62 protein-coding genes and 2 pseudogenes (1 of these 64 only partly in view) are annotated in these 56,697 nt (G+C 41.0%); 31 read left to right on the plus strand and 33 right to left on the minus strand.

Annotated features, from left to right (window positions below; all coding sequences use genetic code 11):
• From VE944_RS07610 to VE944_RS07620, 3 genes are all read right to left on the minus strand, one after another.
• Positions 1-1,052 (minus strand): efflux RND transporter permease subunit (locus VE944_RS07610; RefSeq protein WP_324974646.1); only part of this gene is annotated, 1,052 nt, incomplete at its 3' end.
• A 511-nt stretch (positions 1,053-1,563) separates the two neighbouring features.
• Positions 1,564-2,913 carry an efflux RND transporter periplasmic adaptor subunit gene (locus VE944_RS07615; RefSeq protein ID WP_324974648.1) on the minus strand — a complete coding sequence of 450 codons (1,350 nt, stop codon included), beginning with the start codon at positions 2,911-2,913 and terminating at the stop codon, positions 1,564-1,566.
• 177 nt (positions 2,914-3,090) lie between these two features.
• Positions 3,091-3,480 carry a hypothetical protein gene (locus VE944_RS07620; protein ID WP_324974651.1) on the minus strand — a complete coding sequence of 130 codons (390 nt, stop codon included), beginning with the start codon at positions 3,478-3,480 and terminating at the stop codon, positions 3,091-3,093.
• A gap of 82 nt (positions 3,481-3,562) precedes the next feature.
• Here VE944_RS07620 and VE944_RS07625 point away from each other — a divergent pair, with 82 nt between their 5' ends.
• From VE944_RS07625 to VE944_RS07675, 11 genes and pseudogenes are all read left to right on the plus strand, one after another.
• The gene (locus VE944_RS07625; RefSeq protein WP_324974653.1) at positions 3,563-4,240 is read left to right on the plus strand and encodes a response regulator transcription factor; all 678 of its coding nucleotides are present in this window, start codon (positions 3,563-3,565) and stop codon (positions 4,238-4,240) included.
• Between the two features lie 60 nt (positions 4,241-4,300).
• Positions 4,301-5,572 (plus strand): sensor histidine kinase, encoded by a 1,272-nt coding sequence (locus tag VE944_RS07630; protein WP_324974656.1) that lies wholly within the window; start codon positions 4,301-4,303, stop codon positions 5,570-5,572.
• Positions 5,573-5,710: 138 nt separating this feature from the next.
• Positions 5,711-7,345 (plus strand): alpha-D-glucose phosphate-specific phosphoglucomutase, encoded by a 1,635-nt coding sequence (locus VE944_RS07635; RefSeq protein ID WP_324974658.1) that lies wholly within the window; start codon positions 5,711-5,713, stop codon positions 7,343-7,345.
• A 722-nt stretch (positions 7,346-8,067) separates the two neighbouring features.
• Positions 8,068-8,343, plus strand: a complete 276-nt coding sequence (locus VE944_RS07640) for a hypothetical protein (RefSeq protein ID WP_324974661.1) — start codon at positions 8,068-8,070, stop codon at positions 8,341-8,343.
• A 142-nt stretch (positions 8,344-8,485) separates the two neighbouring features.
• Positions 8,486-9,295 (plus strand): carbonic anhydrase, encoded by an 810-nt coding sequence (locus tag VE944_RS07645; protein WP_324974664.1) that lies wholly within the window; start codon positions 8,486-8,488, stop codon positions 9,293-9,295.
• Positions 9,296-9,477: 182 nt separating this feature from the next.
• A pseudogene (locus VE944_RS07650) lies at positions 9,478-9,847 on the plus strand (MGH1-like glycoside hydrolase domain-containing protein); the annotation flags it as partial.
• 189 nt (positions 9,848-10,036) lie between these two features.
• Positions 10,037-10,699, plus strand: a pseudogene (locus tag VE944_RS07655) (transposase); the annotation flags it as partial.
• A gap of 62 nt (positions 10,700-10,761) precedes the next feature.
• On the plus strand, positions 10,762-11,535 hold the full coding sequence (locus VE944_RS07660; RefSeq protein ID WP_324974666.1) for a nucleoside phosphorylase: 774 nt from the start codon (positions 10,762-10,764) through the stop codon (positions 11,533-11,535).
• Between the two features lie 386 nt (positions 11,536-11,921).
• Entirely contained in the window at positions 11,922-12,482 is a 561-nt protein-coding gene (locus VE944_RS07665; RefSeq protein WP_324974669.1) for a retropepsin-like aspartic protease family protein, read from the plus strand.
• Between the two features lie 73 nt (positions 12,483-12,555).
• Positions 12,556-12,948 carry a carboxymuconolactone decarboxylase family protein gene (locus VE944_RS07670; RefSeq protein WP_324974672.1) on the plus strand — a complete coding sequence of 131 codons (393 nt, stop codon included), beginning with the start codon at positions 12,556-12,558 and terminating at the stop codon, positions 12,946-12,948.
• Between the two features lie 42 nt (positions 12,949-12,990).
• On the plus strand, positions 12,991-13,809 hold the full coding sequence (locus tag VE944_RS07675; protein ID WP_324974675.1) for an alpha/beta fold hydrolase: 819 nt from the start codon (positions 12,991-12,993) through the stop codon (positions 13,807-13,809).
• 195 nt (positions 13,810-14,004) lie between these two features.
• On the opposite strand, the gene VE944_RS07680 is transcribed toward VE944_RS07675, so the two are convergent.
• From VE944_RS07680 to VE944_RS07695, 4 genes are all read right to left on the minus strand, one after another.
• A complete protein-coding gene (locus VE944_RS07680) occupies positions 14,005-14,448 on the minus strand; it encodes a peptidylprolyl isomerase (protein ID WP_324974678.1) in 444 nt (147 codons plus the stop codon).
• 8 nt (positions 14,449-14,456) lie between these two features.
• Positions 14,457-15,044 carry a hypothetical protein gene (locus VE944_RS07685; protein ID WP_324974681.1) on the minus strand — a complete coding sequence of 196 codons (588 nt, stop codon included), beginning with the start codon at positions 15,042-15,044 and terminating at the stop codon, positions 14,457-14,459.
• A 26-nt stretch (positions 15,045-15,070) separates the two neighbouring features.
• Entirely contained in the window at positions 15,071-16,252 is a 1,182-nt protein-coding gene (locus tag VE944_RS07690; protein WP_324974683.1) for an aminoglycoside phosphotransferase family protein, read from the minus strand.
• Between the two features lie 197 nt (positions 16,253-16,449).
• Positions 16,450-16,665: a hypothetical protein gene (locus tag VE944_RS07695; RefSeq protein WP_324974686.1), complete on the minus strand. Its 216-nt coding sequence runs from the start codon at positions 16,663-16,665 to the stop codon at positions 16,450-16,452.
• A gap of 458 nt (positions 16,666-17,123) precedes the next feature.
• Between VE944_RS07695 and VE944_RS07700 the strand changes: the two genes are divergently transcribed.
• From VE944_RS07700 to VE944_RS07720, 5 genes are all read left to right on the plus strand, one after another.
• On the plus strand, positions 17,124-17,684 hold the full coding sequence (locus VE944_RS07700; protein ID WP_324974823.1) for a helix-turn-helix domain-containing protein: 561 nt from the start codon (positions 17,124-17,126) through the stop codon (positions 17,682-17,684).
• Between the two features lie 26 nt (positions 17,685-17,710).
• Positions 17,711-18,751: a cyclic nucleotide-binding domain-containing protein gene (locus VE944_RS07705; RefSeq protein ID WP_324974689.1), complete on the plus strand. Its 1,041-nt coding sequence runs from the start codon at positions 17,711-17,713 to the stop codon at positions 18,749-18,751.
• 41 nt (positions 18,752-18,792) lie between these two features.
• Positions 18,793-19,005: a hypothetical protein gene (locus tag VE944_RS07710; protein WP_324974692.1), complete on the plus strand. Its 213-nt coding sequence runs from the start codon at positions 18,793-18,795 to the stop codon at positions 19,003-19,005.
• 3 nt (positions 19,006-19,008) lie between these two features.
• Complete coding sequence (locus tag VE944_RS07715; protein WP_324974694.1) at positions 19,009-20,154, plus strand: beta-barrel domain-containing protein; 1,146 nt, start codon at positions 19,009-19,011, stop codon at positions 20,152-20,154.
• Between the two features lie 89 nt (positions 20,155-20,243).
• The gene (locus VE944_RS07720; RefSeq protein WP_324974697.1) at positions 20,244-21,056 is read left to right on the plus strand and encodes a peptidylprolyl isomerase; all 813 of its coding nucleotides are present in this window, start codon (positions 20,244-20,246) and stop codon (positions 21,054-21,056) included.
• Here VE944_RS07720 and VE944_RS07725 read toward each other — a convergent pair.
• A complete protein-coding gene (locus tag VE944_RS07725; RefSeq protein WP_324974700.1) occupies positions 21,042-21,389 on the minus strand; it encodes a hypothetical protein in 348 nt (115 codons plus the stop codon). The two genes, VE944_RS07720 and VE944_RS07725, sit on opposite strands and share 15 nt — an antisense overlap.
• 164 nt (positions 21,390-21,553) lie before the next feature.
• The gene (locus tag VE944_RS07730) at positions 21,554-23,038 is read right to left on the minus strand and encodes a CIA30 family protein (RefSeq protein WP_324974702.1); all 1,485 of its coding nucleotides are present in this window, start codon (positions 23,036-23,038) and stop codon (positions 21,554-21,556) included.
• 251 nt (positions 23,039-23,289) lie between these two features.
• Between VE944_RS07730 and VE944_RS07735 the strand changes: the two genes are divergently transcribed.
• From VE944_RS07735 to VE944_RS07745, 3 genes are all read left to right on the plus strand, one after another.
• Entirely contained in the window at positions 23,290-23,799 is a 510-nt protein-coding gene (locus tag VE944_RS07735) for a HugZ family pyridoxamine 5'-phosphate oxidase (RefSeq protein WP_324974705.1), read from the plus strand.
• 135 nt (positions 23,800-23,934) lie between these two features.
• Complete coding sequence (locus VE944_RS07740) at positions 23,935-24,870, plus strand: alpha/beta fold hydrolase (RefSeq protein WP_324974708.1); 936 nt, start codon at positions 23,935-23,937, stop codon at positions 24,868-24,870.
• 523 nt (positions 24,871-25,393) lie between these two features.
• Positions 25,394-25,789 carry a hypothetical protein gene (locus tag VE944_RS07745; protein WP_324974711.1) on the plus strand — a complete coding sequence of 132 codons (396 nt, stop codon included), beginning with the start codon at positions 25,394-25,396 and terminating at the stop codon, positions 25,787-25,789.
• Between the two features lie 587 nt (positions 25,790-26,376).
• Here VE944_RS07745 and VE944_RS07750 read toward each other — a convergent pair.
• Positions 26,377-27,048 (minus strand): LuxR C-terminal-related transcriptional regulator, encoded by a 672-nt coding sequence (locus tag VE944_RS07750; protein ID WP_324974714.1) that lies wholly within the window; start codon positions 27,046-27,048, stop codon positions 26,377-26,379.
• Positions 27,049-27,148: 100 nt separating this feature from the next.
• Here VE944_RS07750 and VE944_RS07755 point away from each other — a divergent pair, with 100 nt between their 5' ends.
• A complete protein-coding gene (locus VE944_RS07755) occupies positions 27,149-27,805 on the plus strand; it encodes a DUF3386 domain-containing protein (RefSeq protein WP_324974717.1) in 657 nt (218 codons plus the stop codon).
• Positions 27,806-27,936: 131 nt separating this feature from the next.
• Here VE944_RS07755 and VE944_RS07760 read toward each other — a convergent pair whose 3' ends face one another.
• Positions 27,937-28,164, minus strand: a complete 228-nt coding sequence (locus VE944_RS07760; RefSeq protein WP_324974721.1) for a hypothetical protein — start codon at positions 28,162-28,164, stop codon at positions 27,937-27,939.
• Between the two features lie 299 nt (positions 28,165-28,463).
• Here VE944_RS07760 and VE944_RS07765 point away from each other — a divergent pair, with 299 nt between their 5' ends.
• Together VE944_RS07765 and VE944_RS07770 are read left to right on the plus strand one after the other, a co-directional pair.
• Complete coding sequence (locus VE944_RS07765) at positions 28,464-28,607, plus strand: hypothetical protein (protein ID WP_324974723.1); 144 nt, start codon at positions 28,464-28,466, stop codon at positions 28,605-28,607.
• 315 nt (positions 28,608-28,922) lie between these two features.
• Entirely contained in the window at positions 28,923-29,582 is a 660-nt protein-coding gene (locus VE944_RS07770) for a pentapeptide repeat-containing protein (RefSeq protein WP_324974725.1), read from the plus strand.
• 47 nt (positions 29,583-29,629) lie between these two features.
• Here VE944_RS07770 and VE944_RS07775 read toward each other — a convergent pair whose 3' ends face one another.
• The 3 genes from VE944_RS07775 to fraC form a co-directional block, all read right to left on the minus strand.
• Positions 29,630-30,409 (minus strand): ABC transporter permease, encoded by a 780-nt coding sequence (locus VE944_RS07775; protein WP_324974728.1) that lies wholly within the window; start codon positions 30,407-30,409, stop codon positions 29,630-29,632.
• 98 nt (positions 30,410-30,507) lie between these two features.
• Positions 30,508-31,533, minus strand: a complete 1,026-nt coding sequence (gene fraD / locus VE944_RS07780; protein WP_324974731.1) for a septal junction protein FraD — start codon at positions 31,531-31,533, stop codon at positions 30,508-30,510.
• 56 nt (positions 31,534-31,589) lie between these two features.
• A complete protein-coding gene (gene fraC / locus VE944_RS07785) occupies positions 31,590-32,129 on the minus strand; it encodes a filament integrity protein FraC (RefSeq protein ID WP_324974733.1) in 540 nt (179 codons plus the stop codon).
• A gap of 223 nt (positions 32,130-32,352) precedes the next feature.
• Between fraC and VE944_RS07790 the strand changes: the two genes are divergently transcribed.
• From VE944_RS07790 to VE944_RS07800, 3 genes are all read left to right on the plus strand, one after another.
• Entirely contained in the window at positions 32,353-33,489 is a 1,137-nt protein-coding gene (locus VE944_RS07790) for a cob(I)yrinic acid a,c-diamide adenosyltransferase (RefSeq protein WP_324974735.1), read from the plus strand.
• An 89-nt stretch (positions 33,490-33,578) separates the two neighbouring features.
• On the plus strand, positions 33,579-33,908 hold the full coding sequence (locus VE944_RS07795) for a type II toxin-antitoxin system RelE/ParE family toxin (RefSeq protein ID WP_324974738.1): 330 nt from the start codon (positions 33,579-33,581) through the stop codon (positions 33,906-33,908).
• Positions 33,901-35,010 carry a HigA family addiction module antitoxin gene (locus VE944_RS07800; RefSeq protein ID WP_324974741.1) on the plus strand — a complete coding sequence of 370 codons (1,110 nt, stop codon included), beginning with the start codon at positions 33,901-33,903 and terminating at the stop codon, positions 35,008-35,010. Before VE944_RS07795 ends, VE944_RS07800 begins: the two co-directional genes overlap by 8 nt.
• 29 nt (positions 35,011-35,039) lie before the next feature.
• Here VE944_RS07800 and VE944_RS07805 read toward each other — a convergent pair whose 3' ends face one another.
• The 6 genes from VE944_RS07805 to VE944_RS07830 form a co-directional block, all read right to left on the minus strand.
• Positions 35,040-36,008: a GGDEF domain-containing response regulator gene (locus tag VE944_RS07805; RefSeq protein WP_324974743.1), complete on the minus strand. Its 969-nt coding sequence runs from the start codon at positions 36,006-36,008 to the stop codon at positions 35,040-35,042.
• Positions 36,005-36,862 carry a response regulator gene (locus VE944_RS07810; protein ID WP_324974746.1) on the minus strand — a complete coding sequence of 286 codons (858 nt, stop codon included), beginning with the start codon at positions 36,860-36,862 and terminating at the stop codon, positions 36,005-36,007. The genes VE944_RS07805 and VE944_RS07810 overlap by 4 nt, the downstream gene beginning before the upstream one ends.
• An 88-nt stretch (positions 36,863-36,950) precedes the next feature.
• Positions 36,951-37,118, minus strand: coding sequence for a hypothetical protein (locus VE944_RS07815; RefSeq protein WP_324974749.1), 168 nt, complete (start codon positions 37,116-37,118; stop codon positions 36,951-36,953).
• A 252-nt stretch (positions 37,119-37,370) separates the two neighbouring features.
• Complete coding sequence (locus tag VE944_RS07820) at positions 37,371-37,592, minus strand: histidine kinase dimerization/phospho-acceptor domain-containing protein (protein WP_324974752.1); 222 nt, start codon at positions 37,590-37,592, stop codon at positions 37,371-37,373.
• Positions 37,593-37,861: 269 nt separating this feature from the next.
• Positions 37,862-38,098 carry a hypothetical protein gene (locus VE944_RS07825; protein WP_324974755.1) on the minus strand — a complete coding sequence of 79 codons (237 nt, stop codon included), beginning with the start codon at positions 38,096-38,098 and terminating at the stop codon, positions 37,862-37,864.
• Positions 38,099-38,549: 451 nt separating this feature from the next.
• Positions 38,550-38,900: a hypothetical protein gene (locus VE944_RS07830; RefSeq protein WP_324974758.1), complete on the minus strand. Its 351-nt coding sequence runs from the start codon at positions 38,898-38,900 to the stop codon at positions 38,550-38,552.
• Positions 38,901-39,076: 176 nt separating this feature from the next.
• Between VE944_RS07830 and VE944_RS07835 the strand changes: the two genes are divergently transcribed.
• Both VE944_RS07835 and VE944_RS07840 read left to right on the plus strand, forming a co-directional pair.
• Complete coding sequence (locus VE944_RS07835) at positions 39,077-40,318, plus strand: ISAs1 family transposase (RefSeq protein ID WP_414690112.1); 1,242 nt, start codon at positions 39,077-39,079, stop codon at positions 40,316-40,318.
• A gap of 394 nt (positions 40,319-40,712) precedes the next feature.
• The gene (locus VE944_RS07840; protein ID WP_324974759.1) at positions 40,713-40,931 is read left to right on the plus strand and encodes a hypothetical protein; all 219 of its coding nucleotides are present in this window, start codon (positions 40,713-40,715) and stop codon (positions 40,929-40,931) included.
• 262 nt (positions 40,932-41,193) lie between these two features.
• Here the strand turns inward: VE944_RS07840 and VE944_RS07845 are convergent, their stop codons facing one another.
• Together VE944_RS07845 and VE944_RS07850 are read right to left on the minus strand one after the other, a co-directional pair.
• Positions 41,194-43,257 carry a cytochrome-c peroxidase gene (locus tag VE944_RS07845; protein WP_324974763.1) on the minus strand — a complete coding sequence of 688 codons (2,064 nt, stop codon included), beginning with the start codon at positions 43,255-43,257 and terminating at the stop codon, positions 41,194-41,196.
• Positions 43,258-43,482: 225 nt separating this feature from the next.
• The gene (locus tag VE944_RS07850; protein WP_324974765.1) at positions 43,483-43,809 is read right to left on the minus strand and encodes a hypothetical protein; all 327 of its coding nucleotides are present in this window, start codon (positions 43,807-43,809) and stop codon (positions 43,483-43,485) included.
• Positions 43,810-43,919: 110 nt separating this feature from the next.
• Between VE944_RS07850 and VE944_RS07855 the strand changes: the two genes are divergently transcribed.
• The 3 genes from VE944_RS07855 (at position 43,920) to VE944_RS07865 (ending at position 49,907) form a co-directional block, all read left to right on the plus strand.
• Positions 43,920-46,136 (plus strand): AAA family ATPase, encoded by a 2,217-nt coding sequence (locus VE944_RS07855; RefSeq protein WP_324974767.1) that lies wholly within the window; start codon positions 43,920-43,922, stop codon positions 46,134-46,136.
• Positions 46,137-46,311: 175 nt separating this feature from the next.
• Positions 46,312-46,914 (plus strand): hypothetical protein, encoded by a 603-nt coding sequence (locus VE944_RS07860; protein WP_324974769.1) that lies wholly within the window; start codon positions 46,312-46,314, stop codon positions 46,912-46,914.
• Between the two features lie 1,229 nt (positions 46,915-48,143).
• Positions 48,144-49,907, plus strand: coding sequence for a beta strand repeat-containing protein (locus tag VE944_RS07865; RefSeq protein WP_324974773.1), 1,764 nt, complete (start codon positions 48,144-48,146; stop codon positions 49,905-49,907).
• A 341-nt stretch (positions 49,908-50,248) separates the two neighbouring features.
• Here the strand turns inward: VE944_RS07865 and VE944_RS07875 are convergent, their stop codons facing one another.
• On the minus strand, positions 50,249-50,446 hold the full coding sequence (locus VE944_RS07875; protein WP_324974776.1) for an NblA/ycf18 family protein: 198 nt from the start codon (positions 50,444-50,446) through the stop codon (positions 50,249-50,251).
• Positions 50,447-50,644: 198 nt separating this feature from the next.
• Here VE944_RS07875 and VE944_RS07880 point away from each other — a divergent pair, with 198 nt between their 5' ends.
• Entirely contained in the window at positions 50,645-50,824 is a 180-nt protein-coding gene (locus tag VE944_RS07880) for a hypothetical protein (protein ID WP_324974779.1), read from the plus strand.
• Here the strand turns inward: VE944_RS07880 and VE944_RS07885 are convergent.
• From VE944_RS07885 to VE944_RS07930, 10 genes are all read right to left on the minus strand, one after another.
• The gene (locus tag VE944_RS07885) at positions 50,801-51,436 is read right to left on the minus strand and encodes a restriction endonuclease subunit R (protein WP_324974782.1); all 636 of its coding nucleotides are present in this window, start codon (positions 51,434-51,436) and stop codon (positions 50,801-50,803) included. The genes VE944_RS07880 and VE944_RS07885 overlap by 24 nt on opposite strands.
• Before the next feature lie 128 nt (positions 51,437-51,564).
• Positions 51,565-52,953, minus strand: a complete 1,389-nt coding sequence (gene hisS, locus VE944_RS07890) for a histidine--tRNA ligase (protein WP_324974784.1) — start codon at positions 52,951-52,953, stop codon at positions 51,565-51,567.
• Between the two features lie 176 nt (positions 52,954-53,129).
• Positions 53,130-53,576 (minus strand): DUF3598 family protein, encoded by a 447-nt coding sequence (locus VE944_RS07895; protein WP_324974788.1) that lies wholly within the window; start codon positions 53,574-53,576, stop codon positions 53,130-53,132.
• A gap of 130 nt (positions 53,577-53,706) precedes the next feature.
• A complete protein-coding gene (locus VE944_RS07900; RefSeq protein ID WP_324974790.1) occupies positions 53,707-53,847 on the minus strand; it encodes a hypothetical protein in 141 nt (46 codons plus the stop codon).
• Between the two features lie 255 nt (positions 53,848-54,102).
• Positions 54,103-54,309 (minus strand): hypothetical protein, encoded by a 207-nt coding sequence (locus VE944_RS07905; protein ID WP_324974793.1) that lies wholly within the window; start codon positions 54,307-54,309, stop codon positions 54,103-54,105.
• Between the two features lie 7 nt (positions 54,310-54,316).
• Positions 54,317-54,694 carry a GIY-YIG nuclease family protein gene (locus tag VE944_RS07910; protein ID WP_324974796.1) on the minus strand — a complete coding sequence of 126 codons (378 nt, stop codon included), beginning with the start codon at positions 54,692-54,694 and terminating at the stop codon, positions 54,317-54,319.
• Positions 54,695-54,933: 239 nt separating this feature from the next.
• Positions 54,934-55,080, minus strand: a complete 147-nt coding sequence (locus VE944_RS07915; protein WP_324974799.1) for a PIN domain-containing protein — start codon at positions 55,078-55,080, stop codon at positions 54,934-54,936.
• Positions 55,081-55,166: 86 nt separating this feature from the next.
• Positions 55,167-55,538, minus strand: coding sequence for a type II toxin-antitoxin system VapC family toxin (gene vapC, locus VE944_RS07920; RefSeq protein WP_324974829.1), 372 nt, complete (start codon positions 55,536-55,538; stop codon positions 55,167-55,169).
• A 13-nt stretch (positions 55,539-55,551) separates the two neighbouring features.
• Positions 55,552-55,788, minus strand: coding sequence for a type II toxin-antitoxin system VapB family antitoxin (locus tag VE944_RS07925; RefSeq protein ID WP_190727741.1), 237 nt, complete (start codon positions 55,786-55,788; stop codon positions 55,552-55,554).
• A 477-nt stretch (positions 55,789-56,265) separates the two neighbouring features.
• Positions 56,266-56,697 carry the 3' end of an aldehyde dehydrogenase family protein gene (locus VE944_RS07930; protein ID WP_324974804.1) on the minus strand. The gene runs 987 nt beyond the window's last position, so 432 of the gene's 1,419 nt are visible here — the last part of the coding sequence; the start codon falls outside the window, past its right edge; its stop codon occupies positions 56,266-56,268.

Raw genomic sequence — 56,697 nt, forward strand, 5'->3', positions numbered from 1 at the left:
ATGATTGCTAGCAATCCACCACTAACCAAGTTCTCTTGAACGAAACCCACAGATTGGTTAATATATTCGCTTTCATCGTAGTTGTAGACAAAGCGAATTCCTTGGTTTTCCCTGTCGAACTCAGTTTGCAATGCTGCAATTTCCGCCCGGACACCTTTGGCAATTTCAGGCACATTCGCCCCAATTTGACGAATCACACCCACCGCCACCGCAGATTTGCCGTTGAACATTAACGCACTATCTTGGGGTTTGCGCCCCATCTGGACAATTGCCACATCCCGCAAGTAAACTGTGCCGGATTGGTCGCGTCGCAGCACAAAACCTTCAATTTGTGATAAATCTTGCGATCGGCTGACTGTGCGGACTCGATATTCTCTTCGTCCTAAAATTAATGGGCCGCCCCGGATATCGCGGTTGTTTTCTTGAAGGACTCTTACTACATCGCCAATTGCGAGGTTGCGATCGCTCAATGCTTTCGGATCGACCTTCACCTCGACTTCTCGTTCTTGTCCACCCACTAATAAAAATTGTCCAGTTCCTTCGACTCGCCGCAAACGGGGAATTACCACTTCGTCTGCTAAGTCCCGATAACGGTCTGCATCTGGTTTAAATCCTTCTTTGGTATCAAAGGGAATCCACATCATCGGCGAAGTGTTACCACCCACCAGTTCTACATTCGATTCTTGAGCTTCTGGTGGTAAGCTTTCTACCTGCTGCAAGCGGTTCAATACATCTACTATCCGCTCTTGAACTTTGGCATCTTGAGCGAATTCCAGTGTAATGCTGCTGCGTCCAGCACGAGAAGTACTGTTAATTTCTTGGACACCTAGCACCTCTTGCATCTGTTCTTCGATGGGGCGGGTAATCAGGTCTTCTACTTCTGTTGGGCCTGCGCCGGGATAGGTAGTTGTAATCGTAATTTCAGGGCGATCGCCTCCTGGTTGCAATTCTAGGGGTAACTTTAGTAGGGAGAACACCCCAAACATTGCTACCAAGCAAAACAAAACAAAAGTTCCATGTCGCCAACGAACGGCGGTTTCAATAAAATTCATATTAATTAGTAATTCAGAAAGTCATATTCAAACTAGGTTTCCAATCTTTTGAAGAAGGAAAGGTTAAAGGAGAAAGAGACGATTCATCCTCTTTAATGGGTCGCGGAAGTCCCCACCTTCTCTGCGTTCGCGCAGCGTGTCGCAGACAGACGCTAACGCGAACAATGTACTCGTACTCATAAGGTGGGGATAGGGAGCGGGGGGTGAGTAGGGCTAATGCGTATTGTTTTTTTGCGTCAGCAAAAACAAATACGCTTATGGATGACGAATCCCCAAGTTTTTCTGATATGATTATTTGGTCTTGACCATCAATGCCATAAGCGAAAACCATTAGCTTTTAGGTATATGTTGCATCGCCCTTGGCGTCTCCCCTTGGGAGAAGAAAAAGATTTGGGTCTTGGGAACCAGGACTCCTGCCCTTGAAGGGAATGTCAGACCAACTAAAACTACGGAGTTCTAGAGGCTATTCCCGATGAATTGGGAATCTCCGTCCGTCTTACGGTGGAGTAGTTCACGTTGGATCAACTATCTTTACAGGCGCACCATCTTGCAATCCATCACCGCCACGTAGCACAATGCGTTGACCCGTGCGTAAAGTGGGATGATAAATTGCGACATTTTTACCCATGTCAGCAACCATCTCGACTGGAATTTGTTTAGCTTTGCCGTCAGCAACTGCAAAAACTAGCCACTTGTTTTGCCTTCTGGTTAATGCATCTCGTGACACCACAAAGCTATGGCGATTTGAGGGCATATTTAGGTTGCCTGCGATCGCCATTCCTGGTATTAATCCTGACGGGGGTTTGTTAATTTGGACACGCACACGCTGGCGACGGGAAGCAGTTTCGGCAGAAGGAACTACAGCAGTGATCGTGGCGCGTTGTTTCCATTGCGGTAGGGCGCGAGTTGTGAGATCGATTGTCATACCTGGGGTAACTTTACTACTGAGTTCTTCGGGTAACTCTAGGAAAATATCGAAGCGATCGCCTGCTACTAAGGTGACAATTTGACCAGAAGTTTGGACTAAATCACCATTGCTGATATGGCGAGTCTGGACTATACCCGATTCTGATGCCAAAATCCGAGTTCGCTGTTTTGCTAATTCTGCTTGAGCTAAGGTGGCTTTAGCTGCTTCTACATTTGCCCGTTGAGCGGCAATTTCTTCCTGAATCGGCCCAGCTTTAGCTTCGGCAAGTTCTGCCTCGGCTTCTAATCGTTCTCCCTGAATGCTATTCAATTGTGCTTGAGCTTCCACTAACAATCTTTGAGATAAAGCACCCTCTTTAACAAGATCACTCGTGCGTTTCAGGTTATCCCGTGCTTCCAGTTCTCGCGCCTTAGCAGATGTGACAGCCGCTTGACGTTGAGCAATGATTTCTTTTCGAGTACCGACTTCCAAACGGGCCAAATTGCTCTGTTGTTGTGCCAGTTGCGCTCGTGCTTGGCTAATTGCCAATTGCTGATCGGTATCGTCGAGTAAAGCGATCGCCATCCCTATTGTCACGCGATCGCCTGGTTGCACTGAAATTTGCTTGACAATTCCACTAGTTTGAGCGCGGAGTGTTGACTGCTGAGTAGCTTCTACTTGTCCCAACAACTGGACACTTCTTGTAGCACTTCCAGTTGCGAGGGAGATTGTTTCAATTGGTTTTGGAGGTGGGCCTTGTTGTTGGGCAACAGAGGAGCGTGGTGCGCCACCAGGAGCTAACATCCGCCATAGAATAATGCCACCGGTTGCCAGAAATAAGATCAGCAATCTCCAGAACCAAGGTTTACGCGAACGAGTAGGTGCTAACTCAGAAGGCACAGAACTATCTGATTGGGTTTCAACCGTTGAAACTTGATTTTCAGAAGTATCCATAGCAATTAACGGTGGGCTACTGAGGGTTAAGGGCTAAAAATTAACCTTTGAAAGTGAACAGTGAATAGTCAAATGTTCGCTATCAACAGTCAATTATTTAGATATAAGTAAAATTACGTTACCTTTATTGTAGTTTATTAGATAAATATGACAGAGAAATGTCAAGGTTAGTGAGTGTCATTTGTCATTCGACTCAACTATTAGTTCTTTAACGCGATCGCGCGGTAAGCCTAACTCCTGACTAAGAGCGGCTTCAAGTTTGCTTATATCTGTGATTGGAAATTCAAATACTATCGTTGTGAGAACTGAGTTACTGGTTTTAACGTTCACCCGTGAAATTCCTTTTTGGGAAAGAATTTCCACTTTAATCGCTACTATTCTTTTCATAATCTGCCGTGCCGATTGGGTATCTGCTAGCAGATATTTCTTGGTGAGGTTGGAACGACTTAAAATCTGATCTCCGACAAAGTTGCTCCCCAGCCAAAAAACTAACCCAATCAACGGTAAGGACAACCAAAACACAAAGCCTAATGATCGCAACGCTTGAAAAAGTTGGAGTTGCTGCATGAAAGGTATAAGGTTGAGTGTTTCCCGTCACTTTTACTTTAATCTAAAATTAGCAAGCAAAAATTACGGCAACCTGAGCAGGATGTTGATCTTACTAGTCGAAGATGACCCATCGCAATTAGAGCCACTGCGGGCAGCATTATTGAAGGTGGGGCATACAGTCGATGCGATCGCTGATGGGGAAACAGCACAATGGTTTGCCTTTCGCAAAGACTATGACTTGCTGATTTTAGATTGGATGTTGCCTAAAGTGAGTGGTGTAGAATTGTGTCAAGTATATCGACGGGCAGGTAAGCTGGCTCCTGTATTGATGCTGACGGCGAAAGACACGGTTTTAGATAAGGTAATAGGTTTAGATGCTGGAGCAGATGATTACTTAGTAAAGCCTGTGGATGTCCTGGAGTTATTGGCACGAGTCCGGGCACTAGGAAGGCGATCGCCTATGTGGCAAGGAGATATACTTAGCTTGGGCGATTTGCAACTTCATTTATCCACTTTGACGCTCGAACTTGGTTCGTTGACAACTCAACTTTCTAGCCGGGAGTTTCAATTGATGGAGTATTTAATGCGTCATCCCCGGCAAGTATTATCTCATAGCCAGATTGAGCAAGCCCTTTGGAGTTGCGGAGATGAACCAGAAAGTAACGCGGTTACTACCTTAGTTCGCCGCTTGCGATCGCGCCTACAGACCATTGGTGTCAAAGATTGGATAGAAACAGTGCATGGGATGGGCTATAGAATAAATCCGCCAAATTTGTGAACCGTCAAAGGGAGGCAGGGAGCAGGGGATGAAAAAGTAATGACAAATGACTAATGACAAATGTTTGAACGTAGCCGTCGTAATCTCGCTCACTGGTTCGCCTTATCAATGGGTGGAATTTTGTTCGCTTTTGCAGGGGTGGGTTATTGTCTGAGTGTAGAAGAACAGTTGCGAGTTTTTGACGACGAACTTTTTTCACAAAGTAAAGTTTTTGCTACCAAGACTCAATACTCGCTTTATCAAAGTCAATGGAGAAATCAGCGCAGCAAAACTCCCATAGAAAACGGAGCATCTTTAAATGGTGGACTAATATATGCGCGATGGTACAACTCTGATAAACAACTTTTGCAATATATCGGTTCATTGGGTAACAACCAGTTGACAGCAGAACCAGGATTTCAAACGCTACAACTACCACTAGGTGCTGAATATTTGATAAGAACCTGGGTTCGCCAAGTCACAATTCCTATTTTTGAAGATAAGCGGCTCATTGGCTACTTCCAAGCAGCAGTGCCAATGAACTCTCTACGCGTTAATCTGAACCAAGCCCGCTTATTTTTAACTTTTGGGGTTCCTGTAACCTTTGGTGTAATTGGCATTACAGGTTGGTTTTTGGGTGGGTTAGCAATGCGACCAAGCCTTCGTGCTTATCAGCAATTGCAGCGATTTACAGCCGATGCTTCTCATGAACTACGTACACCTGTTGCTACGATATTGAGCAATGCCCAAGTTGCCCTGATGCCCCCCGAAGACCCGTTGGAGCAAAGATTGCGGTTGCAAAATATCGCCCAAACTGCTAAGTCTATGAGTACGCTGATCAATGATCTGCTTTTTTTGTCGCGTCATGATGGTTCCCTTGCAGAAACCGTATTAAAACCCGTTGATTTGTGTGAGATATTGCGATCGCTTGCCCAGGATTTTGCAGCCCTTGCTCCTGCTCAAAGTCTTAATTTTAATGCTCACCTTCCAGAGCATCCCATCATGTTAAAAGCCGATGCTAATTTGCTCAAACAAGCTGTGATTAATCTTCTGACTAATGCCTTCAAGTACACACCAGCAGACGGTAAGGTAGAATTACATCTTTTTCCCCAGTCTCACTACGCAATCATTCAGGTCAAAGACAACGGGATTGGCATTCCCTCCACTGATTTGCCACATATATTTGATCGTTTTTATCGTGTAGATACTGTCCGATCTCGGCAAACAGGCGGCTTTGGACTTGGACTTGCGATCGCTCAACAAATTGTGCAACGATGCGGAGGGCAAATTACTGTAAATAGTATGCTAGGTCAAGGCTCCACATTTCAAATTAGCCTTCCCTTGAAACTTTGACATAATAGAGCCGCCCTGCCTGCAACGCCAGCTTACCCGAACCGTATCAATGGGTACATAATTATATATATGTGGCAATTTTTTTGTAACGAATTTATGCAAAGCTGTAAAAGAAAAATGCTTTGTTAAACGTTATCTATGAAGATCCATAAAGTTTCTACTACTCCTTTAAGCGACCAAAAGCCTGGTACTTCTGGGCTGCGGAAAGCAGTTAAGGCTTTTCAGCAGCCCCACTACCTAGAAAATTTTATCCAATCCATCTTCGATTCTGTAGGCGACTTGCGTGGACAAACCCTAGTCCTGGGTGGTGATGGTCGTTATTACAATCGCCAAGCCATTCAAATCATTTTGAAAATGGCTGCGGCCAATGGCATTGGGCGAATTAAAGTTGGTCAACAGGGGATTTTGTCTACTCCTGCAACTTCTGCTATTATTCGCAAATACCAGGCTATTGGTGGCATCATCTTGTCTGCTAGCCATAATCCGGGCGGGCCAAATGGTGACTTTGGTGTGAAATATAACATTAGCAACGGTGGGCCAGCCCCGGAAAAGGTGACAGAGGCTATCTACGATCGCAGTAAAGTAATTGATAGCTACCAAATTCTGGAAGCACCAGATGTAGATTTAGAAACTTTAGGTAAGTCACATTTGGGAGAGACAGTAGTTGAGGTGATTGACTCCGTACATGATTATCAAGAGTTAATGGAATCCCTGTTTGATTTTGATCGCATTGGTGAACTATTAACAAGAGGAAATTTTCAGATCAGTATCGATGCCTTACACGCAGTGGCTGGCCCTTATGCCCATGCCATTTTTGAGCAACGTTTAGGCGCACCAGTGGGAACTGTGCGTAATGGCACACCCTTAGAAGACTTTGGCGGCGGACATCCTGACCCAAATCTGGTTTATGCCCATGAGTTGGTGGATATTTTATACGCAGAGGATGCGCCAGATTTTGGGGCGGCTTTTGATGGAGATGGCGATCGCAATATGATCTTAGGGCGTAAGTTCTTTGTCACCCCTAGCGATAGCCTCGCAGTGTTAGCAGCCAACGCCAAACTAATCCCTGGTTATAGTGCGGGTTTAGCCGGGGTAGCGCGATCGATGCCTACTAGCCAAGCAGTAGATCGAGTTGCTGCTCAGATTGGGATTGAATCCTATGAAACACCCACTGGCTGGAAGTTTTTCGGCAATCTTTTAGATGCGGGGAAAGCTACTCTCTGCGGTGAAGAAAGTTTTGGTACTAGCTCTAACCATATCCGCGAAAAAGATGGACTATGGGCTGTGCTGTTTTGGCTGAATATCCTAGCAGTCCGACAACAATCTGTTGAGCAGATTGTCCGGGAACACTGGCAGACTTATGGACGCAATTATTACTCTCGCCATGACTATGAAGAGATACAGACAGCACCAGCCAATACCTTAATAGAAAGACTGCGTTCTTTATTGCCAACTCTCAAAGGCAAGCAATTCGGTAACTATCAAGTTGAATACAGTGATGACTTTAGTTATACCGATCCTGTCGATGGTAGCGTTAGCGATCAACAAGGTGTTCGCATTGGCTTTACCGATGGTTCTCGAATTGTAGTGCGACTTTCTGGTACAGGTACTCAAGGTGCAACCCTAAGGGTTTATATAGAAAGCTACGAGCCAGATCCCAGCAAACATGACCTTGATCCACAAGAAGCACTTGCTTCTTTAATTACTATTGCCCAGGAGATAGCCCAGATCCGCGAACTTACAGGACGGGAACAGCCAACTGTAATTACCTAGTGCCGCAGGGCGGAAGTCAAAAGTTAAAAGTCAAAAGTTTTGTATATCAAGGCTTTTGTAACTTTTAAAATGAATGGTAGCTTAATTTCCGCCGTGCTGTACTAGTACTTTGCTTGCGCTATGAGGTTTGTAGTAGGCACAAAGCGTATTGTTTTCTAAGCACTCTTTGTGATTACTACGAACTTACTTATACCAAATCGATGTGAGGCTGCATAGAAAAATTTCCTTGTCAGGCATGGAGTTTCAAGTGTTTTATTCTGTGCATCTTCATAGAGAATTGGTATTACCATTGCCATTAGTTGGTGAAGCCCAGATATTAACTCAATGTGCTAAGCTGTTGCGCCTTTAATTTGCACTAATATTTTTTCAAAATGGTTGTGGGGTGGGCATCTTGCCCGCCCTGATTGTGCAAGTTGTATACATAACAGCTTAGTTATGCAAAAGTGCGATCGCTGATTATCAGTCAAGCAAGATTCAGAAACTCACCCCTGCTGCCCCGACGAAATTGAGGAGTTTTTCGCTCATCCAAACCTACTGTTGCACTAAGAACTACGGGTGCTTTTAGTACCAAGAAGCCACGGATGGGGTGTTGTTGAAAAGTTACAAGCGAACGCTCGTTTAAAAAGCGTTCGCTTGACTATAACAGCCGAATACTCTGGTTAGTTGCTTGTTATTAGCATACCATTTAACACTCACACAACTCAAAAAACTTGTACAGCAGCATGGTTGCAATATTTCTAGAATTCTGGCTCAAAAAGTTGGAGAACAAGATTATGCAGGGGTTTAATGCCATTCTGAGTATAAATAGAGTGCAAGCCCAAGTAGTAGCTGCACCCGATGGCATCAGTACAATTGTCAGTCCTAACGGTAATCAAATTGATATTAATGGTGAGCAATTAGCTGGAGACAAAGCCAATCTCTTCCACTTTAAACTGCGGCCAGAGAGGGTAGTTTCACAAGACTGGTTAAACAATGCAATAATAAGTTTCACCCTTTGACTAAGCCGATGGTGCAATGACAAAAGACTATCAATTAAGTCAATCTATTTACAGATGTTATTAACCCGTCCCTAATCCCTGGATTTTAGAACTGAATTTTTACTAGAAGTTTCAAGTATTACTTGTTCATTTAGGTACTCCTATGAAAAAATTGATTAAAGGTTTGCGCGAGTTTAAAAGTAGTTATTTTTCCGCCAATGAAGAACTGTTTGAACAACTTTCTCATGGTCAAAAGCCCAGAGTACTATTTATTACGTGTTCAGATTCGCGTATCGATCCAAACCTAATTACACAAGCTGGCTTAGGTGAATTATTTGTTATTCGCAATGCGGGTAATATTATTCCACCATTTGGTGCGACTAATGGCGGTGAAGGGGCAACTATTGAATATGCTATTCAAGCATTAGATATTCAACAAATTATTGTCTGTGGTCACTCACATTGTGGCGCTATGAAAGGGTTAATGAAGTTAGACAGCTTGCGGGTAGAAATGCCTCTTGTACATGACTGGCTCAAGTATACAGAGGCAACGCGACGACTGGTAAAAGACAATTATAGCCACTACGAAGGGGAAGAACTCTTAGAAATAATTATTGCTGAGAATGTGCTTACCCAAATCGAAAATTTACGGACTTATCCGGTGATTCACTCCAAGCTTTACCAAGGGAAACTCAATATTTATGCTTGGATTTATCAAATTGAGACAGGAGAAATTTTGGCATACGATCCACAAAAGCACGCCTATGTCTTGCCTCAAAATCAGCTTTCTCCATCGGAGATAGATGAGACCCCACCTTTAAATAGCAATGTGGAAATACATTTTACTAAAACTCAACAACGGGAATTTGAATCGTCTTCGGAACTTCCTACTTCCGGAAATGAATGGTTTCCAATGACAGTGCTTTCTCCAGAGCAAATGGAGCGAATTTATCGAGGCTCGACAACAAAGTAAAACGGCAAGCAAGCAGTCAGTAGTGGGCATTGCAAGAATAGCTGCCCAGGCAGAAGCGCGTAGTACTGTCGCGACTTTGTGCCGCGTGGATGCCAATTCTGGGCTGTCACGCAGCTTAATTGCATAATAAGAGATTAAATAATTAATCTAGTATCAGCCACTTATGCCAGCAAAAAATCATGCGTCAGTGGGGAATAGTACGAGAAGATTACAGTGCTCATGGCACTGCCTGGGATGACTTTTCTTCACGATCAAGCTCGTTCCCGCACCTACCGTTAGGGCGAAGATGGAATTGCTGGGATTAGCGATAATTACCAACGAATTTGTTTTGCGATCGCTCTTTGGAATGAAAAAGACCCGATTCTGAAAGAAAGGCTATTTGGTTTAACCAACAGTGAGGGCAATCACGGGGAAAATGTCAAAGAATATTATTTTTATCTTGACAACACTCCCACGCACTCATACATAAAATATCTTTACAAATATCCGCAAAAAGCTTTCCCTTATAGCCAGCTAATTGAGGAAAACAGACATCGCAAATCAACTAATCCCTCAGCTTTATAATACCCCTCTTCTGTCACTTTCCGGGTATTCTGAATAAAAGAATAAAAAAATAAAACCCTGAAAGGTAGATAGGGCAATGGATGTAGAATTACAAATCTTAAAACATTTGGCAAGAGATGCTCACCCAACAGTTGCTACCATAGATGAATATTGTGCAGAGTATAAAGACCTGTTTAAAGAAGTAATCATGGAGTCTGGCTTCCAGCAGGGCAGAGCGTTAGAGCAAATAAGTGGTGTAAATTTAACAGAATATTTAGCAATGAAAAATCAGAAACTAGATACATTAGAGAAATAATTTATGGTAAAAAAAGAGCCATAAATTACTGGGAAATAACTACTGACCCAGAAATCATGCCAGAGAATTCTACTTCTTTTGTGATGACAAATCTTCAAGGTAATCTCAAGAAGATTTTAGGAGATTTATATGGGTTAAGAACCTGGGTAGAATATGGTTTTCGACAGTGTAAACAGGAACTAGGTTGGACAGATTATCGTTTCACCAATTTTCAACATATTGAGAGATGGTGGGAAATTATTTTTTGTGTTTACACAATGATTAGTTTAAATTCTCCACCCTTGTTAGGCTTAAATAAATCTCGTCAAATTGAAACTGAGGTACAAGAAAATAGTGATGTTGATTTTTCTAATCATCAACAATGGAACCATGAATGCGGATGGAAGAATACTTTAAATAATCTGCGTCTCATTGCCCAACCACTCTTACTATTTTGGTTGATTTATCCCTGGATACATATTTTCCCAAATTCTAATTTATTGCTGGGATTCAATCAATTAATTAGTGAAATGAATCAATTTAAACCTTGTTATGCTTCTGGATAATTTCACTTAGTTACTACTTGCTAGCGCCGGAGAGTGACAGAAGAGGGGTAAATTGTCATTCTATGCCAAATAAACGCTTTTATCACATTGGCTTTGGACAAGACGATTTAGGTTCATCGCCTCCCACTATTGCCCTATTATCTGGCGATCCAGAGCGATCGCGTCTAATTGCCCAAACGTATTTACAAGATGTGCGCGTTTTGTCAGAAAATCGTGGACTCAATAGCTACATAGGATACTTACCTAATGGTCGCACCATCTTATCAGCTACTAGTGGTATGGGTGCGCCTTCATTAAGTATTGTGGTCAATGAGCTAATACAAGTAGGAATCAGGCAAATTATTCGTATTGGAACTTGTGGTTCCATTCAACCTTATATACCAGTTGGTAGCATTATTATTAGCAGTGCAGCATTGTGTCGCCAAGGTGCAGCAAATGATATTGCACCTGTGGAATATCCAGCCGCAGCCGATCCTTTTCTGACAGTCGCTTTAGTTAAAGCCGCACGAGAATTAAAGGTTGAACATTACATAGGAATTACGGCATCAGTTGATACTTTTTACGAAGGACAAGAACGCACTGATTCAGCGAATCCAAATTTAATGCGATCGCTGCATGGTATTACAGAAGAATATCGGCGATTAAATATCTTGAATTATGAGATGGAATGCGGCACTCTGTTTAAAATGGCAGGAGTGTATAATTTTGCTGCTGCTGGTGTTTGCGCTGTAGTTGCTGGGCGTACTATTAATGAAAATATCATCTTAGAACAAAAAGATATTGCTGTGAAAAATGCGATCGCAACTGCTGTACATGCAGCAGAAACCCTTGAATAATCACTAATGTATCTTATTTAACTTCTTAGCCTGTTAGATTTAATGTGCTCTAAGCAGTTTTATCATGTCTTTACTTAATCTTTAATTTATCAATCAGTAATTATAGATAAAATGTATTGAGTTAAATGCAATTTAATCTTTTGGAGACATTTAAACAAACAGTAAAGTAAAAACATTAATAAATAACTTAAAAATACAAAAGTTGTGTGATTAATATAGACAATACTTGTAACAAAAATAACACTAATTATTTTATATTTTGTTGTATAAAAGTTTATAAAAATTAGCTTTTTATTTTGAAAATATGAATTTATAGTACCAATTATTGCAGCGATTATGATAAGTTAAGCTATTAAAAAACTCAGCGAAATTGGAGAAAATATAACATGAAGAATGCTTGGAGGCGTTGGATTACAACCGTTAACCTAACTGCAATCGGACTAATGCCGACGCTGATATTTTTAGCATTCTCTCATCAGGCAACAGCTGACGATCCAGGAGCATGTTACATGATAACCTCCTCTGGTAAAACCGTTGGATTGGGAAGGCTTTGTGGCAATGTACCCGTAGCTTCAGAGAAGAAAGTTTTTCGAGTCCCAATCAAACGCCGCTTTGGTGGAACTCCTGTGATTGATGTCACGTTCAACAACAAAAAAACCTTTGAAATGATTGTAGATACAGGTTCTAGTGAAACTATCATCACTCAAGGGATGGCGAATACACTTGAACTCCAGCCTACAGGGACAATGCAAGCCCAAATTGCCGATGGTAGCCAAGTAGAATTTCCAACCGGTAAGCTAAAGTCTATCGCAGTAGGTGGAGTTACAACCAATAATCTTGGGGTAGCGATCGCACCAAAAGCAAGCATCGGCTTACTGGGCCACGATTTCTTTGGTAGCTATGATATCAAGATTCTGGAAAAAGAGGTCGAATTTCATCACCGCTAATGTCCGCAGCTAAAAACGTAGTATCCTACATTTTGGGATCTATAAAAGGACGGGGTTTCTACCCAAATTTTCGATGACTAAGCTGATTGAATACGAAGAAGCCAGCGACGAAGTACGTGCAGTATATGACGACATCCGCGCTACACGCCAGAATGACTATATCAATAACTTTTGGAAAGCTATAGCCAATCATCCCCCTACCTTGCAACGAACTTGGCAAGCAGTGAAAGAAGTGATGACTGGCCCCGGTGAGATTGACCCACTGATGCGCGAACTAATCTACATCGCCGTGAGTGCGACGAATGGCTGTGAGTATTGCGTCGCCTCGCACACAGCAGGGGCGCGAGCCAAGGGTATGAATGATAACATGTTCGGGGAACTAATGGCGATCGCAGCCACTGCCAACATGACTAATCGCCTCGCCAACGGCTATCAAATTCCGGTGGACGAGAGATTTAAGACATAGGAGTGTAGGCTTGTCCATCCCTGCTCAAGAGAATTATTTACTATGCCCAAAGTTCAGATTAACGGGATTGATTTGTTCTACGACATTAAGGGAAAGGGTGAGCCTTTGCTATTAATAGCTGGTTTCCTTTGCGATCATGCCTATTGGTCGTTGATTATGCCATCGCTGGTTTCGCAGTATCAAGTCATTCGCTTAGACAACCGAGGTATGGGGCGCACTTCTGCTCCTGAAAACCCCTATAATCTGAAGCAGATGGCTAATGACGTTGCAGCATTGCTCGATTGTATTGGGATTAATAAGATCCATGTAGCAGGTCATTCAATGGGTGGCCAGATAGCCCAAGAGTTAGTGTTAGCACATCCTAAAAAGGTAGAAAGTCTGATACTACTTTCGTCCTTGGCAAAGGGTGATGGATTATTTAACAGCATTATCGAGACTTGGGGCGACCTCTGCAAAAATGTAGACTTGAAACTTTATGAAAAAGTCGTATTACCTTGGATATTTACAGATACCTTCTACTCGATTCCTGGGATGATCGAAGGACTAATTGAATTTGCAATCAGATATCCTTTCCCACCTGCGGCTCATTCACTCTATCATCATAGCCGAGCCATGCTTGACTTTGACACAACAAACCGCCTACAACAAATTCATTGTCCTACTCTAGTTCTAATGGGTAAACAAGACATTCTCACCCCGCTAAAGTTTTCCCAGCAACTTGCTCAAGGCATTCCCAACAGTGAACTTGTAGTCCTCGACGGTGGGGGTCATGGCTTCTTAATTGAGTCGCCGGATACTGTGGTTTCAGCCATGCTTAACTTCCTGGGCAAGTTGAAGCCAGCTTATAGCAATTCTGTATGAAGATGCGCCTGTAGTACAAGAAATAAAGAACGAACCGCCATATCTACGTTCGCGTAGCGTGTCGCAGACAAAGGCTTGCGCCAACGCGTAGCGTCTCGTAAAGAAGAGCGCCAAGTACGCCAAGAAATAAGAAATTAAGAAATTTAATACAGCTTCACAAAGAAATGGTATTACACTATTTAATTAAAAAAATTGTCACTTTCTAGTTGACGTTGTAGAATCATGTAAATCAGAGACAGTATTTGCTTGTAGCCAATCTTGAAAGAGACATTCTAATACTTGCTCCCGACTTTCATTGAATTCAGCAGGGAAGCGCTTCTCAATTCTGAGAATGTGATAACCCAGTTTTGTATGTATTGGGCCAATTACCTCACCTTCTTTTGCTTGAGCGATCGCTTGTACAATCTCTGGCATTAATTCTGATAAAAAGCGAACACCAACAAAGCCACCATTTTGTTTAGACTGTTTACCTTTGGAGTACTCTAGTGCCATAGCACAAAAGGACGCATTTAATTCTTGAATTGCATAAGTTACTTTTTTAGCCTCTGTTAAATCGTTGACTAAAATCTGAGATAGGGCAACACGTTGATAGTCTTTAAGATTACTTAAATAATGACCATCAACAGCATCTCCAAACAAATATTCTTTTAACTTTTTCGTAAAGCCATGTAAAATCCGTTTTGAACTAGATTACGAGGCATACGGATAGCGACTAAGTTGCCTACAGATGCTGATTGCTCGGTAGGTTGTAAATGGCGATCGCGCTCAATATGCAAAGTCAAACCACCCTTTCTCACGGCGAGGCTATTATCAGATTCTTGCCGCAACACCTGCCAATCTGGGTCAAAGTAGCCTTCTCCGGTATTGCTTTTATGTAGGCGATCGTAAAACTCTAGGTCTACTCCTAAAAAAGTATTGTTCTCTAAATTCTGATGAGGTGCTAAGTTATCTGAACTTGCATCTGCTGCTAGGGCAGCTTGCATAGAGCCGTTGTAATAGATGCCGTAGAGAAAACTTTGCAGTTGTAGACTCAGATACTTATTCTGGAGATCCGAAGGTATTCGTTGAAAACGAGTTACTACCTCAGCAGGAATTTCAAAGGGTTTGTAAGCTGGATGGCTAATACAAAAATTGGACTGGATTTGAACATTATTGGCAATATCTTGAAGAGAATCCAGTACTTGATCTGGCGCAGAAGTTAGCAGTTGACTTTGAAGAGAATCTAGTAATTGCATAATGGTTTAGGTGCAACTAAAAATACTTAAACGAGAGAACGGCTTAGGTGAGTGAGTTCAGATTCTGCCACTCCAAAAACAGTTAGGATTGATTGTTCAGGGCGACACAACAAAGTTTTGGCAACCTGAAGCATACAGACACCTGTATTGCCAAAGGATTTTTGGTATTGAAGCATTGCCTGAATTTGTTGAATTAAGGCAAGACCAGAAAATTGCACGACTCGTTTCAAAAAATCAGGGCGGTGCTCTAAAATTTCTGGAAAATTACCAAGATAAGCTTGAGCAAGGGCTGCAATAGAAGGCTGAATCACCTCAAGAGGAGTCATAGCTAGACGTAAAGACTCTTCAATATCGATAGACTTACTAACAACTAAGCTGCTTAACCAGATTTGCAGGTAGCTGCCAATTAGCATTCCTAAATCAGATGCAGGATCTCCCCAAGTACCGCGTTCCCAGTCAATCAGCCGGATAATACTATTAGTTAATTGCTCTGTTTTAGAAAGGGCTTGCTCCCAATCGTTGTGCAAAAGGATGTTGTTTAGCTTAAGGTCATTGTGTGTTAGACAACAAGCCTCGAAAGCAGTCGTGAGTTGTGCGATCGCTTTTCCTAGGCTGTCGTAGCGCTGATAGAGAGCAAAGAATTTAAGTCCATCTGCGGGAACCTGACCGAAAACTTCAGGACTAATCCGTTCTAGCCCACGAGCAAATTTAGAAGTTTGGGCAATGGGTATATCTTCAGAATTTTGAGAGAAGAATTCCTGGTATTTTTGACGGTTGAATGTAGCGCAATGGATTGTAGCTAAAGTTGCGCCGATTGAAGTTGCAATCACAGTTGGAAAAACATTTTCCTTGGTATAAAAATCAGCTAAATCACAGTAGTCATTGAGGTAGTTGAAAACAATGACTGAATCATTTGCATTAAAATGAACTACTTCTGGGAGCAATAGGCGAACGTAGCTAAGCTCTGGAAATTGTTGGGAAAACTCTTGAATTCGCCATTCATTCAAGAACTCGCCAGCCGTTTTTCCTTCTTGATTGTGACGCTCCTGTTTTACGAGGAGTTTACGACCGTCCTGTAAACTCAGTAATAAGTTAAAGTTTTTGGCAACCTTTAGCTCGACCTGATTCAGAGCTTTCTCTTTTTGAGTACATAGCTCCTGCTTAACTAAGTAGTCGAAAACATTTTGAGAGCTTAATAAAAATGTCATAGTTAAACTTTATTGAACTTTTTTGATTGGTGAGGGACTGCCCAAACTTCGTTATCATTGCCCCATGCTTTCGTAGCTGACGACCACGCCACGCTCGGCTACGATCTTTTAGACACTCCGGATGGCAAGGCATCAATAGATTTTATAAAAGGTGGGTGTTGCCCACCTTTTATTTTTCTCAGCTTATAACCAGGCTATTATTCTCTCAACCAATCAGCAATAGCCTCTGACGCGTCCACTGCGGCCTGAAAACATCTAATTGAGGAACGAGCAAGAATTGGTATAGCTGGTGTAGCTGTACCACCTTTGACACTGCCCAGTTCGTTATCACCTAGTTCACTCATGTAATTTTCAGAATCAGAAAATAGCTCAGAACCAGTAGGATGCAAGTCAGAAATGTTAATAGTAGCCATTGAATTTTTCCTCTTAGATGAAGTTGTTTTGAATTGGATTAGTGTATATTGCCTAATCACATTTCAATCTTCGGAGATTCAATCTATAATTTCAAGACTTAAAAACTTCTTGTTTATGCATAATTCCAGTAGTTATGTTTTAATTATTCAAATATTTAATATTCAAAAATAATTTTATTTTTGTCTGAAAAAGTACAGTGCAGTAGCGCGTCACGACTCCGAATCATTTAATTTGAAACTGAAGCTATGTTTTTTGTTCTATATAGTGCTGTTTTTACCCTGTCACACGGCCAAAGCCTGAAAAGCCACACTTGTGACTGTTTACCAGATTATTGTAAAGCTTTGTAACGAGTTGTGGAATTCCCGGAGTTTTGATTCAGAGAAGTAACAGAGGTTGTCAAGGATTGTCCAGATTAATTTCTATCTGGGCATTGCAAGTTATACCAGGAGGAATTGCTGTGGACAAGCAAGGTTTATACTTAACAGCGTTTCAGCGTAAGCTTTTGCTCAAGAGTCTAGAAACAGATTTACGTCCAGAATACCGCCGTCGTATTGAAATCATATTATTGGCAGATGCAGGCCAATCTCAGACTCAAATTTGTGAAGCGCTCTTGTGCTCTCAGGAGACAGCACGGCACTGGATTACGATCGCTCAAACAGGTCAAGCTCACCATTGGAGCGATCGCGCAATGGGTCGTCCCAAAGCTGTGAATAAGCAATATATGGCTCGTTTGCAAGAACTAGCAAGCCATAGTCCGCGTGAGTATGGCTATTCATTTGAGCGCTGGACAGGACAATGGTTAAGCAAGCATCTGGCAAAAGAGATAGGAATTCAAGTTAGTGCTTGCCACATTAACCGCTTGCTCAAAGAGATGGGACTTTCAACTCGACAGACACGCAAAACTGTTGGGCAAGAAATTGATAACACAAAAAATTCTCGGATTACTATAGGCAACCTGCTACCAAATGCAGAGCCTGATTTTCGGTGGTCATTGAATTTCGCTAAGACAAGTAATTAATTCTGGCGTTAAACTCCCAACAAATCATGGTTCAGAACAAAACAGAATTTTCCACTCAACAGCTTGCCCAAACTCTGGGTCAGACTCTTTCAGAACAAGAACTTTCAGACTGCATCAAACAAATTGAAATTCTCCAGCCTAGTGCAGGCAAACTGTTCTGGCAGGCAGCAGACGCAAACGTTGGCATTTATATAATTCTGGCAGGTAAAGTCAGATTGCTCGATCGCACCGATAATTTAATCGCTTCTTTAGGTGCGGGAACATCATTCGCTCACCTAACTCTGTTTCCAGAGGAGGAATTTCAACCTTACACTGCTAGAGCTTCGGTAAATCTCAAAGTTTGCTATATTCCAGGAGATTGTTTGCGATCGCTCATCCGCAAATATCCCTCTATTGGGCAGCATCTTCACCATCAAGCTGTACTTTGGGATTTACTACTTTTATGTCGCCAAAATGCGGTGCTGAATGATGCTGCTTACGAAGGTGTAATGCAAATACAACCACTCCTAGAGCAGCACAATCTCCAAATTAATAAACTTCCATCTTCTTTACTTAAAGACCAGCAACTCTGGATACTGCGTCGCGGCGAACTACTGCACACATCAGGACTCAAACTCACTGCTGGCAAGATTTACACCTTATCTCAGTTACCCAAAGAACGTGGTTGGCAGGTAACTCAACCAACGCAACTATACAGCCTCAACCGTTCGCATTGGGAAACTGCATTGCAATATATGCCACAACTGGCTGAACTCGATGCTACCCCATCAGCCAACAACCACCCAGTAACAGCGTCTGAGCCTGTTATATTTCCCCAATTTACTGTTGAGCCAAAAAACCAGTTCAAGAAGAAAATTAATAAAGCCTACTTTCCTAGCCCAACCGTAAAAATCGGTCATTTATGGCAACGCATCACTCGCCGCTATCCCTTCTTTGAACAACAAAGTGCATCTGATTGCGGTGCAGCTTGCTTAGTGATGGTTGGTCTTTACTGGGGTAAGCGTTTTAGCGTCAATCGGCTGCGAGACATTGCCAACGTTCAACAACAACTGACTGTAGCAATTTAAATCAATTATTTTGTGTTCATTAATCAGAGAGAGAACTAACAATGACAAGCGAATTTACGACACAAGAACAGTTCAATCAGAACGGTCATTATCCTAGTACTCAAGCGGACTTAAAACCTCAGCCAAAATCTTCTACATCTCTGAGTGAAGATTGGTCTTCTTTAACTAAAGAATTAATTGATACATTGCCACGAGTCTGGACACGTGGATTGCTATATTGGCTAATAATATTTGCAGCGATCGTTTTACCTTAAGCGATGCTATCTAAAGTAGACGAAACAGGTAGTGCTAGAGGACGGCTTGAACCTCAGGGTAGAACCTTGAGATTGGATGCACCTGTTACTGGGAAAGTTATATCTATCAAGGTTAAAGAAGGCGAAACTGTCAAAGCTGGGCAAACTTTACTGGAGTTGGAATCAGATATAAATCGCACTGAACTACAACAAACCCAAGCCAAGCTTGAGGGGCAGCAAAATCGAGTTAATCAGCTTCAGCTATTAAAAAATCAACTAACAATGTCTTTACGCACTCAGCAATTACAAAATCAAGCTCAAGAGTCTGAGCAACTTGCTCAACTTGACCAAATTCAGCAACGGCTTAATTCTAGTAAACAAGTATATATTCTAGAAAAAGGTCGCCTGAAATTAGCTAATAATGAAATACAACGTTATCGATATCTTTGGCAAAAAGGTGCTATTTCTAAAAGTAAATTAGAAGAAATAGAAGGCGCTATGTTTGAACGTCAGAGACTTCGAGAACAAGCTACTACCGAAATTACTAAGCAACAAAGCACCAATCAACGCATCAGTCGTACAGGTGAACTTGCACTTTTAGATAGTCAGAGACAAATTAAAGAACTTCAATCTCAAATTGTCGATGTGCTATCAGAAATTGACCAAACCAAAAAACAAATTCAGTCTTTGCAATTTCAACTCCAACAGCAAACTCTTCGCGCTCCTATTGATGGCACAATTTTTCAGTTATCTATAAATAATGCTGGAGCAGTTGTGCAACCAGGGCAAATGGTTACTCAAATTGCACCTCAGGGAGCGCCTTTGATATTTAGAGCCGAAATGCCCAGTCAAGAAAGTGGTTTTCTCCGTGTAGGAATGCCTGTAAAACTGAAATTTGATGCTTATCCTTTCCAAGATTATGGAGTAACTGAAGGCAAACTTCGCTCGATTTCGCCAGACTCTAAAGTTGTAGAGACTGCCCAAGGTAAAATAGAAAATTTTGAATTAGAAATTGCGATGCCACAAACTTATATTCAAAATGGAAACAAACGTATTGCTTTAACACCTGGTCAAACAGCAACTGCTGAGGTAATTGTTCGGCAGCGCCGTATTATTGATTTTGTGTTAGATCCGTTTAAAAAGTTGCAGAAAGGTGGCTTGGAACTATAAAAACAAGAAGCTTCAAAAACTTACTTCTTCCTGTTTCGTTTTTAAAATTGCCAGTTTTAGCTTCAATCTTATCACTAAGGAGTTCTACTATGTCAGATATGCTAACTGTTTCTCAAGACGAAATTATCAAGCAAATCAAGCTTTCATGCCAAATCCCTTCTGTGGTAGAAGGTATTATTACTCGCAAGATTGTTTCACAGATGGCAGAAGAGGTTGGGATTAAAGTGGAGCCAGAAGAACTACAGCAAGCGGCAGATAGCTTGCGTTTGATGAATAATTTGACTAGCGCTGATGTTACCTGGTCATGGCTACAAAAACATAGTTTATCTCTAGATGAGTTTGAAGAATTAGTTTATTTCACAGTAATTTCTTCAAAATTAGCTCAATATCTGTTTGTAGATAAAGTTGAACCTTTTTTTGTAGAACACCAGATTGACTATGCTCAGGTAGTTATGTATGAAGTGGTTTTAGATGATTTTGATTTGGCTATGGAACTGTTTTACGCATTGGGTGAAGGTGAAATGAGTTTTCATGAAATTACTCATCAATATATTCAAGATACAGAACTACGTAGAAAAGGAGGATATCGAGGGATATTAAACCGTGCAGACTTGAAACCAGAAATTTCTGCTGCTGTCTTTGCAGCAACTCCACCGCAAGTTGTCAAACCAATATTGACATCGATTGGGGCGCATCTGATTTTGGTTGAGGAACTCATTGAGCCACAGTTGGACGAGATATTGCGCTTAAAAATTCTCTCAAACTTGTTTTCTGAATGGTTAGTAAATCGTCAAAATGAGGTATCAGCTTTTTCCTCAACCTCTTACCCAAGAATGGATAAGAGGTTGAGGTTAAGTTTTCAAAACGACACAGAGCAATTCAAATACTCAGCGACTTTCTAATTTAGAAACTCGCGTCTCTAATTTATTGACTTGTTGCTTCAATTCAACCACCAAAGTTGCCAGCCTATCAAACATCGGATCTTGCTGTGATAAATTTCTTCTGGAACCAGTTGACTGGCGTGGGGTAAGTGTTGTTCTTGGAGATGGAGACTGGCGGCTTCGACCAAGTTGAGACTCTAACTGATTTAATCGTGACTCGACACGATTTAAGTCCGCTTCCAGATTGTAGATGCGAGACTCTGCTTGCTGGGATGAAGCAGTGTTTCCAAATAACCCACCCCAGAGAATTGTTGCTAAAATCCCGGCAAATATTAGTACTTGGATTTTTTTCATAACAGTCTATTTAGACAGGATATGTTGGGATGCCTACAGAGTCTAAGCCTGTAGTACAACGTGGCGGAAATCAAGCTACCGTTTTAAAACTTGCAAAAACCTTGATATACAAAACTTTTGATTTTTGATTTTTGACTTCCGCCCTGCGGTAGTAGTCACTTCACTTATTTATCCTTTACTAAATCAGAAAATAACTTCTGCCAATCGATAGAGTTAACAGTATTATCTCCCTGTTTTACTTCAAACGTGATATTAGAAGCTTTTTCTAGTTTTAAAGCTTGCACACAAAGTTCTGCTACATCCTCACGGGTGATTTTGCCCTTAATATTATCGCCTTGCTCAAATATTAATTCCTTCCCTCCTGCTTCTTCAGTTAAAGCACAAGGTCTAACAATCGTATAAGGAATTCCGCTTTCTCTTAAACTATCTTCTCCCTTCAACTTCCAAGTTAAAATTCCTCCTAATTGATCATTTAATTTCACTGCTGGCGGTTCTTCATCTAAATTAATGCCAGGGCGACCGGGACGAGTCACGCCTGCTGAACTGACGAGGATAAATTGTGGTAAAGTAGCACCGCCGTAAGCTTTTATTGATTCCAACTGCAAAGCAAAACCACCGGGAGAAAATTTAGGATTCAAAGCACCATCATATTCAAATTTGCTCAACATCAGTTGGAATGAACAAACTCTATTCTGCTCAATTGGCGGTGCATCTTTGACAACTTTTGCCCGAAACACGGGAATCAAATCTGCAAAGGGAATGTGAACTTCTATCCAGGTATCAGCTACGGTATCGAAAGAATAGCTATAGCCAATACCATCCCATTTTGAATCTGTCCGCAGGAAGATTTTATAACGCTGACCGTCACCTTTGACACGCAGTTTTACACCTTCGCAATCAGATAAATTGAAGGGTGGATCAAAATTCTTGGTTCTGATAGAAGCAAATCCGCCAGAGTTAGCCGTGGAGACATTACCAGCAAATAAAGCTGTATTTTCTACTAATTGAATATTACTGGCACTCACGCCACCCATAACGACATCATCCAGCGCCCCCCAGTAATCTTTTAATTCTGCTGATGGCTTGGTGAAATCAAATATTGGTTTTTCGTTTGCTTGGGGTAAATATTTTCCTGCCGCTTGGACTAAGTTTTTAACACCTTGATATTCTACATTTTCTGGGGTGTCGCCAACAATTTCTGGTTGGTAAAATTTAACCCCTTGATAATATTTGGCTCTATCTGCTGTGTCTCCCTCAACTGGTTGCACGCGCACTGCTGTGCAACAAACTACAGCTTGGATATCAGCCATAACTAAAGAAGTTAAAGTTTCTGGTTGAGTGATATCCGCAACTACTAAGTCTATATCATTACCAAGAATTGACCTGGCTCTGTCAATATCTCGAACTAGAGCGCGAACTTTATAACCTTGTTGGAGCGATCGCTGCACCACTCGTTTACCTACACCACCTGTTGCACCTGCTACTAATATTACACCCACATTTCTTCCTCCATTGGGTCTATATTGATTATCCTTAGGACGACCTTGGATTAACTGCTGTACCCAGTTAAGGAAAGGAATTACCTCAAAGTAAGTCAGGGTTTCAATAAACCTGCCTAAATCCCATTGAGAACGATTTTTGTCAGTCATATTTGCGTCCTCATAACTTTCTTCAGTTTAGCCCAATGTTTGTTTCTCCAAATCCTCCGGTACTCAGAGCTTGGATAATGCTGAATTGCTTTAATTAGGGGAAAGGGTACAGGAGATAACTATAACCTGTAACCTATTCCCTTAAGCCAAATCTTTGGCATTCCATGCGACGCCAAATAGCCCGTCGTAGACATCGCTCAATCACGTTAGGATACTTAATGAGGTGTTCCTAATCAAACGGTAATTTACTTATGAGCCAACTTGAAGACATTCAAGCTGAGTACGAAAAGTTTCCAGAAAAATTGGAGAGTGTAATTATTAGCACCGTGAGCGCACAGGCAATACCCAATGCTAGTTATGCTCCCTTTGTAATAGATGATTCCAAAAACATCTACATTTACGTCAGTGGTCTTTCAACTCATACCAAAAATCTCTATGACAATCCTCATGTTAGTGTCTTGTTTATCGAGGATGAAGCCAAGAGTAATCTAATTTTTGCCCGTCGTCGTTTAAATTTTGATTGTACGGCAAATTTGATAGAGCGTGAAACTGATAAGTGGAATCAAATTGTTGAGCAATTTCAAGGGCGGTTTGGTCAAATTATCGAGGTTTTGCGCGGCTTGTCTGACTTTCGGATCTTCCAGCTAACACCTAGTGAAGGCCGTTTTGTAATTGGTTTTGGGGCAGCCTATCACATCAGTGGTGATAACCTAAATCAACTTGTTCAGATCACAGGAGATAGTAATCAAAAGCAAGGATAATTGTATGCGAATTAAATATGGAATAGCTTAAAAGACAAAATGTTTACTTACTCGGATATTTATCGGTAAGCTTGACTTTATACCTCGTAATTTTGCCTTCGGGTAAAGTGCCATTAAACTATACTTTTTAATTTTATGCTTCAGTTTCAACCTCTCGGCTTTGGACATAAACTTATCCATACATCCTTGGGGGCAATGGTTTACTATACCCAAACGAATGCACCTTGGGCCTTCGCTGATACTGAAAATTTACCTCCACTATTGTTTATCCATAACTTTGGTGGTGGGGCATCTGCGTATGAATGGTCTAAAGTTTACCCGGCTTTTGCCTCTAATTACCACATTTTAGCTCCCGATCTAATCGGCTGGGGAGAATCGGCTCATCCAGTCCGGGATTATAAAATTAGGGATTATCTCAGCACGATCGCAGAGTTTATCATTGAAACTTGTCGTCAACCAGTAACGGTGGTAGCCTCATCTCTAACAGCCGCTTTTGCTATTCGTTTAGCTATTGTTCAACCCAATTTATTCAAAGCACTATATTTGGTGTCCCCCTCTGGATTTGATGATTTTGGGCAGGGTGCTGGACGCAGACTTCCGCTTTCGGTAATCAATGCGCCTCTGTTGGACAATTTTATTTATATGCTTGGTGCTGAAAATGAAATTGCAGTCCGAAATTTTTTACAAAGTTTTCTGTTTGCCAAGTCACAACGAGTATCTCAAGAAATGGTAGAGGCTTATTTAACCTCTGCACAACAGCCTAATGCCAAGTTTGCCGCTTTATCATTTTTGCGCGGCGATCTTTACTTTGATCTGAGTTTATATATTAAACAACTGACAGTTCCTACTGTCATTTTTTGGGGAGAAAAGGCACAATTTACCAGCATCAAATTAGGACGACGTTTGGCAAATTTAAATCCAAGTGCAATTCGAGATTTTTATGCGATCGCAGATGCAGGAATATTACCTCATTTGGAAATGCCAGAAGTTTTCATTGGTTTATTGCAAAAGTATCTTGGGGGAGTGGGGAGTAGGGAGTGGGGGATGAGGGAGCAGGGGGAGAATAATTAATGACAAATGACAAATGACAAATGACTACTTAGAAATTAACTGTGCATTTAATGCTTTAGCGATGCGATCGCCAAATGTATTTAGAAAGTAAGGTGGCGTTGCAAAAATAATATTTAAGAACTCTTTTCTGAGTTTTTGTAAGCGATAATCGCTTGGAGTTATAGGTTTTTGAACATAATGATTTTCTTTAGTAGATTAAAAAAAAGGGAGCATCCCAATGCAAGCAAATTTACCAATATCGTTACAAGTCAATTGTGAATGAAGCGTAAATTCAACGGCATAGATCGCTTAACGTGCTAGCTTTTCTAAGAGTTGTAAAATGAAGCGATCGCAACATCTGTACTTTGCGATTGCTTTGTTTCACTGTGTTACGCTCGCAATAACCAATTAGCGTCAAACAAATCACCTCTTCCCAAAGATTTAAAATATATTTTTTTTCTAATTAAAATATGCCTTTTGCTAGAAGAATAATTACCTTTCTATAGTTAATGTTTAATTTGTAGTCAAAAAAAAGCTAATTGGCATGATAAATTTGATTTCTAGGACGATTGCTAACATCAGTTCCCTACTTAAAGGACTTCAGGTAAAATCTTTTTTGGCTGTTGTCGTAGTTGGTTTTCTAGTGCTGACAACGAATGTTAGTGATGGGCCAAATGACAAAGGCTTAAAGGAGAGAGTTCGCCAACAGGTAGAGCAAAATGATGCTGAAAGACCGAAAACAGTAGGGCAGTGGTTTAAGGATGCTCGTGAAACCGAAGATTCTCCTGGTGAACGACTTCAGAAGATTGGGCAACAGTCAGGAGAAGCCTTTAAAGAGTTTGGAGGTGGATACGTAAAGGGCGCTAAAGAAACTGCTAGCGATGTAGGCGACAGTGCGGCAGAGGCAGCCAAAAATGTCTCAAACAAAGTTGGAGGCTAAATGCGTTACGATATCTTATTGGCAGCAAGTACTAATAACTTTTCGCCAATAAAAGATTAATAATAGGGGCGCTGGTGTCTAACTACCGAATTCTAATACTTGGGTAACGCGCTTACCCTTGTTGATCGTAGATTGTAGTCTTTCTCAGTTGCATAAAATATAGTCCTTTAGTAGGGGCGTACAGCTAGCTGTGCGCCCCTACTGCAAAATTTAGATTAATACAAGATAAGAAAGACATATAATTTTCACAAATGATTTAGGACTACTATAAAATACAATTATTTTTACTTTTGACTTCAGCCTTGCGGTACTAGCCATGCGATCGCTCATTTCTAATTCAGGCAGTTTTACAATCAAACAATCAAGTTTGATTATTACTCTGATTGATTTAAAGTTGGCTTTTTTACCAAGCGATCGCAGCTATATTGAGTTTCGCTAATCTAGCTTAACCCTATCGTTATTTTAGGCTATAAGACTATGATTCGATTTCTGAAAAAAGTCCGTATAACGTGAAAAGCGTGGTTTCATATTCCCCACTCCCCACTCCCCACCTACATGGTCGTGTAAATTAAGGAAACTACATCTTTTTATGAAACTTGTATATCTTGTAGCTTTGCTACCATTTCTGCACGCGCCGAAACCTTCAACTTACGAAACATCCTCTTCAAAGCTTGTTTGACGGAATTTTGTGTAATCCAAAGTCTTTCTCCAATTTCTGCGTTCGTTAACCCCTGCGCCACTAAGTCGGCAATTTCTAACTCACGGGCTGTTAGAGGATTTACTAAAAGAGAATGGGATATTTTTGGTTTTGTCCGTAGAGTTGCCATTTTTGCTGATAAATGAATACATAAGGCACTCAAATCAGCTAAATCATTGCCATTAAAAGCCGGATTTCCCTTGTCACGAGCCAAGTTAAGCGTTCCTACAAGATGACCATTGCAAACAATTGGCCCAGTCATTACGTGTTCGTGATCGGAACGCGAGCAAAAATGCTTCCAGTCTCCTGGTGATAATAATAACTGTTCATGGGCGGGAGCGTGACGCTCAACCACGTAGCGCCCGACTGGATTGCTTTCTAAGCATACTGCCGGAATGCCTTGAACATCGATTTGGGCCGTTGGTTGCTCATTTAGGAAATAAATGCCCCAATTTTGCACGCCAAAATGCTCACCAATTTTATCCGTGAGAGCTAGCCTTAATTCTTGCTCATTTTGGACATTGGCGATCGCATCAAATACGGTGTGGAGAGAATTAACCATAAGTGTACCCAGTTGGGGACTATCCAAGCCTCAACAATTACTTCTATGCTAATACCAAGGAAACTAAAACGCTAATTACAGTAGCGACTAGGAGAAGCACATGACAGTTACACAACTCTCTGCTCAGGAACTTTTCCGGGCTGCTTATGAGAACCGCTACACTTGGGACAAGAATTTCCCTGGTTATACCGCAAATATTACCTTTAAGCATGATGATAAAGTGTTTACAGGAAAAGTTATCATTACTGCCAATCTGAAAGCCGAAGTTTTGGATGTAGATGACGAGCCAGCCCAGAAAGCAATTCATGGTCAAGCATGGGAGATAGCAATTCACCGCATCCGCCGCAGCTTTGAAGATACCCACAGCGCCAATACCTTTAGCTATGGCAAAACTGACGAAACAGGTGCGGTTGAGCTTTTAATGGGTGGTAAGGCTGAAGGTGATAAATATAAAGTCCGCAATAATGAAGTATGCCATGTTCACCGTCTAATTCACGGTACTTATGTGACAATTGACACTTTTAGTAGTCACGACACCGGGGAAGGCTACCTATCCCACAGCTATGACTCTGTGTACCATGACCCCAAGACTGGGGAACAAAAGGGCGGTAGAAGCGAATTTATCGATGAGTATGAAAAAGTTGGCGACTATTTTATTCTAAATCGTCGAGAGATTCGTACCGAGACAGCAGGACAAGTTTCTATTCAAGAATTTATCTTCTCTGATATTAAATTGTTGGAATCTGTTGCTGCTTAAGCTGTATTTTGTAATCTAAAAAAAAAGCGTAGGCTGCACCTACGCTTTTTTTGACATTGACTAATAACAATCAACTGTCATAGTCAAGTGACCTGTAAAGTCAAGAAGCTAATACGTTATCAAGGTTAAAATCAATCTTGCTTAAAACCACAACCTAAACATCGCATACAAACAAAGAAAGCCGCTAAAACTGAGATTATCTCAAATAGCAATTGAAATGACAAAGGAGCCAGAGCAAATCCCCAAACCAGAACAATTGTCCCAACTACCATAGCCGCAATGCGATGAATTTCCTCCTTAGTCCTCAAAGCAAACAAGAAAGTCCCTAACCCAATTAATAAGAAGACTAAGCTACTCATAAAGATATTTATTAATTAGAAGTGAAAGTAAATCATACAGATTTATAATGCTGACAAAGATTGCAGATGCCAATCATCTAAAATTTAGCATATAAAGATTTTACAGCCTAGTTTACGTTCGGAGACATTTGTGATTAAATCTCAATACAGTTCAGTTTAAAGCGATACAGAAAACACTAATATCCTAGCCCTACAAATAGTAAAAAATTTATTTCGGATGATTTAATCTGCAATTTTTATTACGGCATTTGTCTTACTTGCATTAATTATTAAGGTTTGTTTAATTTGAGTTTAAATCAATGATGAGTCCTGGTTTACTATTGTTTATAGAATCTCTGGGCGTGGTTTTTGGTTCCAATATTGGCACAACTAGTAATGCTAGGGATGTTTACAACGGGCTAGTCCTACGCATTTTTGCCCTGCACGCCCGTCGTGCATGGTAACAGCTAATCCCTGATGAAAAAACCAAAATCGGCAGACCTAAAGAGTGTAGGTGGGGTGCTGACAGAAGTAATGGTGATTTTCAGTTATTCTCACCGACCTAATTGATTCTACTTGACTTATCAATGTTTCCTGACCTATGTCAGCATTTTTTGTTTTAAAAATTAATTAAAAAGCGTATTTTCAAGCTCCTAGCGATTTTTTGGGAATTTATCTCTGATTATTTACTCAACTGATCTCCATTTGCGGTGTACTCTCAATATACGGTAACTATCACACTCAACCTTTGAGATAAATTACACCCAGAGGTGAATACCATGAAAAATTATGCTGATAAACAGGAATTTATATTAAGTCAAATCACAAATAAATATTTTCAGCGCCGAGATTTCAGTGGATGTGACTTGCGTGGAATCGACTTGAAAGGAATTGATTTAAGTGGTGTTAACTTCATAGGAGCGGATTTGCGTGATGCAAATTTATGTGGGTGTATCCTCACTCGTGCTAATCTAAGTGGCGCAAATCTGATGCAAGCTAACTTACGCGAAGCTAATTTGTATGAAGCATCTTTGTGCGAAGCTAATTTGATTAATGCTGATTTAACACGAGCAAATTTGTGTGGAACTTTCTTATGGCGGGCAAAATTCACAGGTAGTAATCTTTGGGGTGCTTCTTTATGTGATGTGGATTTGAGAGAAGCAGACTTAAGCGAAGCCAAATTAATTGAAGCATCACTGATTGAAGCTAATTTAGTTAGAGCAAATCTCACAGGAGCAAAGTTATGTGGAGCAAAATTACTAGAAGCTAATTTAACTGAGGCTAACTTAACTGGTGCAGACCTGACATGGGCAAATTTAACCAAGGCAAACTTGAATAAGGCAAACCTTTGGGAGACAAATCTGATTTATGCGAAGCTGTGGGATACTATCATGCCTGATGGGACAATTGAGCAACCTCAGATACTTATTAGTCATTAGTCATTTGTGATTTGTCAGAAGAGAATAACTTTCTGTTTGCCCAATAACTAAAATTCACGTTGTGAGAAGATAAAAATAGCGATCGCTAGCAACATAGCACTATAAAGTAAGCCATAGCCAGCATTTGTAATCAATGCAGTTGTGTCAGGTAGTGCTTGCAGTCCATAAACGGCATCGTTTTTTAAATCTAATCGAGATAAATCTGGTAAGATGAGAAACAAACCTTGAGTTAGACGTTCCATACCAGGGTTGAGGCTCAGACGACCAAGTTGTACTAAATCTGGAGTAATATTTCCGATTAAATATAGCGCAAAGGTTAAAACAGTCGCCAGTAAAGAAGCAGTGAAAACACCGAAGGTAATAGCCATAGCCGTGATTAATGACAACTGCAAAAATAAAAAAATTGCAGCAATTAAAATGCTGGTCGTTGAATGAGAAATGTTACCAAATTGTACAAATAATAGATAAATTGCTGTCATTGTGGCGACAAGCACAGCTAGTATTGCGGATAAACCCAAGTATTTGCCGACGATAATTTCGCTGCGACTGACAGGTTTAGCAATTAACACCAAAATAGTGCGTTTTTCAATTTCTTTATTAACCAGTCCCGTACCAATAAATATCGTCACAATTAAGCCGATGGCATTCATCGCCGCCAGCCCAAAGTCTAAAAACATTTTGTCTTCAGCCATTGCTGCAAATTCCGGAAGGACACGGAAACCAATGGCGATTATCAACGCATAAAAACCAATAATAAATAGGATGCGATCGCGTACCACTTCCTGAAACACATTCTTTGCCAATACAAAAATTCTATTAATACTCATTTGTTATTTGTTATTTGTTATTTGTGCTTTGTCATTGGGAATTAGGCATGCCTCAAAAATCAATCAATAGTTATTCTCCCCCTGCTCCCTCATCTCCCCTACTCCTCCCCCTGCTGCAAAGGCGGTGTTCCACCAAAAAGTTTACTGCCGCGATCGCATTCAATTTCTGCAATTGTAATCTTATTGTCTGAGTTGCTGGTTGCTGCAACTGGTTCAATGCGACAAGATTTTTTCAAGTAATAGCCCCGTGGGTTAGAACTCGGGCCCATCCAAATGCTTAATAAATCTAATATATATCCAGACTTAGCATTAGCTACACGCGGTTCAACGCGCCATAGTTCCTTTTCTTCATATTTACCCAAGTTCTTTTGAATTACTTCCGTACCTAGAGTTACTACCCGAGGTTCCACATCTTTTTTTGGGATCAACCATTTTTCTACTTCCGACCAAGGTCTTCCAGCTATTTCTTCTACTACTATTGGTTGAAGTTTCTCTAGAATTATAGCGCCGTTTCGGGGAATTTTTAGCCGCTCTTCTGTTCTGACAACAACGGTACTACTTCTAAAAGTATCTGCCTGCAAACTAGGATATTCTTGGAACCAATTATTCATCACAAAGTGAAACTGAATCCAGCAACTTAGCAACATACTACTAGCAACTAAAATTATGATTCTTTGGCGGTCTTCTGGTTTAGGAATTCGAGCTTTTGCATCAGTATCATTTCCTTCAATAAATTCTGGTATAGCCGTAATTAGCGCTGAAATTGTCGGCCAAAAAACGATTGTTCTTGGTGTAATTACATCCTCCTGATTTCCAAATGCAAAAACACTCACCAAAAATCCAGTGATCACTGCCCCGACTGGCATAAAAGTACCAGGAACTCTCAAAGGGTCTTCAGTTGTATACCAAGCTGTGCCAGCAATTAAAAATAACCAACCGAAAAAGGCAATTATATCTTTTATATAACCTATAGCAAAAAATGAAACTACCCAAGAAAAAACACTCAAATAAATAAATGTTTGCCAAGAATAAGCTTTGGGTGGGACTAATACCCTTCTAATTCCTGCATAAAGCCCTTCAGCAAATTTAAAAACCCCAAATACATCTTTAAGTAGCGTATTCATATTATTCCATCCACTTGATTAATCAATAGTCTTCCTTTCAATGAAGTAAATTTTTCCTACTTTGAGCGAAATATTAAAATAATGGTTATAGCACTATAACTCAGGGAATTCGCTATTAATGTAGTAATCACTAAATTGGTATTTTGTAATTTAGCAGTGCTAAAACTACGCCATCGCCGCCGTTGAGATGTTTGAGGCTCATCTTGTTTTTTAGCAACTGGTTCACTCAATGATAGTAATAATCCTCTTAAAATGAAAAATTTCATTATAAAAGTAGCAAAGAAAATTATACAAGCAGTTAAAATTAATAAACTTTGTGTATTCGCTGATTTAAAGTTATTAAAAAACATATAGTTAATTAATTCTGATTTCAGTTGTATCGACAACATTGGTTCTGCTACAAAAAATATGAACCAACCAATTACACTAGAAAACAGATTCATAGAGATAGCATAAAAAATGCTAGTTTTTTTGTCAAATTTTAGTCGCTTGTGCAAAACATACGCTTCAATCGGGATGGCAATCAGTACAAATAAAAAGTCAAACAAAATTCCACCAATAGGAAAAATCCTGGGAAGCATCCAATTTTCAGGCATAAATGGTCAAGGGTTAGGGTTAACTGTAGAGAGTATAACTGGGATAGTGAGGGTGATGGGGGAAATTATCTGATTGTTATTGTCCTTTACTATGTTGGTGTGCTAGTATTGCCTTTTTGATATTATTTATACATTATACTGATGCGTTAGAGGAGCAGTTTCTCTACCTAAGAGTACAAGACGTTAGGTAAGATTAAAGACTGCCACTTATAGCTTTTGAGAAATGACAAGGAACGGTATTGGTATTCGCACGGCGCAAGTGCGACAGGAACGGCTCGTTGGTCAAATTCACGTCTACGATGGCGTGGGTAAAGGTAAATCCCAAGCAGCTTTGGGGGTGGTTTTGCGCTCTATTGGCTTGGGGATAAATATGCCTAGCAATTCTAACCGCGTTTTACTGCTGCGGTTTTTAAAAGGGCCTGAACGTGATTATGACGAAGATGGCGCGATCGCAGCTTTGCAACGTGGGTTTCCTCATTTAATTGACCAGGTTCGCACTGGGAGAGCCGAATTTTTTGGTCATGAGGAAATTACCACTTTTGACCGAGATGAAGCGACGCGGGGTTGGGATGTCGCTAAAGGTGCGATCGCTAGTGGTTTATATTCAGTTGTTGTCTTGGATGAAATTAACCCGGTTCTGGATTTGGGTTTGCTACCAGTAGATCAAGTGGTAAAGACATTAAAATCTAAACCCCAAGAGTTGGAAATCATCGCCACCGGACGCGCCGCACCGCAAAAGTTGCTTGATATTGCAGATTTGCACTCAGAAATGAAACCTCATCACCATCCAACAGCTAAAGCTCTCTTTCTTGAAGGGATTGAAATTTATACTGGTGCTGGTAAAGGCAAGTCTACTAGTGCTTTGGGCAAAGCCTTACAAGCTATTGGTAGGGGAATCAATCATCCAGGATCTACCCGTGTGCTGATTATGCAGTGGCTTAAAGGTGGTAGTGGCTACACAGAAGACGCTGCGATCGCTGCCTTACAGCAGTCATATCCAGAAGTGGTGGATCATCAGCGCTGCGGTGGAGATGCGATCGTCTGGCGAAATTCCCGACAAGAATTAGATTATGTAGAAGCCGAAAGGGGTTGGGAAATCGCTAAAGTTGCGATCGCCTCTGGATTATATAAAACTATTATTCTTGATGAACTAAATCCCACCGTTGATTTAGAATTACTCCCCGTTGAACCGATTGTCCAAGCTTTACTCCGCAAACCCCGCGACACCGAAATCATTATTACTGGTCGCTGCCAAAATCCACCTGCGTACTTCGACTTGGCTAGCGTCCACTCAGAGGTTTACTGCCATAAACACTATGCTAATCAAGGTGTAGAACTTAAACGAGGGGTAGATTTTTAAGCGTCGCGGATTAGTTTATATGCTAGATTTTCTAGAAATACAACAAATTTGTTTACCAAAATGGTAAACTTATATTAGTGTAGTAAGGCATGGAAATCACCTTCGCTAACGGCAAACTGCAAAGCCTATGCCAAAAACAAGACTTAGCGCAAAGAAAATTGGGTGCAAAATGCGCCAAGAAATTGAGAACCCAGTTGGCTATTCTTGGTGCTGCTAGTTGTGTCACGGAATTAGTTATAGGTCATCCCCATCCCTTAAAAGGAGATAGGGCAGGAGAATTTGCAGTAAACCTAGAAGGTGGTAAACGACTTGTATTTAAGCCAGATAATGACCCCATCCCTCTTAGCGAGGACGGAAGCATTGATTGGTCAAAAGTTACTGCTGTTTGTATTGAATTCATTGGAGATTACCATGACTGAGACAACGCGTGCCTTTACACCAGATTGGGTATCTTCTCCCGGTGATGCCATTGCTGATTTATTAGAAGAGCGTGACTGGACACAAGCACAATTAGCAGAACGTTTAGGCTACACTACAAAACATATTAGCCAGTTGATCAATGGTAAAGCACCCATCAATGAAGAAACAGCCCTGAAACTAGAACGGGTTATGGGTAGTACAGCAGCATTCTGGCTCAGATATGAAGCTCAATATCGCGCCGCTTTGGCAAAGAAAGAAGAAGAAAACCGTTTAAAGGAGTGGACGCCTTGGTTAGATCATTTACCAGTCAAAGAATTGATGAACCAAGGTGTAATTCCTAAGTGCCGTTTAATTGCTAAGAATAAGCCTGATTTGGTAAAAAAGTTACTGCAATTTTTCGGTGTTGCCTCGCCGGAAGATTGGCAGAATTATTACGCAGGTATGGAAGTTGCTTTTCGTCGTACACGCGAAGAGCAAAGTGACGTTGGTGCTATTTCCACTTGGTTACGGTTGGGCGAAATAAGAGCAGAACAACTAGACTGTCCCAAGTACAGTAAACCAAAATTTGAAAAGGCGGTGCGGCAAATTCGCACTTTGACAGTGTTACCGCCAGAGGAGTTTAAACCACAGATGCAAAAGTTGTGCTGGGAAGCAGGGGTTGTGCTTGTTTTAATACCATCAATCAAGAAAGCGCACGTCAGTGGTGTTGCACGGTGGTTAAATCCGCATAAGGCACTGATTCAACTTTCGCTTTATGGTAAAACGAATGACCGCTTCTGGTTTAATTTTTTCCATGAAGCAGCACATATTTTATTACATGAGAAAGACAATATTTTTCTTGATGAATGGAATAGTGGGGAAAGTTTGAAATCGGAGCAGGAACGCCAAGCAGATCAATGGTCGCGGGAATTTTTGATCCCACCTGAGTATGAGGGGGAATTAGTGAAGCTTAAATCTGAAACTGATGTGATTGATTTTGCGGAACGTATCAGTATTAATCCTGCTATTGTTGTAGGTCGGCTGCAACACGATCATTTAATTGATCCGTCTTGGATGAATAGTTTAAAGCTGAGTTTGCATTTTCAAAACATAGAAAGCTGATACGTTGAAAATATGTGAAGTTTGGCGCACTAACAGGAATTTTTACTTTTGGGTAGTTGAATATTCTGCACGAAGCGATCGCGTCCTGCTGCTTTTGCTTGATACAATGCCCGATCTGCGGCGGAAATCATTTCTTCTAGATCAGAATCTGGGTGAGGAATTTCTGTTGTAAACCCGGCGCTCAGGGTAACATAAGGACTAACTTCAGAATTTTTATGAGGAATTGCTAGTTTTCGGACAGCATCACAAATGTTTTCGGCAACATGAGTCGCGCCCTCGGTGTCTGTGTTAGGTAAAATTACAGCAAATTCTTCCCCGCCATAACGGGCAACTAAATCTCCGGGACGTTTAATAATATCTTTGAGCGCTTTAGCAATTTCTTGAAGACAGCGATCGCCTATCCGATGACCATAGGTATCGTTATATAATTTGAAGAAATCAACATCGCAAAGAATCAGCGAAAGGGGACGTTTATCCCGTTTCATGCGCTGCCACTCTTGGTTAAAATACTCTTCAAAGCGTCGGCGGTTAGCTACTTGAGTTAATCCATCGATAGTAGCTAATCGCTGCAATTCCACATTAACGGCTTCTAGTTTTTGCTGTAACTGAGATTGCTCAATTAAGCGTTTTACCCGTTGTCGCAAAACTGCCCAGTGGATCGGTTTGGTAACATAATCCATTGCCCCCACAGCAAATGCTCGGTCAACTGACACTTGATCTTCAAGCCCTGTAACTATTAAAACTGGAGTGTACTTGCTAAAATCAAAATTTTGTAACTGAGTGCAACACTCGAACCCATCCATATCTGGCATTATGGCATCAAGAAGTACTATATCAGGATGCAATTGCTTAAAAACTTTTATTGCCTCTATGCCATTTTGAGCTTCCGCTATTTGATAGCCTTCCCGCTCCAAGAAATGCCGCAATATCAGGCGCATAAAAGGTTCATCATCAACAATTAGAACTAAAGATTGGCTTTCTTGAGCATCAGCTTTCATGGTACATCCTTCGCAACTTCTTGTTCTAAGGCAGCTTTAACTTGTTCATATTCCTGATATAGTTGTGAGATTAATTCTAGGCTGTTTTCTAATTTACTGCTGTATCCCTGTGCTTCTAACACCTTGCAAAGCTGTGATAGAGCGATCGCTCCAACAGAAGCACTGCTAGACTTAAGTTGGTGGGCTGTGTTCAATAGAGTCTGGGCATCCTGAGTTGTGATAGCTGTGCTGATATCTTGCACCAATCTCGCCGTGTCTGTAAGATAACACTCAATCAGTTCAACAAATGCCACACGATCTCCTCGGAGCATATTCTGCAAAGATTGGAGAATTTTAGCATCGATTTTGGCGGTTTTTAATGTCTGATTTTGCTCTGATTGTAAAATATATGCGGAAGGTTGCAATTCTAAGCACATCACCTTACCTTGTTCTCCTCTGGAAGTGAATTCAGAACTTTTTTGGGGTGGGCATTTGCTAAGTGCCTCAGCTAACTCTTGAAGCTGAATGGGTTTGCTAATGTAGTCATTCATACCAGCAGCAAGACAGACTTCGCGATCGCCCCGCATTGCATTAGCAGTTATCGCAATGATATAGGGACGAAAACCCACTCCCCATTCTTGACAGATTCTTCGAGTTGCTTCTAACCCATCCATTTTGGGCATGTGGACATCCATCAACACTAGGTCGAATGGCTGTTTTTGCAAAGCCTTTAGCACTTCTAACCCATTAGTTACGACATCCGCCACATAACCAATTTTCTGGAGCATCAGTAGGGCAACTTTTTGATTGACAATCGTATCTTCTGCCAGAAGAATCCGCAGTGGCAGTCGATGGGCTAAATGCCGATTAGCCAAGGAAAATGAGAAATACTGTCTGGGATTGGCTGATTTGCCAAAACACGGGTAATAACATCGTAGAGTTGAGACTGTTTGATCGGTTTATTCAAACAGGCAGCAAACTGGACATCATTAAAATCAGAGGAAGTTTCTGAGCTAGGGTTATGCCATCCATTTCCGACATCTGCATATCTAAAATGGCAATATCAAACTGCGTTCCTTTAGCAAGTTGAGCTAAAGCTGCTTTACCAAATTTGCCAGCATAAACCTGCATCTTCAAAGCACTTCTCCATTTTCAGTAAATTTAATGGCATTGTTGAGAAGATTCATCAAGACTTGACGCAGACGTGTCATATCGCCGATGATCTGAGTAGGAACTTATGGCTCGATTAAGTAAGCTAGTTCGATATCCTTTTGGGCAGCTTTATGAGCTAATAGGGAAATAAGCTGTTATGTATACAACTTACACAATCAGGGCGGGCAAGATGCCCACCCCACAAGCATATTGAAAAAATATTAGTGCAAATTAAAGGCGCAACAGCTTAGCTTGCTCCACACAAGCTCTCAAATCAAAAGGCTGTTCTTCTAATTCCAGTTTGCCCGACTCAATTTTAGAGAAATCTAGAATGTCGTTGATGATGATGAGCAAAGCATCTCCGCTACTGTGAACTGTTTCCACTAAGTCTTGTTGTTCAGGTGTGAGGTCAGTATCGAGCAATAGATCAGTCATGCCAATAACAGCATTCATTGGAGTCTCGCTTACTAACATTCTACGCGCAAAGGCTTACTGGCTTGGAAACTCGGATTTAAAAACGTAAAATACAAAGGTTGATATGCTTATTGACAACATCCAGAATTTTTAAGTGAAGCGTGAATTGTAAATCTGGAGTTGTAAGCGATGTCTTTGATGAGCTACGCCTACACATTTTTAATTTTTTATCGACGAAGGCAGAGGGCAGTTCTAGCTTACAGAAAACTGCCCTCTTTCAAAATAGGTTTATTGCCTATACTTGTACCTTAAATTACAGCTTCTTGGCGTTGACAATCAAAAACAACCATGTAAGAAGCATTTGGTTTTTCCTGGGGGAGGTGCCGCATATAGCCTTCGGCATCAGAACGGCTGCGGAAGCGAGCAACAATCTCCCGTTGCGTATTAGGAAGTAGACGAGCGATCGCCCAAGAATTAAGGCGTTCTTTATAAGCAATAGCTTGATTGTCTGATTTAGAAGCTTTGTAATCCGTATTTTCTGGCATAATTATGTTAACCGTATGAAGTTTAATGAAGGGCGTTAATTAGTTTCTAGGTAGGAATGCACTAACGCTTTTTTTTTATGCTGCTGCCACCTTGTTATTCGATTCTTGAAAAATTGTCAACACTGAGCGCTATATTTTAGACTACTGAAGTTGAAATTTTCAGGTAGCAATGAATCTCAAAGCCTTAATTTGTAATTGTTTCCAGGGCATAACAATGCTCAAGCAGAAAGTTTGGCAAATATTGGGTTTGTATGATTTGGATGCATACACGTAAGTAAAATCTGTATCAGTGTTAAAATGAACGCAAACGTCTTAAAAAATACTATTAAAAAATTTATATCTCAAAGCACTTAAAAACGAAAACAACAGAAAAAAGCGTGCATTCTGACTGAAGGCGGAGCAAGAGTTGCTCCACCCCTAAATTTTTTTTCAATTTTACCTATCTCTTCCTTCACCACTCCTTATTTAGTAGGGATTCAAATTCAGCTTGTAAGGCGGTTATATCCGCCAATCTTGCGACTAGTAAATTATCCTTACCAGCATCAGTTAAACGTACTTTCCAATAACGAATGCTGTCTGAGTTATTCAACCAAAACTGAATAACGGTATCTACCACTTGATCCAGATTCCAATCCCACTTTGCTGGAACTGATTCCACTGATTCTAGAAACGTATCTAGTGTACAGGTATGCATTCCCAAGTATTCCACGCCTTGGCGGGGTGGTTTTTGCCCATTTTGCTGTTGGTGATTAAAAAACTGCAAAAGTGGAGATACTCCGACAATATCAAAAGTGTATTTCATGCTACCACTCCCAATTTTAAATTAATTGCAGTAAAGCAGGGTAAGCGCATTTAATTTTGTACCTTAAAATACAGAATATTTGATCCATAAATGCAGAGGAAATTGGAATTGGGTATTAAATATGTTAAGTAGTACGCTAATAAGTAAAGCGTCTATTTTACATCAGGGTCAGTCTCATGAAATCAGGTTTCAACTCTTCTAATAATCCTCGTAGCTTATGCTCAAAGACTTTGAACATAGCAAACGCAGCAGCATTAACAGAAAAGATGGAATCGATTTTTAACGAAATAAAAGACCCTCGTATAGAAAGAAATCGTGTGCATTTATTAACAGATATTTTAATCATTGCCATACTATCAGTCATCGCAGGTGCCAAGGGATGGGAGGACATGGAGAATTATGGTTTAAGTAAATACGAGTGGTTGGAGCAGTTTTTAAAATTACCTGAAGGTATACCTTGTGCGGATACGTTTCGGCGAGTTTTTGAGCGTATTAATCCAAAAGTATTTGAGCAATGTTTTAGACGTTGGGTTGAATCAATAGTTGAGACTACAGGAGCGCAAGTAATCCCTATTGATGGGAAAACCCTCAAAGGCTCTTATGATAGAGGGTTGGGAAAAACAGCATTGCACCTAGTTAGTGCATGGTCGAGTCAGCATCGCCTTGTTTTGGGGCAAGTCAAAGTGGCTGATAAATCAAATGAAATTACTGCAATTCCTGCATTGTTAGAGCTATTAGATATTGCTGGATGTATTATTACAATTGATGCAATGGGTACACAAATTGCGATTGCATCTCAAATTTTCAATGCGAAAGCTGACTACGTTTTAGCACTTAAAGCTAATCATCCCACCCTTCATGCACAAGTTAAAGAATGGTTTCTTGCACAATTGCTGTTTCGTTTTGAAGGAATTACCCATAGCTATGACGAACGAGTAGAAAAAGGCCATCACCGTACTGAAAAACGGCAAATTTGGTGTGTCCCGGTTTCTCAATTACCACCTCTACACAATCAAAGTGATTGGGCTGGACTTCAATGCGTGGTTATGGTTGTACGTGTCAGACATCTATGGAACAAAACTACCCGCGAAGTGCAGTTTTATCTCACTAGTTTAGATTGCGATGCTCGTAAATTAGGACAAGCAATTCGCCTCCACTGGAGTGTTGAAAATGGGCTGCATTGGACTCTAGATGTTACCTTCAATGAAGACGCTTGCCGCGTCCGTACTGGTCATGCCCCGCAAAATTTATCATTGCTGCGGCGAATTGCACTTAACGCTTTGAATCTAGAGCAATCGTTCAAACGTAGTAATCGCCAAAAATCCAATCGAGCCGCTATGGATAACAATTATATGTTGACGATTTTAACTACTTGCTTATCTCATCATAATCATGCTGAAAAGCCTTGCTGTCAATAGGGTTTGAAATGCGCTTACCCTGATTGCAGTAAAGCTTTAGTTTTTTCTAATATAACGTCTAAGAAGTAGCTAAAGCATCTAAAAAAAGTAGAGTTTATATCTATACAATAAGTACTAAATCTCAGCTAAGAATTAGCACTAACAAGCCTTGAGTGCTAATTTGTTTTAATAGTTTGATTTTTTATTAAGGAGTTAAAGTAATTGATTAAGAGGTGTAGATAGGAATCGAAAATTATTTAATTCTTAAAAAACTTAATTAATAAATATCTCCATATTTTCAAAGAAAGGGCTACCATTAGATGAATCTAAATACATTTTTTTCAGGTGAAGCTGGTAACATACTCGTTGTAGTTTGCATTTACGAGTGAAAACGTAAAAACACTCATTTACTGAAATGATTGTTATCTTGCGGCTAAGTAGAACAATTGCCTACTTTTTATGTCTTAAGAGCGACGGGATGAGGGGGCTAGCACTGCAATCGTTAAAGTACTGGGACGAATATAATTGTCATAATCAATCCCTGTGGTTAGGGATTAATTATAGCGATCGCTTATACGGAACTGCGATCGCTTCTCTACTGGATAAAATTCCCAAGTTCACTATCCTGTTATAGCGGTTATCAAGAAAGAACACCTCAGGCAGTCGATGCCTCACTTCAGGGTTTTCACCAACCGCGACCATATTATGTAGAGACTGTTAACCAATAAAATAAAAATCTCCACCAAATACAAGATAAATTCGAGTGCATACTCCGCATTAAGCGGCGATAAATTAGCGTCAGTTTGTAAGTATGCAAAGATCAGGGGGACAAGGAAGTAATTTTTTTTTCGCTTATCTCCCCCTGTGATACCTGAGCAACGAACTCAAATTGCTAGTTAGTTCAGGAAATTTGGAGTACCTTTACCACCATTCTTACCTACAGCAGGAATTTCTAGTAGGTTATCGGCAGCTTTGCCAGTACCATCATTGGCAACATACATAGAGTTACCTAGATGTCCATTAGGAACGAACAGTTGCGGGTGGTCAAAGGGCCCTTTCTCAGAGACAACTCGCTCATCAGTGAGTCCTTTCAGGAAAGCCACCAAGTCATCTTTTTCAGATTCGCTTAATCCCAATGGGCGGAGAACCCCGTCCTGGCGGAAATCTCCACCACGATTATAGAAGTCCACCACTTGTGGCAAAGTCAAATAGCCACCATTGTGGAAGTAAGGAGCTGTGAGTTCTATATTGCGTAGTCCAGGAGTCTTAAACTGTCCGTCTGCAACTACTGTGTCATTGGAAGTAACTGTAATATTGGGGCTTGAACCAAGAAGTAGTGGGAATTTCCCCAAAGCAGCTACCCCCGACTCCGAAAGCGGATTACCAAATGGGTCTCCACCACCAACACCGATATCTTCTAGGGTGGGTCTAACACCGATGTTGAAGTAACCTCTGTCCGAGACGGTTCTGGGAGTGGTGGTAGTGGCTCTAAGTCTTTGGTTCTTGACGTTGCTAACCGAGGCGCTGGTGAGTTCCAACCCACTATGGCAGAAGATGCAGGCAGCTTTACCCTCGAATAGTTGTTTGCCTCGTTGTTGCTGGACGGTGAGGGCGGTGGTGTTTCCTTCTAAGAAGCGATCGTAGGGTGTATCGTTGGCAATGAGTGTAGACTCGTACAACTGAACTGCAAGCCCAAAGAATAGCGAGAAGTTATAATCTAACAGCCTGTACTCATTGGTTTGGGAAGAGTTATCAGCGCTGTTGACAAAAGTCCGTTTACCTTCAGCATCAACTTGGATGAGTTGATTAGAGTTCCACCACTCTGGCTTAAAGGCATCTTTAATCAGATCCTCGTAGGTTTTATCCTTGAGTCCGGGTTGAGGATATCCACTGTCTGCACCTAAAACGCTGTCTTGTGGATGCACAATCTGTTTGCCTAGTGGTGTGAGTCCAGACAACTTTTGCCCCAGGACTCTGGGGAGCTTTGTACCCCCAATTGACAGAATATTTTCCAGCGAACCATTGACAACTATAAATTTGCTGAGGTCAATTTGACCAAACTTATTACCAATTTCTTGAAAAGTGCGACCATCAGCAGACGACTCAAAGGAACTGAGTGGTGGGCCGACCGCCTGGGAAGCCAAAGACGAATTATTCAGGCTGACTTTGACAAATTTAAGCTGATTTGGGTTTTCTGCTTTCACCACAGAGGCGTTAGGGTCTCTTAAACCGAAGGGATTCACCCCATTAAAGATATCTTGTGCCCTTCCATCCCAGAAGTTGCGGAAGTTGAATGCTGCATTAATTACGGTTGGCGTATTACGCGGCTGGACGCGGCGCACATTGATACCTGCCACTTTAAACACTGGATCTGGCTCACTTGTTTCTACGTCTCTTGAGCTACCGGGTATAACACCAACAAATTTTGTATTTGCGACTCCTTGAGAGGAGCTAACATCGTTATTGTCAGATACCACAGTCGTAGAATCATTTGGATTTGACAGCTTGTGAAAGGGAAAATCTTCTTTTCTTAGCTGGTAGTTTGGCGCGCCGCCTATATTAAAAATTATATCTGGATTCTCTGTACGGTCAGCGTTAATTCGCAAAAGCCCAGGAGCAATCTGATTTATGGATCTATTGTCGGCTCCAGCATGGAAGTGGCAAGTAGCACAGGAGGTCTGTCCGTCGCTCCCAACCTGCATATCCCAAAAAAGAGTCTTTCCTAACTTGATTGCAGCTGCTTTACTTTTTACAAAGTCTCCAAGATTGTCAGGTTCTGGAACCGATACGCTCTTGAGCGAAACTGGAGGCGACCCCGTAACCTGCGCGGATACACTATTTCCAGCGATTACTGCTACCATAACAATCACAGCAATTGCTATAGTCTTGGAAAATCTTGTTCCTAGTTGGTTAAGCAAGCCATTGCCAAGTCTCCACCATTGGCAGTTTATTTTTGTCATCAAAGATTTGAGCAAAATTCGACCTCTTGAGGTCAGTAGGAAGTAAATTGATAAGCCAGTAATAAAGGTTACTAAGCTTATTATTGGTATAATTCCCATGAGTTTTGTATACTTACGCAATGCCAGATCAAGTAAACCTCAATTAATACTCGTCAAGCAAGTACCTGTATAACTTACATTGGGCACACAAGTTTTATGCAGAACCAGCCAATTATTTACAAAAGTTTATAAAAAATTCTGTTTGATAATTTGACAGCGTAGTGTCTGTTGAGTTTTCAGCTCTATCTCATAAGTTTTTCGCAGACGACACGCAATATTTATAAAAGTTCGCTGCGCTACAGCCAATGTTTTCTCCATAACCCGAAAATGACGACGGGTCGCACAATGATTGGGGTCATTGTGACTATTGGATTTTAGAGCGATCGCCCCAAATTTTCTAACGCAGTTGTATTTGTTGAAGTCGATACCCTTAGCGTCATTGGTGTGTAGCAGTAAATCATCGCACCCAAGACACTTACAATCAATAGGCTGACGATGCCAGCTAACACCCAATAAACCAGTAATTTCTTTTTAGATATCAATTATCGTTATAGTTTTTTACTTTGAAAAAGCATAAATTTTTTATGGCTCGAAAAACCCCACCTCCAAAGACGTATTAAATAATGGACTTATTTGACCAGCATCTTGCAAAAATAACTGAAGAATCAGCACCCCTGGCGGCTCGGATGCGTCCACGGACACTTGATGAATTTATTGGTCAAGAGCATATTATCGGACAAGGAAGGCTACTGCGGCGTGCTATTAGTTTAGATCAACTGTCTTCTTTAATCTTTTCTGGGCCACCAGGGACTGGCAAGACTACTTTAGCGCGTGTTATTGCCAACACGACCCGCGCTCACTTCATTGCTATCAATGCTGTACTCTCAGGAGTTAAAGAAATTCGATCGGCAATTGAAAAAGCCCAAGAAGAGCGCAAGTTTCATAATCAACGAACTATTCTTTTTGTCGATGAAGTCCATCGTTTTAACAAGTCTCAACAAGATGCTCTATTGCCTTGGGTAGAGAATGGTACAATCATTCTCATTGGTGCTACCACCGAAAATCCTTTTTTTGAAGTCAATAAAGCACTTGTCAGCCGTTCGCGGATTTTTCAACTTCAGCAATTAACTGATAAAGATTTATACAAAATTGTTGAGCAAACACTAGCTGATTCGGAACGCGGTTATGGCAAGTTAACAGTACAAATTGACGTAGATGCTTTAGCTCATCTAGTTAATGTTGCCAATGGTGATGCTCGTTCATTATTAAATGCCTTGCAACTGGCTGTAGAGACTACATCCCCGGATGCTACAGGTATTATTCATATTCCCCTAGCAGTGGCAGAAGAATCAATTCAGCAACGTGCTGTTTTATATGATAAAGAAGGGGATGTCCATTTTGATACCATCAGTGCTTTTATCAAGAGCTTACGAGGTTCTGACCCAGATGCAGCACTCTACTGGCTAGCCAAAATGGTTTATGCAGGTGAAGACCCGCGTTTCATTTTCCGTCGGATGTTAATTCTTGCCAGCGAAGATGTCGGATTAGCTGACCCTCAAGCAGTTGTTGTTACGAATGCTTGTGCCGAAGCGTTTGATCGCGTGGGAATGCCGGAAGGACGTTATCATTTGGCGCAGGCGGTACTTTATTTAGCGACTGCACCAAAATCCAATAGCATTATGGGCTTTTTTGATGCTTTAGCCGCAGTAGAAATTGAAAATGTTGCTCCCGTTCCCACTCATCTTAAAGATGGCAATCGGGATAAAAAAGGTTTTGGACATGGGGCGGGTTATCTCTATCCTCACGCTTACCGAGATCATTGGGTAGAACAGCAATATTTACCCAAGAGCTTGCAAGGTCAATTATTTTACCAACCATCAACCCAAGGTTATGAACACCAAATCGCAACACAAGTGGCACGTCGTCGAGAAGCTCAACTTGCTGCAATAGTAGAAGGTATTGGTGTTGCACCAGTAGAAGTGATGACTTATGGAACTGTTGACCGAGCAGATGAGCGCTGGTTACAACGCACACTTTCTCAGGTAAGTACACAATTAGCATCTGTGCGCGATCGCATTTTTACTTTCGCTCAATTACAACGTCATCATTTAGTATTAGATATTAATGCTGCCACTGGTTTACTTACTTGGGAAGCAATCCGGCAAGTTCCAGAAGGTGGAGTTTATGCCTGTGTCCGTAATAGCTCTGATGCCAATGCTTTAAATGAACAAGCTGCGGCACTTCCTGAAACGATGCGACCAATAATTTTTACTGCATCTGTTGCACAGATACCTGCGATACTCCTGTCTCTTGCACCAAATGTACAGTTTGACTCTATTATCGGGCGCAATGTACTAGCCTCTCAAGCGGATAAGGGGCTTGCTGCTCAAATTTTAACTCAATTGCTCCCGCACTCAGTCAAACTTATTTTAAGTGAGACAGTACCTCGTCATACCCAAAGGTTTTACCGCTTACTGCCCAACCAAAATTTAGATGCCCAATTGTATGAGCAATTAGTTTTAGCGGAAGAAGCTATTTATACAGATGCCTCTGATCCCATGCTTAACTGGGACACTGACGATTTGCGTCACGCTTTTGCTTCAAGTGGACACTACGTACAAGTGGTTGTTGAACAGTATTTGACACCATTGTATATCTCTGATAATTTTATCAAGCGTTTATTTACTGCTAATCCTAATCGACCAAGCTATGCAGATCGTCTGGCTGCAAATTTGACCAGTGAGGAAATAGACATTATTAAAAGTTTATTTATTCGTTACTTACTCAATCAATCCGTTACTTGGTCAAGCACTATGGCATTTTTAAAGATTAGCGGATGAATATTTTCTGGCTCCCAAATCTCAGTCATTTACAGTTATGATTTAAAAAATACAATTGCTATTATACATGTCATAATAAAAACAGATAACTGAAGAATCGGTGACATTTATTCCTTGACTTCGTTTGAAATTTGTTTGCCAATTATCTGAGCGCACTAAAAAATTTTACAGAATTATGCCAATTAAAAAACACATTCATTTGAATATTGGAAGTTTCCTTAATCCAGTAGATAAAAAGATAATTGTCAATTTAGCTAGCGAAGATATTTTAACCTTAATCACGCAAGAATTAAAAACTCGCTACTCTCCAGAAACTCAAAAACAATTACTTGAGGAGAGTTCCCAGTTGTTGCCTGATTTCGTGTTACAAGAATTATTAAAGCGCCAAGAACAGGTAGTAAACGTTAACCCCGATACCTTGATAATGGTTAATTGCCAGATAGCAGAGGTAGAGGCCGATGACTTGGGATTCGATTTAAATGTCGAAGCATATTTTGTCATTACAGATACAACAGGTCAAAATCATTTTCGGGCTAATAAGATAGTCCTTTGGTCGAATATATGGGGTGATGAACAACGGCTTTTTGATTTAGAAGATGAACTAGGTGACCAATTCTGGACAAATTATCAAATCCAGTTACTTTTTGATGAAAAAGAGCATCAAACAATTCAACTAGAAGTGTCACAAATAGATGATTATACAGCGAGGTTAGAATTTTACCCATCGTTGAAAAGGTTTTTACCATCCATAGTTCCCTTTACGGATAATGAATTTTAAATTGTTGGAACATTCGTATTATGCAGCTTAAATACCGATTAGCTTAATTATTACTACCGCGTGGTTGATGCGTCATCATCTGAGACTTCAGGAAGTGTAGTCGCAGGTTTGACTGATTTTCCTGACTGATTTGATTTCCTAGATAATCAGTCACCCAAAAAGGAAAATTTACAAAGGAATGATGCCTTAGACTATGGCTCTTTTTCAAACCAGCGATTTTGACAAAATTAGTGCCAGATATCCATTGTTGCCTACGTTCGGCAGCTTAGGAATATTAATTGTACTTAGGTAATTGCGGCATTGTCTAATAACCCAAGTGTCAGGTTATTACGCAAACGACAAGAGCAAAATATAAAGAATACGTTAAGCTCAGTACTTATAATATCTCAGTAAGTAGGCGAGAATAAATCAAACTATATTAAGTAATACAAAATATCTTAAAATGTTTTAGAGCAAGGGATGTAGCCCTTGTTTGAGAACTAAAATCATCACTACAAACCTTTAATTATTTACGCCGCTCTACTTACATTTATAAGTCGATAACATAAAGATTATGCGAAGATATTTCTTGAATTATAGACATATAAATCATTTTTCGGTATTTAATTGTTATCAAGTTATCTGCATGTTGCCTATTTCCAAGTGTCGAATAATAAATTATTTTTCGTTATTAACACTCTTAAAAGATGTTTTAAAGTTACCAAAAGGTATAATTTCGCACTTCTGACTTCAAACAACTCCAAGGAAAATCTAGGTTTTAGCCATATACTGAGATGTTTTCCTGTGCTGGCACTTGAAAGCAAAAGACCTGATTTGCCAATCGGTGGTAAGGCCAACGGCAGTGACTTTAGCCGCTCAGGCTCGCGCGACTACCTGACTTTTCTACCTCATTTAAAAAGCCGACGAAGAACCTAAACCCTTTCTCGATAGAGATGGGGAAAAGTTAAAATCTCTCTCGGTCATAGGAGGCTACCATTTACACACAAGTGCCGCAAAGGTTTCAACTCTTTTAGCCCCATAAATACCCAAATTTCGGGCGACTTGAAACTCTATTTCTCCCCCTATTTTTACGACTAGGGCAACCAAAGCAATTTTCAGATGGGATTATACAGACTTGTGTGTACACCGTGGCTCATAGGAGGGGAGAGATTTTCCAAATACGGTGAAAGTCTGGTATGAGAGCAAGTAGTAAATGTAATTTTTTATATTAAAAAACTGGAGTAACCTCAATGTCTATATTTACCGTGACTAACACCAAGAACAGTGATGCAGGTTCTCTGCGGCAGGCAATTTTAAATGCCAATGCCTTGGCAGGAAAAGACATCATCAATTTTGGTGGACTGTTTAATGATGGACTCGCTCATACCATCAGTTTGACTGGTAGTAGTCTGAGTATCACAGATGACCTTACCATTCAAGGCACAAATCCAGGCTTACTAACTGTTAGTGATAATAGTGCTGACCGTGTTTTTGACATTGGCAATGGTGTAACTGTTGCAATCAACGGGCTAACTATTACCAATAGCTATAAAAACGCCGGCGGAGGCGGTGCCATCTCCAATCAAGGCGTCCTTAACTTGAGCAACACTACCATCACTGGCAATACTGCGGAATACGGCGGTGCTATCTTTAATGAAGGCACCCTATCGGTGAGCAACAGCACCATCACTGGCAATTCGGCGACAAACAACGGCGGCGGCATCTTCAGCTCTGGCATTCTATCAGTCGATAAAAGCACCATTAGTGACAACACTGCATATAGAGAAGGCGGCGGCATTTACAACTATGTTTTTAAGGAGAACGGCAACCAGAATATAGGCATCGTTACCGTGAGTAATAGTACCATTCGTGCCAACACTGCGGAATATGGAGGCGGCGGCATCTTTGGTTACGAGTTTGGCACTATAACGGTGAGTAAGAGCCTCATCAGTGATAACAGTGTCAGCTTCAGGTCTAGCTACTATGGCGGCGGCGGCATCTTCAGTTCTGGCATCCTATCAGTGGATAGGAGTAGCTTCATTGACAACACTGCGGAATACGGTGGTGGTATCTATGGTAGCTACGAAGGTGCTATAACCGTGAGTAACAGTCTCATTAGTAACAATAACGCCAGCAACGGTGGCGGCATCTACAGCAGTGTTACTCTCTCAGTAAATAATAGTACCATTAGTGGCAACACTGCGGAATACGGTGGTGGTATCTATGACGGTATCAGTCTTAATCAGGGTGATGGCACTATAACGGTGAATAACAGCCTCATTAGTGACAATTCGGCAGGTACAAACGGCTCCGGTGGCGGTATCTATGTTAGCGGCACTACAATCGGCGGTACTATAACTGTGAATAACAGTCTCATCAGTAAGAACCACGGCTACTTAGGCGGCGGTATCTACAACGAAGGCACTATAACCCTGAGTAACAGCAGCATCAGTAATAACTATGCGGAATACGGCGGTGCCATCTATAACCCAGGCTTTATCATTCCGGGTTACCGTGGTCCAGATGTACTAGTATATGGCAGCATTACAGTTGAGAATAGTACTATCAAACACAATAAGGCTACCACTGGAGGTGGAATCTATAATCAGGGTACCCTATCGGTAAGTAATAGTACCATTAGTAATAACTATGCCAGGGATTACGGTGGCGGTATCTACAACGAGCCGTTAGGAATCGTTACCGTGGACTATAGCACCATTAGCGGCAATCAAGCACACTTTGGCGCTGGCATCTATAATAGTGCCACCCTAACAGTGGGAAATAGCACTATCAAACACAATAAAGCTTTTGGGATCGAACTTAGTTCTGGTAGTTACGAGTCTGGACGTGGTGGCGGCATTTACAACTCTAGCGCTGGCACTGCTACACTGGATTACAGCAGCATTATTTGTAACTTTGACATCCCACGAAAGAATTCAACTAAGGTTATCAAGCTGGATAATGTCGTAGGTAAATTCATCACCAAAGCTTCATACGTCAAAGCTCGCCAGTGACACCTGCTTTCGGTTTACCCCTAAGTTGGACTTTTCCTCCATCTACGCTGACGGATGTAACTGATTGTTTAGCAAGTGGTAGTTAAAAATCTTGCAAAAAGTATTGGGAATTGGTGAAGGAGACTTGCCACGATGGGTTTGCTCAATTGGTGTCGTTTGCGCCACAGTCAAATGAGTGGATGGGATGATTTAAATCCATCAAAACCGTTATTGTGAGTCTGTTTGTTATTGGGCAGTTTCCTCTTTTTAGAGCAAATAATCTCTATTACCTTGCCCTCAAAAAAAACAATTGTGTACTCCTTCTCTTCTCCGTTGCTTAAAGTGGCTTTGCAAGGTTTGTTTTAGCCTAAGATTGGGTCTGAATCAAGTTCCCAGTGATGTTTGAGCAATTCTTGGTAAGTCGCTTCCCTAATTATCATCTGCTTATAGAGCATCAGCGAAAACTCTTGAGCTTGTTCACGGGACATCTGTTGCACTTGATCAGAAAAAGTTCTAAGGCTAAATTCTTGTTCTAAAGATAATTTAATGGGTTGATTCATCGCTTTTATTACTCTTTTGTTTGGGTTTGCTTATATAAGCAAATATTGCTTTATATAAATAAATGTTACGTTAGCTTTACAAAAAGCAAAGGGTGGTAAACCGTACCAAGTAGGTTATAAATGCCGTATCTGCTGCTGAAAAGCTTTATATGACTGCATTGTGGCAACCCAAGTAAAAATTAAAAGCATTTTTAACCTTTGTTTGCAGCTGGCGATCGCTCAAAAGAAGAGATGGGCAATACAATCATTCCTGTGGGCAACGGTGGTGATGAAGGGACTTCCCAGTGGATGAAGGCGGCGGGTATTGCCATCGATGAGCAGCATTTTTGCAAGGTGGCTAGAGTTAAATTACTTTTAAAGCTGACAAATTGCTTTTAAAACTTGTAGCAACTGACTTGAACGCTCTCTTTCCATTAAATTTAATTCTGGTAACAGATAATAAATAGGGGGATTTCCTGGTTCGAGATAGACAAATTGATAACTTCTACCATTAGCCGTTAATCCCCAAATTGATTTTTGATTATCTAAATTTTTATAAGAGTACGTGAGTAACTGAGGTAAACCAGTTGAAATATCAATTTGACTATTTTTAGATTCAATTAACAGTACCCAAAAATATGTTTGAGGTTTTGTATGTTTAGCTTTACTAATAGCTAAAATATCAAATCTTCCTTTAATTTTGATATCTTCATCTTCAACTTCAATATCAGCAATATTCTCCTCTAAAACAATTTCGATAGGATAGCGATAAAAACCAGCTAATCTTAATAAAGGAGCAACTGCAAGAAACTTTACCTGACCTTCAGAAACTTTACCTGCTGTAAGATAGCGTCGAAAGTCATTTCTAATTTGCAGAAGTTCTTGCTGTTCCGCTTCCGTAAAAGGTTCTAGAGATAAGTAGTTAGAAAATGAGTCACTGTATTGTTCTTGAAAGCCAAACAGACGCTGAACTTCTTCTAAGGATAAATTACGAGCGTTGACAATTGTCATATATTTTTCCCTGATTATTGATCTAGTAATTGAGATTCATGCTGATCATAGTTTTGGTGAAGTGTATTGCGATCGCACTTAAGAGCGTGGATTTAAATTTTTGCAGTTTATATTATTATCAACGTTTATTAGGCAAGCCTTCTTTTAACTTCTTCAGCCAAATCTACTAGTAGCACTTCTACTTGCTCACCTGTTTTCAAATCTTTCAGCGATGACTTTTGTGCTGCTGCTTCTTCAGAACCGATAATTACACAAAATTGAATTCCTTGTTTGTCAGCTAGCTGAAATTGTTTACCCAAGGGACGCTTATCAAAGTTAGTGATCACATTAATTCCAGCCTGACGCAGATGTTGCGAAACTTTTAAATAAGTTGGCATTAAATCTTCTTGCATATTTACTACCATCACTTGGGCTGGTGTAGCAGCTAAAGTACTAAGAATACCAGCTTTTAACAAGCGACTAATTAAGCGAGTTAATCCTATAGAAATACCTACACCAGGCATTTTTTCACCCAAAAATACCCCAACTAATTCTTCATATCTACCGCCAGAACAGATACTACCTAAAGCCTCATGACCTAATAAGGTTGTTTCGTAAACTGTACCAGTATAATAATCAAGACCACGGGCAATGGATAAATCAATACAGAAACGATTTTCGGCAACTCCGAGATTACGCACGCCTGCAATTACCGTTTCTAATTCGCTAACTCCCAGGTTTAATTGCTCGGTTTCTGATAAATTTTGGGCAAGATACTTAAGTTTATCTAATACTTCATCAACAGAACCATCTATTTTAATAAAATCAATAATTTTTTGGGTTTGTTCTCCTGAAACACCCTCTTTTTCTAATTCTTGTTTTACTTTAGTTTCACCAATTTTTTCTAAATTATCAACAATACTAATACACGATTTAATTTTATCTTCAGTAATTCCTACTGACTTAAAAAAACCTGTGAGAACTTTACGGTTATTAATGCGAATCAAAAAATCACCAATATTTATCGCTTCAAATATCTCAGTGATAATTGCAGGCATCTGAGCATCATAGAGCAAGCTGAGTTCACGACGAGCAACTACATCAATATCACACTGGCGGAACTGACGAAAACGCCCATCTTTTGCTCGTTCACCCCGAAAAACTACATCCATTTGGTAGCGGGCAAAGGGAAAGGTTAACTCATTCAGGTGACGGGCAATATACGCTGCTAAAGGAACTGTTTGATCAAATTTTAAAGCTCTTGCTTCTGAACCGGTTTCACCCGATTTATCTCTCTCGGCTTGTCGATTTGGTGGCAGGATGGGGTCAATACCATAAATGATATTGTCGCCTTGATTTCCTTTAGCTTGCAGCACTTCTAAACGTTCTACAGCAGGTGTTTCAATGGGCGTAAATCCGTAGCTTTCAAAAACTCTACGGATGATATCTAGCAAATATAATTCTAGACGCTTTTCACTAGGAAGAAATTCTGGGAAACCACTAGGAGTAGAAAAGTTTATTTTGTCACCTTTTGCCATGCGTCTACCTTACTAAGTTGAAATTTGAGATGAAAGCCTAAGCGCTGGAAATCGTCGCTACACAAACATAGACGCTTTGCGGCTACTCTTACGAGAACGCTTTCAGCGAAGCCGCAGGGTAGTTTGCCTGCGCGGACTGGAGAATAATGAGTGATTATCTCTGAGCGAAGAAATTACTATCTTACTCGTTCTTCTTGAATTAAGGTGCGTTGAAAAATTTTGTTGTTCTTAAACCAATGCCAAGTGCGGGCACGATTGTTATTGTCAGGACTAATATAGATCATTTCGTATAAGCTCATTTCTGGGTTTGTTTTATAACTAAACCACAAAATCACAATCGAATCATCGGCTTCCCAGGCTTTACCTTGGATGCGATCGGTGTCAAACCACAGCTTATTATCTTTATAGCTTCCTGGAAATTCATGTTCTTCTTGTTTACCATCAGACCATTTATAACGATTAATTTGGTAGTAGGGATGAGGGCCATTTTCTGGAAATTGACAAGTTAAGTGAGACTCATAACTGTCAAGGATTTTTCCTGTTGTATCAACTAATGTATAAGTCCCTACCCAATCTCCTTCATGACGGGCAAGCACGGGCATTCCTTCTCGAATATTTGACATTGCAATTCACCTTTTATTGTTCTAACATTTGGAAAAAGCAAGTAAAGTAATCGGGAAAAGTTTTCGCTGTACAACCACGGTCTTTGATTACAATGCCTGGAACCTTTAAGCCAGTGACAGCAAATGCCAGTTATAAGGCATTTTCTAAAATCGAGTCACTTGGCGCTAAGTCTGCGACGATTAATGCCCGATTGGTAATACTTTTAGAAACAGGAATCTCTACCGTGGCATGTACTGGGCGATTCACAACAGCGATCGCAATGGTATCCATTTTAAATCTCTGTGCAGGTAGTCAGCTACAACTTAATTATGTTCGCATATTATGAGTGGGGAGTGGGGAAGGTTGTCAAAGATGGCTTTAATCATCGCTGGCATAACTTGACGCGAAGCATAACGAATTCCGTTTTTCTTCCAAGCGATGCCTGCGGCGGGCTACGCCTACGCATTTATCGTCGGCTTCTAATGTTCTGTATCCACACTAATATCTTTTGCCCGTCGCGCCGCCTGCGATCGCCAGTTTACGCTTTTATTGTCCACGTCCTGGCTTGCAATCTGCAAAACCCAATGCCTCGGTGTCGATAAAACTTGCGATCGCCATCTCAATAACTGCTTCGATTGGATATTCAATTTCAGTAGCACGAGCAATTAGAGCGGCGCGAATTCTTTCAGGTAAGCATCCTAAAATAACTTCGGCATCATTGGGGGAAAGTTGCTCTTGGAGTTTTGCTTGCATCGCTTTACTACCCTTCGGCTGGAATTTGGACGTTGTAAGGAGGTTCGGTAGCTCTTAAAATAATGGCTTCTAGCTCCAATAGTAACGTAGGGTTTTCCCAATGTGAAATCAATTGCACTGCGATTCGCACATCTCCATCGTTATACTTATCGAGCCACGCCCACAAAAAAGCTTTGTGTCCACCACTGAAACGCCCCCGCAAGCTTTTGGTTTTACCGATGTACAGCAATCCGTCAGTCTTGTGCCTGATTGCATAGATGCCAGGACGAGCCGGAATGGTCGCAAAATCACGCGTCAAGGGTTGGCATTGTTCAAAGGGAATGAAGGCGATCGCATCCAGAATTTTCCGAGCTTGAGCTTGAAGTTCAGAATCATTTGTTGGCATGAAGACCAGAGGGGTGATTGCACAGAAATCATACTCTCACGAATTCTGCCATAACCTACAATCACCCTATGTAAAAGACTTTACTCGCTAAAGCAGCAGAAGCGAAGCGATCGGACAAGAAACTGCTGGCGAACTTGACTGTGACTGTCTTAAAAGTCAAGCGATGCCTGCGGCGGGCTACGCCTACGCATTTATCGTCGGCTTCTAATGTTCTTCTGTATCTACACCAATATCTTTCGTCAGTCCCGCCGCCTGCGATCGCCAGTTGACTGGAATTGAATAGCTAAACTTTGTACGGCTTGATTCAATGCCAACAAAGGAAAGTCTTGCAAAATTTCCAGTCGTTGAGTGGCGATCGCTGTATCTCCCTTAGCTACTTGTTTCACTCACAGCACTTTCTAAATTTTATCTGCCCTCATCCTACAGCATTGAAACTTTATTTGGAGGGTTTGCGGGGGATCGACGATCGCACTTAAGGTTGAAAGCGAAGGTGTTGGAGCCGTCTTACTTGGGCAATGGTTTCAAAGTCGCGATCGTTGTGAATCAAAAGCAAATTATTTTCCAGAGCAGTTTGAGCAATGCAGCAATCGATTGGGCTGCGAACGGTAAGCCCTTGGCGGCGCAAGTCATAGTAAATACGGGCAGCCGCTTGCCAAGAATCAATCGAGGGTTCAATATAATTTTGTGTTTCGAGGTAGGTTGAGAGGAGAGTCCATTCTTGCTCGTTCAGGCTACCTTGAAGCAATTCAAGCTGAGTGAATCGGGTGAGTAAAACTTCTCGATTAGCAATCAAAGTTTCAAGCTGCTGGCGAACTTGACCGTTGCGATCGCGGAAGACGACTATCTAAACTGATGTATCAATCAGCAGCATGACGAGTCTCGCGCAGAGTTTTGTGGTCAAAGTCTGGGGTAAACTGAATTTGTCCAGCGAGGTCGAAAAGGTTTTTCTTGCGGTGTGATGTTCCAGAAGAGTCACTTCGTGAACGCACAAGTTCTTGCAGAGCAAAATTCACTAGTTCTTCTTGAGTAGTGAAGTTGGTGAGTTGTAAGGCTTCGTTAAGGAGAGATTCATCGAGGTTAAGGGTAATTTGCATAAAATAGGTATAAGTTAAAGTAGATACGATTATTAATTATTGTCTTTACATTTTAACCCGATAGACGACCAACTCACCTTGAATGAAAGGCTGTTAAGTCATTTTCAAGCCCTTCCCAAAGTTGAGCCACCGAGATAGTTTGCCCAGTCATGGCTTCGTGCCAAGCTTGCCCGAAATCTGCTAAGACTCTCGTGTTCTGAACGAATGAACTCGTGTTCTGAACGAATGAACTCGTGTTCTGAACGAATGAACTCGTGTTCTGAACGAATGAACTTGTGTTCTGAACGAATGAACTTGTGTTCTGAACGAATGGACTCGTGTTCTGAACGAATGGACTTGTGTTCTGAACCAAAACATCAAAATTTTTCCAGATGCTTTGGTTATCGTAGACGAAACTGTGTCAGAAGCGATGTCTACGACGGGCTACGCCTACGCCATTGCTTAAGCTAATGAGTTGCATAGTGATGATGGCATTTGTCACTCCCCATTCCCAAACCACCAAGGGTCATTAGTATCGTTAGTTTTAATCAAAATAGCTTTTTTTCGCATGAACCGTTTCAGCGCGGCTGCACCCATGCGTGACCCTCCCATACCGGAGAATTTGAAGGCGTTTTTCTCTCCCTCGTGCATCAGGGCGGTAAGTGCAGCATCGTTGATACTAATAGCACCTGCATCTATCTGTTGAGCAACTTCTAAGGCTTCGGCTTCCGAGGCAAACACAGCAGCACTTAATCCATAAATTGAGTCGTTCGCTAAAGAGACTGCTTCCTCTACTGTAGAAAAAGACATTATTGGCATAATGGGGCCGAAAGTCTCTTCGGTCATCACTTTCATGGAATGATTAACCTGGGTGAGAACTGTGGGACGACACCACCAACCCCCACCTAAGTCTTCAATTACACCGCCGCA

The organism is Nostoc sp., assembly GCF_035638895.1.
In the GTDB taxonomy this organism is placed as follows: Bacteria; Cyanobacteriota; Cyanobacteriia; order Cyanobacteriales; family Nostocaceae; genus Nostoc.

Coding starts and splice junctions, on each gene's coding strand:
- VE944_RS07745 (WP_324974711.1), top strand. CDS start 25,394: ATGATAAATTTGATTTCTAGGACGATTGCTAACATCAGTTCCCTACTT.
- VE944_RS07735 (WP_324974705.1), top strand. CDS start 23,290: ATGAGCCAACTTGAAGACATTCAAGCTGAGTACGAAAAGTTTCCAGAA.
- VE944_RS07615 (WP_324974648.1), bottom strand. CDS start 2,913: ATGGATACTTCTGAAAATCAAGTTTCAACGGTTGAAACCCAATCAGAT.
- VE944_RS07640 (WP_324974661.1), top strand. CDS start 8,068: ATGGTTGCAATATTTCTAGAATTCTGGCTCAAAAAGTTGGAGAACAAG.
- VE944_RS07630 (WP_324974656.1), top strand. CDS start 4,301: ATGTTTGAACGTAGCCGTCGTAATCTCGCTCACTGGTTCGCCTTATCA.
- VE944_RS07830 (WP_324974758.1), bottom strand. CDS start 38,900: ATGAAATACACTTTTGATATTGTCGGAGTATCTCCACTTTTGCAGTTT.
- VE944_RS07665 (WP_324974669.1), top strand. CDS start 11,922: ATGAAGAATGCTTGGAGGCGTTGGATTACAACCGTTAACCTAACTGCA.
- VE944_RS07675 (WP_324974675.1), top strand. CDS start 12,991: ATGCCCAAAGTTCAGATTAACGGGATTGATTTGTTCTACGACATTAAG.
- VE944_RS07820 (WP_324974752.1), bottom strand. CDS start 37,592: ATGAATGCTGTTATTGGCATGACTGATCTATTGCTCGATACTGACCTC.
- VE944_RS07855 (WP_324974767.1), top strand. CDS start 43,920: ATGGACTTATTTGACCAGCATCTTGCAAAAATAACTGAAGAATCAGCA.
- VE944_RS07900 (WP_324974790.1), bottom strand. CDS start 53,847: ATGGATACCATTGCGATCGCTGTTGTGAATCGCCCAGTACATGCCACG.
- VE944_RS07845 (WP_324974763.1), bottom strand. CDS start 43,257: ATGACAAAAATAAACTGCCAATGGTGGAGACTTGGCAATGGCTTGCTT.
- VE944_RS07635 (WP_324974658.1), top strand. CDS start 5,711: ATGAAGATCCATAAAGTTTCTACTACTCCTTTAAGCGACCAAAAGCCT.
- VE944_RS07815 (WP_324974749.1), bottom strand. CDS start 37,118: ATGCAGGTTTATGCTGGCAAATTTGGTAAAGCAGCTTTAGCTCAACTT.
- VE944_RS07770 (WP_324974725.1), top strand. CDS start 28,923: ATGAAAAATTATGCTGATAAACAGGAATTTATATTAAGTCAAATCACA.
- VE944_RS07725 (WP_324974700.1), bottom strand. CDS start 21,389: ATGAAAAAAATCCAAGTACTAATATTTGCCGGGATTTTAGCAACAATT.
- VE944_RS07875 (WP_324974776.1), bottom strand. CDS start 50,446: ATGAATCAACCCATTAAATTATCTTTAGAACAAGAATTTAGCCTTAGA.
- VE944_RS07625 (WP_324974653.1), top strand. CDS start 3,563: ATGTTGATCTTACTAGTCGAAGATGACCCATCGCAATTAGAGCCACTG.
- VE944_RS07660 (WP_324974666.1), top strand. CDS start 10,762: ATGCCAAATAAACGCTTTTATCACATTGGCTTTGGACAAGACGATTTA.
- VE944_RS07910 (WP_324974796.1), bottom strand. CDS start 54,694: ATGCCAACAAATGATTCTGAACTTCAAGCTCAAGCTCGGAAAATTCTG.
- VE944_RS07740 (WP_324974708.1), top strand. CDS start 23,935: ATGCTTCAGTTTCAACCTCTCGGCTTTGGACATAAACTTATCCATACA.
- VE944_RS07895 (WP_324974788.1), bottom strand. CDS start 53,576: ATGTCAAATATTCGAGAAGGAATGCCCGTGCTTGCCCGTCATGAAGGA.
- VE944_RS07905 (WP_324974793.1), bottom strand. CDS start 54,309: ATGCAAGCAAAACTCCAAGAGCAACTTTCCCCCAATGATGCCGAAGTT.
- VE944_RS07670 (WP_324974672.1), top strand. CDS start 12,556: ATGACTAAGCTGATTGAATACGAAGAAGCCAGCGACGAAGTACGTGCA.
- VE944_RS07775 (WP_324974728.1), bottom strand. CDS start 30,409: ATGAGTATTAATAGAATTTTTGTATTGGCAAAGAATGTGTTTCAGGAA.
- VE944_RS07865 (WP_324974773.1), top strand. CDS start 48,144: ATGTCTATATTTACCGTGACTAACACCAAGAACAGTGATGCAGGTTCT.
- VE944_RS07720 (WP_324974697.1), top strand. CDS start 20,244: ATGTCAGATATGCTAACTGTTTCTCAAGACGAAATTATCAAGCAAATC.
- fraD (WP_324974731.1), bottom strand. CDS start 31,533: ATGAATACGCTACTTAAAGATGTATTTGGGGTTTTTAAATTTGCTGAA.
- VE944_RS07710 (WP_324974692.1), top strand. CDS start 18,793: ATGACAAGCGAATTTACGACACAAGAACAGTTCAATCAGAACGGTCAT.
- fraC (WP_324974733.1), bottom strand. CDS start 32,129: ATGCCTGAAAATTGGATGCTTCCCAGGATTTTTCCTATTGGTGGAATT.
- VE944_RS07805 (WP_324974743.1), bottom strand. CDS start 36,008: ATGAAAGCTGATGCTCAAGAAAGCCAATCTTTAGTTCTAATTGTTGAT.
- VE944_RS07730 (WP_324974702.1), bottom strand. CDS start 23,038: ATGACTGACAAAAATCGTTCTCAATGGGATTTAGGCAGGTTTATTGAA.
- VE944_RS07685 (WP_324974681.1), bottom strand. CDS start 15,044: ATGCAATTACTAGATTCTCTTCAAAGTCAACTGCTAACTTCTGCGCCA.
- VE944_RS07795 (WP_324974738.1), top strand. CDS start 33,579: ATGGAAATCACCTTCGCTAACGGCAAACTGCAAAGCCTATGCCAAAAA.
- VE944_RS07790 (WP_324974735.1), top strand. CDS start 32,353: ATGACAAGGAACGGTATTGGTATTCGCACGGCGCAAGTGCGACAGGAA.
- VE944_RS07690 (WP_324974683.1), bottom strand. CDS start 16,252: ATGACATTTTTATTAAGCTCTCAAAATGTTTTCGACTACTTAGTTAAG.
- VE944_RS07860 (WP_324974769.1), top strand. CDS start 46,312: ATGCCAATTAAAAAACACATTCATTTGAATATTGGAAGTTTCCTTAAT.
- VE944_RS07620 (WP_324974651.1), bottom strand. CDS start 3,480: ATGCAGCAACTCCAACTTTTTCAAGCGTTGCGATCATTAGGCTTTGTG.
- VE944_RS07755 (WP_324974717.1), top strand. CDS start 27,149: ATGACAGTTACACAACTCTCTGCTCAGGAACTTTTCCGGGCTGCTTAT.
- VE944_RS07645 (WP_324974664.1), top strand. CDS start 8,486: ATGAAAAAATTGATTAAAGGTTTGCGCGAGTTTAAAAGTAGTTATTTT.
- VE944_RS07705 (WP_324974689.1), top strand. CDS start 17,711: ATGGTTCAGAACAAAACAGAATTTTCCACTCAACAGCTTGCCCAAACT.
- VE944_RS07835 (WP_414690112.1), top strand. CDS start 39,077: ATGAAATCAGGTTTCAACTCTTCTAATAATCCTCGTAGCTTATGCTCA.
- VE944_RS07885 (WP_324974782.1), bottom strand. CDS start 51,436: ATGACAATTGTCAACGCTCGTAATTTATCCTTAGAAGAAGTTCAGCGT.
- VE944_RS07825 (WP_324974755.1), bottom strand. CDS start 38,098: ATGCCAGAAAATACGGATTACAAAGCTTCTAAATCAGACAATCAAGCT.
- hisS (WP_324974784.1), bottom strand. CDS start 52,953: ATGGCAAAAGGTGACAAAATAAACTTTTCTACTCCTAGTGGTTTCCCA.
- VE944_RS07715 (WP_324974694.1), top strand. CDS start 19,009: ATGCTATCTAAAGTAGACGAAACAGGTAGTGCTAGAGGACGGCTTGAA.
- VE944_RS07695 (WP_324974686.1), bottom strand. CDS start 16,665: ATGGCTACTATTAACATTTCTGACTTGCATCCTACTGGTTCTGAGCTA.
- VE944_RS07750 (WP_324974714.1), bottom strand. CDS start 27,048: ATGGTTAATTCTCTCCACACCGTATTTGATGCGATCGCCAATGTCCAA.
- VE944_RS07840 (WP_324974759.1), top strand. CDS start 40,713: ATGATTGTTATCTTGCGGCTAAGTAGAACAATTGCCTACTTTTTATGT.
- VE944_RS07800 (WP_324974741.1), top strand. CDS start 33,901: ATGACTGAGACAACGCGTGCCTTTACACCAGATTGGGTATCTTCTCCC.
- VE944_RS07925 (WP_190727741.1), bottom strand. CDS start 55,788: ATGCAAATTACCCTTAACCTCGATGAATCTCTCCTTAACGAAGCCTTA.
- VE944_RS07765 (WP_324974723.1), top strand. CDS start 28,464: ATGATGAGTCCTGGTTTACTATTGTTTATAGAATCTCTGGGCGTGGTT.
- VE944_RS07760 (WP_324974721.1), bottom strand. CDS start 28,164: ATGAGTAGCTTAGTCTTCTTATTAATTGGGTTAGGGACTTTCTTGTTT.